The organism is Streptomyces sp. NPDC021749, from assembly GCF_040640655.1.
Taxonomy (GTDB): Bacteria; Actinomycetota; Actinomycetes; order Streptomycetales; family Streptomycetaceae; genus Streptomyces.
Genome location: NZ_JBFACE010000007.1, coordinates 1 through 56,742, shown reverse-complemented (window position 1 = coordinate 56,742; position 56,742 = coordinate 1). Strand labels below are relative to the sequence as shown.

Annotated in this window: 52 protein-coding genes (1 of these 52 only partly in view); 6 read left to right on the top strand and 46 right to left on the bottom strand. The window is 72.4% G+C overall.

Annotation, left to right across the window (positions count from 1 at the left end):
- The 13 genes from AB0G35_RS09250 to fmt form a co-directional block, all read right to left on the bottom strand.
- A protein-coding gene (locus tag AB0G35_RS09250; RefSeq protein WP_360946223.1) for an NAD(P)/FAD-dependent oxidoreductase crosses the window boundary here: on the bottom strand, nt 1–1,226 show its 5' portion. 466 nt of this gene lie to the left of the window's left edge; the window shows 1,226 of its 1,692 coding nt (coding positions 1–1,226); the start codon lies at nt 1,224–1,226; its stop codon lies beyond the left edge, outside the window.
- A gap of 63 nt (nt 1,227–1,289) precedes the next feature.
- Nucleotides 1,290–2,087 (bottom strand): carbon-nitrogen hydrolase family protein, encoded by a 798-nt coding sequence (locus tag AB0G35_RS09245; protein ID WP_360946220.1) that lies wholly within the window; start codon nt 2,085–2,087, stop codon nt 1,290–1,292.
- A 127-nt stretch (nt 2,088–2,214) separates the two neighbouring features.
- Complete coding sequence (locus AB0G35_RS09240) at nt 2,215–3,114, bottom strand: LysR family transcriptional regulator (protein ID WP_360946217.1); 900 nt, start codon at nt 3,112–3,114, stop codon at nt 2,215–2,217.
- Between the two features lie 365 nt (nt 3,115–3,479).
- Complete coding sequence (locus AB0G35_RS09235) at nt 3,480–3,935, bottom strand: Lrp/AsnC family transcriptional regulator (RefSeq protein WP_030412031.1); 456 nt, start codon at nt 3,933–3,935, stop codon at nt 3,480–3,482.
- A 10-nt stretch (nt 3,936–3,945) separates the two neighbouring features.
- Entirely contained in the window at nt 3,946–5,427 is a 1,482-nt protein-coding gene (locus tag AB0G35_RS09230) for an amino acid permease (protein ID WP_360946213.1), read from the bottom strand.
- Between the two features lie 336 nt (nt 5,428–5,763).
- The gene (locus AB0G35_RS09225; RefSeq protein ID WP_360946210.1) at nt 5,764–7,227 is read right to left on the bottom strand and encodes a GuaB1 family IMP dehydrogenase-related protein; all 1,464 of its coding nucleotides are present in this window, start codon (nt 7,225–7,227) and stop codon (nt 5,764–5,766) included.
- 108 nt (nt 7,228–7,335) lie between these two features.
- A complete protein-coding gene (locus tag AB0G35_RS09220) occupies nt 7,336–7,770 on the bottom strand; it encodes a barstar family protein (protein ID WP_360946691.1) in 435 nt (144 codons plus the stop codon).
- 20 nt (nt 7,771–7,790) lie between these two features.
- Nucleotides 7,791–7,982, bottom strand: coding sequence for a hypothetical protein (locus AB0G35_RS09215; protein ID WP_360946207.1), 192 nt, complete (start codon nt 7,980–7,982; stop codon nt 7,791–7,793).
- 79 nt (nt 7,983–8,061) lie between these two features.
- Nucleotides 8,062–9,078, bottom strand: coding sequence for a sugar-binding domain-containing protein (locus AB0G35_RS09210; protein ID WP_360946204.1), 1,017 nt, complete (start codon nt 9,076–9,078; stop codon nt 8,062–8,064).
- 220 nt (nt 9,079–9,298) lie between these two features.
- Nucleotides 9,299–9,982, bottom strand: a complete 684-nt coding sequence (gene rpe, locus AB0G35_RS09205; RefSeq protein WP_360946201.1) for a ribulose-phosphate 3-epimerase — start codon at nt 9,980–9,982, stop codon at nt 9,299–9,301.
- 91 nt (nt 9,983–10,073) lie between these two features.
- A complete protein-coding gene (locus AB0G35_RS09200) occupies nt 10,074–11,510 on the bottom strand; it encodes a transcription antitermination factor NusB (RefSeq protein ID WP_360946198.1) in 1,437 nt (478 codons plus the stop codon).
- A 125-nt stretch (nt 11,511–11,635) separates the two neighbouring features.
- Nucleotides 11,636–12,904 (bottom strand): aminotransferase class I/II-fold pyridoxal phosphate-dependent enzyme, encoded by a 1,269-nt coding sequence (locus tag AB0G35_RS09195; RefSeq protein ID WP_360946195.1) that lies wholly within the window; start codon nt 12,902–12,904, stop codon nt 11,636–11,638.
- A 135-nt stretch (nt 12,905–13,039) separates the two neighbouring features.
- Entirely contained in the window at nt 13,040–13,978 is a 939-nt protein-coding gene (gene fmt, locus AB0G35_RS09190; protein ID WP_360946192.1) for a methionyl-tRNA formyltransferase, read from the bottom strand.
- Nucleotides 13,979–14,229: 251 nt separating this feature from the next.
- Between fmt and AB0G35_RS09185 the strand changes: the two genes are divergently transcribed.
- Nucleotides 14,230–14,778 (top strand): hypothetical protein, encoded by a 549-nt coding sequence (locus AB0G35_RS09185; RefSeq protein ID WP_360946189.1) that lies wholly within the window; start codon nt 14,230–14,232, stop codon nt 14,776–14,778.
- A 155-nt stretch (nt 14,779–14,933) separates the two neighbouring features.
- On the opposite strand, the gene AB0G35_RS09180 is transcribed toward AB0G35_RS09185, so the two are convergent.
- The 14 genes from AB0G35_RS09180 to pyrR form a co-directional block, all read right to left on the bottom strand.
- Nucleotides 14,934–17,075: a primosomal protein N' gene (locus tag AB0G35_RS09180; protein WP_360946186.1), complete on the bottom strand. Its 2,142-nt coding sequence runs from the start codon at nt 17,073–17,075 to the stop codon at nt 14,934–14,936.
- Between the two features lie 126 nt (nt 17,076–17,201).
- On the bottom strand, nt 17,202–18,410 hold the full coding sequence (gene metK, locus AB0G35_RS09175; RefSeq protein WP_360946183.1) for a methionine adenosyltransferase: 1,209 nt from the start codon (nt 18,408–18,410) through the stop codon (nt 17,202–17,204).
- 252 nt (nt 18,411–18,662) lie between these two features.
- Nucleotides 18,663–19,901: a bifunctional phosphopantothenoylcysteine decarboxylase/phosphopantothenate--cysteine ligase CoaBC gene (gene coaBC, locus AB0G35_RS09170; protein WP_360946180.1), complete on the bottom strand. Its 1,239-nt coding sequence runs from the start codon at nt 19,899–19,901 to the stop codon at nt 18,663–18,665.
- Between the two features lie 117 nt (nt 19,902–20,018).
- Nucleotides 20,019–20,291 (bottom strand): DNA-directed RNA polymerase subunit omega, encoded by a 273-nt coding sequence (rpoZ, locus tag AB0G35_RS09165; RefSeq protein WP_030412017.1) that lies wholly within the window; start codon nt 20,289–20,291, stop codon nt 20,019–20,021.
- Nucleotides 20,292–20,393: 102 nt separating this feature from the next.
- Nucleotides 20,394–21,017, bottom strand: coding sequence for a guanylate kinase (gmk, locus tag AB0G35_RS09160; RefSeq protein WP_360946176.1), 624 nt, complete (start codon nt 21,015–21,017; stop codon nt 20,394–20,396).
- A 38-nt stretch (nt 21,018–21,055) separates the two neighbouring features.
- Nucleotides 21,056–21,382 carry an integration host factor gene (locus AB0G35_RS09155; protein ID WP_360946173.1) on the bottom strand — a complete coding sequence of 109 codons (327 nt, stop codon included), beginning with the start codon at nt 21,380–21,382 and terminating at the stop codon, nt 21,056–21,058.
- 206 nt (nt 21,383–21,588) lie between these two features.
- Nucleotides 21,589–22,431: an orotidine-5'-phosphate decarboxylase gene (gene pyrF / locus AB0G35_RS09150; protein ID WP_360946170.1), complete on the bottom strand. Its 843-nt coding sequence runs from the start codon at nt 22,429–22,431 to the stop codon at nt 21,589–21,591.
- Nucleotides 22,428–23,537: a quinone-dependent dihydroorotate dehydrogenase gene (locus AB0G35_RS09145; RefSeq protein ID WP_360946167.1), complete on the bottom strand. Its 1,110-nt coding sequence runs from the start codon at nt 23,535–23,537 to the stop codon at nt 22,428–22,430. The genes pyrF and AB0G35_RS09145 overlap by 4 nt, the downstream gene beginning before the upstream one ends.
- A 63-nt stretch (nt 23,538–23,600) precedes the next feature.
- Nucleotides 23,601–26,909 (bottom strand): carbamoyl-phosphate synthase large subunit, encoded by a 3,309-nt coding sequence (gene carB / locus AB0G35_RS09140; protein ID WP_360946164.1) that lies wholly within the window; start codon nt 26,907–26,909, stop codon nt 23,601–23,603.
- Nucleotides 26,902–28,059, bottom strand: a complete 1,158-nt coding sequence (gene carA / locus AB0G35_RS09135) for a glutamine-hydrolyzing carbamoyl-phosphate synthase small subunit (protein ID WP_360946161.1) — start codon at nt 28,057–28,059, stop codon at nt 26,902–26,904. Before carA ends, carB begins: the two co-directional genes overlap by 8 nt.
- A complete protein-coding gene (locus tag AB0G35_RS09130; RefSeq protein ID WP_360946158.1) occupies nt 28,056–28,652 on the bottom strand; it encodes a hypothetical protein in 597 nt (198 codons plus the stop codon). Before AB0G35_RS09130 ends, carA begins: the two co-directional genes overlap by 4 nt.
- Nucleotides 28,649–29,935, bottom strand: coding sequence for a dihydroorotase (locus AB0G35_RS09125; RefSeq protein WP_360946155.1), 1,287 nt, complete (start codon nt 29,933–29,935; stop codon nt 28,649–28,651). Before AB0G35_RS09125 ends, AB0G35_RS09130 begins: the two co-directional genes overlap by 4 nt.
- 5 nt (nt 29,936–29,940) lie before the next feature.
- Entirely contained in the window at nt 29,941–30,918 is a 978-nt protein-coding gene (locus AB0G35_RS09120; RefSeq protein ID WP_360946152.1) for an aspartate carbamoyltransferase catalytic subunit, read from the bottom strand.
- 92 nt (nt 30,919–31,010) lie between these two features.
- Complete coding sequence (gene pyrR, locus AB0G35_RS09115) at nt 31,011–31,601, bottom strand: bifunctional pyr operon transcriptional regulator/uracil phosphoribosyltransferase PyrR (RefSeq protein ID WP_360946149.1); 591 nt, start codon at nt 31,599–31,601, stop codon at nt 31,011–31,013.
- Nucleotides 31,602–31,821: 220 nt separating this feature from the next.
- Between pyrR and bldD the strand changes: the two genes are divergently transcribed.
- The gene (gene bldD, locus AB0G35_RS09110; RefSeq protein ID WP_030412006.1) at nt 31,822–32,322 is read left to right on the top strand and encodes a transcriptional regulator BldD; all 501 of its coding nucleotides are present in this window, start codon (nt 31,822–31,824) and stop codon (nt 32,320–32,322) included.
- A 165-nt stretch (nt 32,323–32,487) separates the two neighbouring features.
- On the opposite strand, the gene nusB is transcribed toward bldD, so the two are convergent.
- From nusB to AB0G35_RS09040, 14 genes are all read right to left on the bottom strand, one after another.
- Nucleotides 32,488–32,922 (bottom strand): transcription antitermination factor NusB, encoded by a 435-nt coding sequence (gene nusB, locus AB0G35_RS09105; RefSeq protein ID WP_261952574.1) that lies wholly within the window; start codon nt 32,920–32,922, stop codon nt 32,488–32,490.
- A gap of 2 nt (nt 32,923–32,924) precedes the next feature.
- Nucleotides 32,925–33,491 carry an elongation factor P gene (gene efp, locus AB0G35_RS09100; RefSeq protein ID WP_360946145.1) on the bottom strand — a complete coding sequence of 189 codons (567 nt, stop codon included), beginning with the start codon at nt 33,489–33,491 and terminating at the stop codon, nt 32,925–32,927.
- Nucleotides 33,492–33,556: 65 nt separating this feature from the next.
- The gene (locus AB0G35_RS09095; protein ID WP_261952572.1) at nt 33,557–34,663 is read right to left on the bottom strand and encodes an aminopeptidase P family protein; all 1,107 of its coding nucleotides are present in this window, start codon (nt 34,661–34,663) and stop codon (nt 33,557–33,559) included.
- A gap of 85 nt (nt 34,664–34,748) precedes the next feature.
- Entirely contained in the window at nt 34,749–35,630 is an 882-nt protein-coding gene (locus AB0G35_RS09090; protein WP_360946141.1) for a Pro-rich N-terminal domain-containing protein, read from the bottom strand.
- A 238-nt stretch (nt 35,631–35,868) separates the two neighbouring features.
- The gene (gene aroQ, locus AB0G35_RS09085; RefSeq protein ID WP_360946138.1) at nt 35,869–36,318 is read right to left on the bottom strand and encodes a type II 3-dehydroquinate dehydratase; all 450 of its coding nucleotides are present in this window, start codon (nt 36,316–36,318) and stop codon (nt 35,869–35,871) included.
- Nucleotides 36,315–37,406, bottom strand: a complete 1,092-nt coding sequence (gene aroB, locus AB0G35_RS09080; RefSeq protein WP_360946135.1) for a 3-dehydroquinate synthase — start codon at nt 37,404–37,406, stop codon at nt 36,315–36,317. The genes aroQ and aroB overlap by 4 nt, the downstream gene beginning before the upstream one ends.
- Complete coding sequence (locus tag AB0G35_RS09075) at nt 37,403–37,960, bottom strand: shikimate kinase (RefSeq protein WP_360946132.1); 558 nt, start codon at nt 37,958–37,960, stop codon at nt 37,403–37,405. Before AB0G35_RS09075 ends, aroB begins: the two co-directional genes overlap by 4 nt.
- The gene (gene aroC / locus AB0G35_RS09070) at nt 37,957–39,141 is read right to left on the bottom strand and encodes a chorismate synthase (RefSeq protein WP_360946129.1); all 1,185 of its coding nucleotides are present in this window, start codon (nt 39,139–39,141) and stop codon (nt 37,957–37,959) included. Before aroC ends, AB0G35_RS09075 begins: the two co-directional genes overlap by 4 nt.
- Nucleotides 39,142–39,265: 124 nt before the next feature.
- Nucleotides 39,266–40,093: a shikimate dehydrogenase gene (locus AB0G35_RS09065; RefSeq protein WP_360946126.1), complete on the bottom strand. Its 828-nt coding sequence runs from the start codon at nt 40,091–40,093 to the stop codon at nt 39,266–39,268.
- Nucleotides 40,090–41,772: an endolytic transglycosylase MltG gene (mltG, locus tag AB0G35_RS09060; RefSeq protein ID WP_360946123.1), complete on the bottom strand. Its 1,683-nt coding sequence runs from the start codon at nt 41,770–41,772 to the stop codon at nt 40,090–40,092. The genes AB0G35_RS09065 and mltG overlap by 4 nt, the downstream gene beginning before the upstream one ends.
- Nucleotides 41,773–41,900: 128 nt before the next feature.
- The gene (gene ruvX / locus AB0G35_RS09055) at nt 41,901–42,365 is read right to left on the bottom strand and encodes a Holliday junction resolvase RuvX (RefSeq protein ID WP_360946688.1); all 465 of its coding nucleotides are present in this window, start codon (nt 42,363–42,365) and stop codon (nt 41,901–41,903) included.
- A 14-nt stretch (nt 42,366–42,379) separates the two neighbouring features.
- Nucleotides 42,380–45,049 carry an alanine--tRNA ligase gene (gene alaS / locus AB0G35_RS09050; protein ID WP_360946120.1) on the bottom strand — a complete coding sequence of 890 codons (2,670 nt, stop codon included), beginning with the start codon at nt 45,047–45,049 and terminating at the stop codon, nt 42,380–42,382.
- Entirely contained in the window at nt 45,049–45,393 is a 345-nt protein-coding gene (locus tag AB0G35_RS09045; protein WP_360946117.1) for a DUF6167 family protein, read from the bottom strand. The genes alaS and AB0G35_RS09045 overlap by 1 nt, the downstream gene beginning before the upstream one ends.
- 8 nt (nt 45,394–45,401) lie before the next feature.
- A complete protein-coding gene (locus AB0G35_RS09040; protein WP_360946114.1) occupies nt 45,402–45,836 on the bottom strand; it encodes a DUF948 domain-containing protein in 435 nt (144 codons plus the stop codon).
- A 263-nt stretch (nt 45,837–46,099) separates the two neighbouring features.
- Between AB0G35_RS09040 and AB0G35_RS09035 the strand changes: the two genes are divergently transcribed.
- Nucleotides 46,100–48,244, top strand: a complete 2,145-nt coding sequence (locus AB0G35_RS09035; RefSeq protein WP_360946111.1) for an AAA family ATPase — start codon at nt 46,100–46,102, stop codon at nt 48,242–48,244.
- 27 nt (nt 48,245–48,271) lie between these two features.
- Here AB0G35_RS09035 and rpsD read toward each other — a convergent pair whose 3' ends face one another.
- Entirely contained in the window at nt 48,272–48,883 is a 612-nt protein-coding gene (rpsD, locus tag AB0G35_RS09030; protein WP_360946108.1) for a 30S ribosomal protein S4, read from the bottom strand.
- A gap of 185 nt (nt 48,884–49,068) precedes the next feature.
- Between rpsD and AB0G35_RS09025 the strand changes: the two genes are divergently transcribed.
- On the top strand, nt 49,069–49,821 hold the full coding sequence (locus AB0G35_RS09025; protein WP_360946105.1) for a DUF2470 domain-containing protein: 753 nt from the start codon (nt 49,069–49,071) through the stop codon (nt 49,819–49,821).
- Between the two features lie 39 nt (nt 49,822–49,860).
- Here the strand turns inward: AB0G35_RS09025 and AB0G35_RS09020 are convergent, their stop codons facing one another.
- From AB0G35_RS09020 to AB0G35_RS09005, 4 genes are all read right to left on the bottom strand, one after another.
- Entirely contained in the window at nt 49,861–51,231 is a 1,371-nt protein-coding gene (locus AB0G35_RS09020) for a replication-associated recombination protein A (protein ID WP_360946102.1), read from the bottom strand.
- A 99-nt stretch (nt 51,232–51,330) separates the two neighbouring features.
- Nucleotides 51,331–51,975, bottom strand: coding sequence for a vitamin K epoxide reductase family protein (locus AB0G35_RS09015; protein ID WP_360946099.1), 645 nt, complete (start codon nt 51,973–51,975; stop codon nt 51,331–51,333).
- A gap of 213 nt (nt 51,976–52,188) precedes the next feature.
- Nucleotides 52,189–53,451 carry a histidine--tRNA ligase gene (gene hisS, locus AB0G35_RS09010; protein ID WP_360946096.1) on the bottom strand — a complete coding sequence of 421 codons (1,263 nt, stop codon included), beginning with the start codon at nt 53,449–53,451 and terminating at the stop codon, nt 52,189–52,191.
- 11 nt (nt 53,452–53,462) lie between these two features.
- Nucleotides 53,463–54,176: an MBL fold metallo-hydrolase gene (locus tag AB0G35_RS09005; protein ID WP_360946093.1), complete on the bottom strand. Its 714-nt coding sequence runs from the start codon at nt 54,174–54,176 to the stop codon at nt 53,463–53,465.
- A 161-nt stretch (nt 54,177–54,337) separates the two neighbouring features.
- On the opposite strand from AB0G35_RS09005, the gene AB0G35_RS09000 reads away from it, so the two are divergent.
- On the top strand, nt 54,338–55,165 hold the full coding sequence (locus tag AB0G35_RS09000) for a peptidylprolyl isomerase (RefSeq protein WP_360946090.1): 828 nt from the start codon (nt 54,338–54,340) through the stop codon (nt 55,163–55,165).
- A 214-nt stretch (nt 55,166–55,379) separates the two neighbouring features.
- A complete protein-coding gene (locus tag AB0G35_RS08995) occupies nt 55,380–56,609 on the top strand; it encodes a DUF349 domain-containing protein (RefSeq protein WP_360946087.1) in 1,230 nt (409 codons plus the stop codon).
- Nucleotides 56,610–56,742 lie beyond the last annotated feature (133 nt).

The following is a 56,742-nucleotide window of genomic DNA, read 5'->3' as shown; positions in this document are numbered from 1 at the left end:
TCGGGGCCGTTGTCCAGCAGGTAGGTCCCGCGGGTCATCCGGTCGGTCAGCGTCATGGACATCACGTCGCGGCCGGTGTCCTCGTCCTTGTCCAGCCAGAACGGCCGGTCGACGGGGACGAAGAGCTTGGACGACTCCATGTAGTGGGTGCGCTCGATCGCCGTCCAGTGGTCGATCGGGAACAGCTCGTCGTCACAGGCGATCTTGGACAGCAGCATCCAGGACTGGGCGGTGAAGACGACCGCCTTGTAGGAGCGGATGTCGCCGGAGGCGTCGGTGACGGTGATGCGGTTGCCGGCGGTGCGGTGCAGCCGGGTCACGGCCGGGCGGGGCGTGCCGTCGTGCAGGGTGGACAGCGAGGTGCCCGGCGCCCAGTGCACGATCTTGGCCGGCTCGCGCTCCCAGAGGCGCAGCGGCAGCTGCTGGGAGCCGCCGACGATGCCGCGGTGGTGGTCGTCGGCCTCGGTGTAGACGACCCGCAGGATCTCCAGGATGGAGTTGGGGAAGTCGGTGTCCCAGCCGCCGGTGCCGAAGCCGACCTGGCCGAAGATCTCGCGGTGCCGGAAGGACTTGAAGGCCTCGGAGTCGCAGAGGAAGCCGTAGAAGGTCTGGTTGTCGAGCTTCTCGACGAGCTTCGCCCAGATCTCGCGGATGCGCGGCACGTCGCGCTCGCGCATGGCCTGGTTCATGTCGGAGAAGTCGGCGCCCTCGTCCAGGCACTTGTTCCAGGCGTCGGCGACGTCCCGGTAGACCTGGGGCAGGTCGTCGATCGTCTCGGCGTAGTGCGTCTCGCCCTTGAGGTCCACGACGGTGGACGGGGTGGACTCCGCCAGAGGGTTCGGGAACGGCTTGGTTTCCAGGCCCACCATGTCGATGTAGTGCTGCAGCGCCGTCGAGGACGGCGGGAACCGCATCGCGCCCAGCTCGCAGTTGAGCGAGTCGTCGCAGCCGTCGAAGCCGACCGTGCGCAGCCGGCCGCCGATCTGGTCCGCCTCGTACACGACGGGCTTGAGGCCCATCTTCATCAGCTCGTAGGCGGTGACGATGCCGGAGAGGCCGCCGCCGATGATCGCGACCTCGGTGCCGTGCTCGGTCGCCGGTATCTGACCGAGACCCGCCGGGTGGGCGAGGAAGTCGTCGTACGCGTACGGGAAGTCCGGGCCGAACATGGTGATCGGCGGCTGCGCATCGGTGTGCGGGACGGCGGGGGGCACCGTGGACGTCATGGGGTACGGACTCCTTGCAGGGGAAAGCTGGGGGTGCGGCGTGGGCGGGGCGGTGGGGGAGGGTCAGACGAGGGACGCGTACAGCTCCGGGCGGCGGTCGCGCAGATAGGGGTTGGTCTCGCGGGAGGCGGCGAGGAACTCCGGGTCGACGGTGGCACAGACCAGTTCCTCGCCGCGGCCGGCGCGGGCCCGGGCGACGCCGTCCGGTCCGGCGAGCGTGGAGAGGCCGACGAACTCGAACTCCCCTTCCGGGCCGGTGCGGTTGACGTACGCGATGTACATCTGGTTCTCGAAGGCGCGGACCGGCACCAGGGATTCCGCGACGAACTGGAAGGGGTGCATCTGCGCGGTGGGCACCAGCAGCAGATCGGTGCCGGCCAGCGCGTGCGCCCGGACGTTCTCCGGGAACTCCACGTCGTAGCAGATCATCAGGCCGATGCGGAGGCCGCCGAGCTCGGCCTGGACGACCGGCCGGTCGCCCGGCGTGAACCACTCGCGCTCGAAGCAGCCGAAGAGGTGGGTCTTGCGGTACGTGGCCAGGCGCGCTCCGCCGGCGTCGATCAGCTGGACCGCGTTGTAGACGGTGTCGCCGTCCCGCTCGGGGAAGCCGTAGGCGATCGCCAGGCCGTGGTCGGCGGCGATCCGGGCGACGGCCTCCGCGGACGGCCCGTCGGCGGGCTCGGCGAGCTTGGGTACGTCGGCGCCGATGGCGTAGCCGGTGAGGAACATCTCGGGCGCGGCGAGCAGCCCGGCGCCCTGCGCGGCGGCCGCGCGGGCCGCGTCCTGCAGTACCTGCAGATTGTGGGCGACATCGCCGGGCCGGCCCGAACTCTGGAGCAGGGCGGTGTGCAGCGATGTCATGGGACCCCTCGGCGGACGGTTCGGGCGGGACGCAATGACGGTACGGGGCGGTGACGATTCCGGACAAGGCGCCACCGTTGCGTGCGGCCGGACGATTCATTGCGCGTTCAAGCGCCTCCGCGGCGATTCATTGCGCCGGGTGCCGTACGGGCTCCGGCGCGGGTCCGGCGCTGATCGTTTCCCTGACCACCCGGCGGACGAGCCCGCGCAACCAGACGTGGCCGGCGTCCGCCTCCTGGCGGGGGTGCCAGGCCATCGCCATGCTCATGGTGGGCAGTTCGAGCGGGATGGGCAGGGTGTGCAGGCCCAGGGCGCGGACCGCCGAGGCGGCGATCACCTCGCTGGCGAAGCCGACCGCGTCGGTGTCGCGGACCATCATCAGCGAGGCGGCGAAGGTGGGGACGGTGGCGATCACCTTGCGGCGCAGCCCGAGGGCGGCCAGCGCGGTGTCGATGGGGCCGGTGAGCCGGCCGCGACGGGTGAAGTTGAGGTGCGGTGCGTCGGCGTAGCGGCGGGCGGTGAGCCGGCCCTCGGTCAGCGGATGCCCGTCGCGGACCACCGCGACCCCGCGGTCGGTGAACAGCTCCTCGGAGCGGATCTCCGGTTCGGTGCTGTCGATCACCCCGAGTTCCAGGTCCGCGGCACCGTCCCTGAGCAGCGGCAAGACCCGGGCGACCAGGCGCGGGCCGACGGCGGTGACGAAGAGGTCGTTGACGCTGATGGTGAAGGCCCGGGCCAGCTGCGCCGGGTCGGCGGGGGTGGCGGGGGCGAGCACGCCGAACGCGCCGTCCACCAGCCGGCGCACCTCGGCCCGGATCTCCAGGGCGCGCGGGGTGGGGACCATGTGGCGGCCGGCGCGGACGAGGACGGGGTCACCGAGGGTGCGGCGGATCCGGCCGAGGGCGCGGCTCATCGCCGGTCCGGAGAGCCCCAGGCGGTCGGCGGCAGCGGTCACGCTCTCTTCTTCGAGCAGCGCGTCGAGGGCCGTCAGCAGGTTGAGGTCGATGTTTGCGTTTCGCGCAATCATGGAGTGCACACCTTGCGGTTGAGGTCAATCCACCGCGACCCTAGCGTCCCACCCACGACCTCGACACTGCCTCCGCCCCTCTCCGTCCTCCCCGTCCTCTCCGCCTTCTCCGCCTTCTGTACGTGAAGGGCTACTCGCCGCTGCAGACCGGGTTCGCGATCGTGCCGCTGGCCTTCGGGATGAGGGTGGTGACGCGGTACGGCATGCGCTGGGCGCACCGGGCCGGCGAGGCCGGGGCGGTGGGTGCGGGGCGGTGGGTGCGGGGCTGGGGATCGCCGTGGCCGGGACCGTGCTGTCGGTGCGGTGCGGCCGGCCACCCCGCGGCTTGAACGCAAGCCCGCTTGGGGTAGCCGGCTCGGCGGGGCCTAGCGGGGTGCGCCCGAGCCGTAGCGGCGCAGCAGCGGGGAGAGCACCAGGACGGACTTGGTCCGTTCCACGAACGGCTCGCCCGCGATCCGCTCCAGCACCCGCTCGAAGTGCCGCATGTCGGACGCGAAGACCTGGACCAGGGCGTCCGCCTCACCGGTGACGGTGGAGGCGGACGCCACTTCCGGGTAGCGCGACAGTCCGCGGTGGATCGCCTCGGGCGAGGTGTTCCGGCGGCAGTAGATCTCGATGAACCCCTCGGTCTCCCAGCCGAGCGCGGCCGGGTCCACCCGTACGGTGAAGCCGGTGATCGCGCCGTCGGCCCGCAGCCGGTCCACCCGGCGCTTGACGGCCGGGGCGGACAGCCCGACCTCCTGGCCGATGTCGGCATAGCTGCGGCGGGCGTCCTCGGCGAGGGCGTGGACGATGCGTTCGTCGAGATCGTTCAGTCGCACTGCGGGTGGGTCACTTCTCTGACGTGGCCAATCGGGAGCGGCGCAAGCCGTAACCGAAGTAGACCACAAGGCCCACGACCATCCAGACACCGAAGACCACCCAGGTCACCGCCTCCAGGCTGTACATCATCCAGAGGCACAGCAGGAAGCCGATCGCCGGGAACAGCGGGGAGAGCGGCGTGCGGAAGGTGCGCTTCATCTCCGGACGGGTCCGGCGCAGCACGATCACCGCCACGTTCACCAGCGCGAACGCGAACAGCGTGCCGATGCTGGTGGCGTCGGCCAGCTGGCCGAGCGGCACCGCGGCGGCCAGGATGCCGCAGAACAGCGAGACGATCACGGTGTTGACCCGCGGCACCCCGCTCTTGGCGTGCACCTTTGCGAACGCCTTGGGCACCAGGCCGTCGCGGGACATCGCGAACAGGATGCGGGTCTGGCCGTAGAGCACGGTCAGCACGACGCTGGCGATGGCGATGACCGCGCCGAACGCGAGCAGCACGGCCCACCAGCTCTGCCCGGTGACCGCCTTCATGATCCCGGCCAGCGCGGCCTCGGAACCCTTGAACTTCTGCCACGGCATCGCGCCCACCGCGATCGCCGCGACCAGGCAGTACAGCGCGGTGACGATCAGCAGCGAGAGCATGATCGCGCGGGGCAGGTCACGCTGCGGGTCCTTGGCCTCCTCGCCGGCCGTGGAGGCGGCGTCGAAGCCGATGTACGAGAAGAACAGGGTGGCGCCCGCGGCGCTCACACCGGTCATGCCCATCGGCATGAAGTCGGCGTAGTTGCCGGACTTGATGCCCTGGAAGCCGACGCCGCAGAACAGCAGCAGCGCGGCGATCTTGACCAGCACCATGATGGTGTTGGCCCGGGCGCTCTCCTTGGCGCCGCCCAGCAGGAACGCCATGGCCAGCAGCACCACCAGCAGCGCCGGCAGGTTGAAGTAGCCGCCGTCGCCGGGCGGCTGGGACAGCGCGTCGGGGAGGGCGAAGCCGAAGGTGCCGGCGAGCAGCTCGTTGAGGTACTCCCCCCAGCCCACCGCCACGGCCGCGACCGAGACGCCGTACTCCAGGATCAGGCACCAGCCGCAGACCCAGGCGACCAGCTCGCCGAGGGTGGCGTAGGCGTAGGAGTACGAGGAGCCGGAGACCGGGATGGTGCCGGCCAGCTCCGCGTAGGACAGCGCAGAGAACAGCGCGGTGATGCCGGCGATCACGAACGAGATCACGACAGCGGGGCCGGCGGACGGGACCGCGTTGCCGAGCACCACGAAGATGCCGGTGCCGAGGGTGGCACCGATGCTGATCATGGTCAGCTGCCAGACGCCCATCGAGCGGCGGAGCTCACCGCCCTGTCCCTTCCCGCCCTCGGCGACCAGCCGCTCGACCGGCTTGCGCCGCATCAGCCGGGTGCCGAGGCCGCCGGGGCCGCCGGGAGAGGGCGGCCGGGTGTCGCTGGCCCCTGCGGGCGGGGCTGCGCCGTGCTCCAACACTGGGGAGGCTCCTTCTTCGCTGCCTGTCAGGTGACGGCGACCGGCGGCGGTCGGGAAACGGGCATGCCGAAGCACCCCGTGCGGGAGACCGCCGAGCAGGCGGTCTCCGCCACTCCACGTACTGACGCAGACCTTACGGGGCGCCGCTGAACTGCCGTAATGCAGGTTCCTTGCGCAACCGCGGCTGATCGTTGCGCACCGGCGACCCGGGCGGTGGATCGTTGCGCCGTTGCGCCAGGAAACCCCGTAAGACCCCGGAAACGCAAAACGGCCCCGCACCGGGTCGGTGCGGGGCCGGTCAGGCGCTCCCCAGGGCCGTGAGCGGCCCGTGGCGGATCAGTTCCAGCTGTTGTGCAGCGGCTTGCCCTCGGCGTAGCCGGCGGCGCTCTGCACGCCGATCACGGCCTTCTCGGCGAACTCCTCCAGGGTGGCCGCGCCCGCGTACGTGCAGGAGCTGCGGACGCCCGCGATGATCGAGTCGATCAGGTCCTCGACGCCCGGGCGGGCCTGGTCGATGAACATCCGCGAGTGCGAGATGCCCTCCTCGAAGAGCGCCTTGCGGGCCCGGTCGTACGCCGACTCCTCGCTGGTCCGGCGCTGCACCGCACGGGCGGAGGCCATGCCGAAGCTCTCCTTGTACGGGCGGCCGTCGGCGGTGTGCTGGAGGTCGCCGGGCGACTCCAGGGTGCCGGCGAACCAGGAGCCGATCATGACGTTGGACGCGCCGGCGGCCAGCGCCATGGCGACATCGCGGGGGTGCCGCACGCCGCCGTCGGCCCAGACGTGCTTGCCGTACTTCTTCGCCTCGGCGGCGCACTCCAGCACCGCGGAGAACTGCGGCCGGCCGACACCGGTCATCATCCGGGTGGTGCACATCGCGCCGGGGCCGACCCCGACCTTGATGATGTCCGCGCCGGCCTCGATCAGGTCGCGCACGCCCTCGGCGGCGACGATGTTGCCGGCCACGATCGGCACCTGCGGGTCCAGCGCCCGGACCGCCTTGATCGCGCTGATCATGGACTCCTGGTGGCCGTGCGCGGTGTCCACGACGAGCGTGTCCACACCGGCCTCCAGCAGCGCCTTGGCCTTGCCGGCCACGTCGCCGTTGATGCCGACGGCGGCCGCGATCCGCAGCTTGCCGTTGGCGTCGGTGGCGGGGGTGTACAGGGTGGCGCGCAGGGCGCCCTTGCGGGTCAGCACGCCGACCAGCATGCCGTCGGCGTCGACCGCGGGCGCGAGCTTGCGGTTGGCGGCATCGAGGCGGTTGAAGGCCTCCCGCGGGTCGATGTCCGCGTCGAAGACCAGCAGGTCCTTGGACATGACCTCGGCGACCTGGGTGAAGCGGTCCACCCCGGCCAGGTCGTGCTCGGTGACGATGCCGACCGGACGGCCGCCCTCGACGACGACGCCCGCGCCGTGCGCCCGCTTGGGCAGCAGCGCCAGGGCGTCCGCGACGGTCGCGACCGGGGACAGCACGATCGGCGTGTCCAGGACCAGATGGCGGCGCTTGACCCAGGTCACGACGTCGGTGACGACGTCGATCGGAATGTCCTGCGGGATGACGACCAGGCCACCGCGGCGGGCGACGGTCTCGGCCATCCGGCGGCCGGCGATCGCCGTCATGTTGGCGACCACCAGCGGGATGGTGGTTCCCGTCCCGTCGGGCGTGGCCAGGTCGACGCCCTGGCGGGAGCCCACGGCGGAGCGGCCGGGCACCATGAACACGTCGTCGTAGGTCAGGTCGTAGGGCACCGAAGAACTCTCTTCGAGCGCGCCGTTCTTCGGATTCAGGAATCGCATATAGCCCAGGATACGGGCCCTGACCAGGGCTCATACGAATGTCCTACCCCCGGACCCGGCCATGTGTGCGATCCGCCAAGGCGGCCGGAGCGACCGCCCGGCCCCGCGTCAGGGCGCTTCCCGGCGGCCCCGGCCCCTGACCAGGATCACCGCCAGCCCGGTGCCGGTGTCGCGCCAGAAACCCACCGCGTCCGCCAGCACGGACTCCACCACGGCCCAGTCCTCGGGCACGGCGGCCGCATAACCCTGCCAGCCCGTGACGGCCAGCAGCCGCCCGCGGTCGGCCGGGCACCAGGAGAGGTCGGTCAGGCAGTCGGCGAGCGCGTCCCAGTTGCGGCCGAACCAGTCGGGCAGCCGCAGCGCGCCGGCGCACCGGTCCATGAAGGCGGCCTTGTCCGCGACGCCCTCCAGGTCCAGCGCCGCACCGGTCCAGCCGGCGTCCCGCGCGGCGGCCAGCGCCTCGGCCACCGGCCGGTCGGCGGGCCAGGGCAGCACCCCGGCCGGCGTCCGCCCGTCGAGCACCGCCGCGAGCGGCCGCGGCACGGCCGCCGGCTCCGGCCCGGTCACCGCGGCACCGCCGTGACGGTCCGGGGACGGGCCAACGGCCCGCCGGCGGTGGCGGTGGAGTGCGGCGGGGCGGCCGAACTCCCCTGTCCGGCCCGGCCGGTGGTACGTCCGCCGAGCACGGGCAGCAGCCCGGCGGGCGGCGCGCCGAGGACGGCGGCGGCACGGCGCGGGACGGGGCGGATCACCATGGGCCGATGCTGCCACAGGCCCGCCCGGGCCGCCCGCCGATGACCGCCGGGCGGTGCGGCCCGCCGGCGGCGGCCGGGCTCACGACCCGTCGGGGTCCGCCCGGTCCAGCGCGGGGCGCGGCCCGGGGCCGGTCTCCAGCAGCAGGTGGTCGGCCGCCGCGGTGTCCGTGACCAGGCTCGTCACGAGCCCGGAGCGCAGCACCGCGCCGATCGCCGCGGCCTTGCGCCGGCCCCCCGCGATGGCGACGACCTCCGGGATGCGGCGCAGCCGGTCCGCCTCGACGGTGATGCAGCGCTCGCCCAGGTCCCGGCCGATCCGGCGGCCCTCGGCGTCGAAGAGGTGCGCGGACATCTCGGCGGCCGCGCCCAGCGAGGCGTAGTGCTCGCGCTCCTGCTCGGACAGCATGTCGTAGACCGTGGAGACGCCCGGCTCCCAGGAGCCGATGGAGACGCAGGCGACGGTGACCTTGTCGAAGTAGTCGAAGGCGCGGGCGATGCCGGTCTGCCGGCGCAGCGCCTCGGCGGTCGCCGAGTCGGGCAGCAGCATCGGCGCGTAGATCGGGTGCGCCTCGCCACCGGAGACGTCGGCCGCGCGGCGCACCGCCTCGACCGAGCCGCGGTCGGCGGTGCCCGCGTCGTAGACACCGGTCAGCTGGACGACCGTGCAGGGCGGCAGCCGGTGCAGTGCGGCCGCCATGTGGATGGTCGAACGGCCCCAGGCGAGCCCGAGCACATCGCCCTCGTTGACGAGCTCGCCGAGCAGGTCGGCGGCGACCTCACCGAGGTTCTCGGGGTCGGCGGCGTCGTCGGGCGGGGTCTGGCCGCCGAAGGCGGGGGGAGCGTCCGCGGGCGACTCGACGACCACGGCGTGCCGCAGGCCGTAGCGGGCCCGCAGGGCGTCGGAGCGCTCGGCGTCCAGCTCGGAGGGCACCCGGATCTCGATCCGTACGAGATCACGCTCCAGCGCCGTCTCCAGCACTCGCGCGACCTTGAACCGGCTGACGCCGAACTCCTCCGCGATCTGGATCTTCGACTTGCCCTCAAGATAGAAACGGCGGGCCATGGCCGCGGCCTGCACCAGCTCGGCAGGGCCCATTCCGGACTGTGGGCGGCTGGCTACCACGAAATTCTCCCCTTTTGCGCATCTGATCGAGTCTTTGCTCATCCTTTCAGAAACCCGGCGGCAACGGGGACCTTGACCGCCGCGACCCTCGTGAACGGTTGGTTGCGCCACGGACAATTGGCGGCTCGGCCCCGCCACGGAGGGATTTCCGTGGCCGGCAACGGCCTTGCCGCCCGCCCCCGTTGGCCGGAATTCAGTGTGCGCAGGCCCAGCCGGCCCCCGCGGTCGCCGCCTCGGCCTTCTCGCGCAGATCCCGCACCGCCTTGGCGGGGTCGTCCGCGCCGTAGACCGCGGAACCGGCCACGAAGACGTCGGCGCCGGCCTCCGCGCACCGCTCGATGGTGGCGTCGGAGACCCCGCCGTCCACCTGGAGCCACAGCTCCAGACCGTGCCGGGAGATCAGCTCACGGGTGCGGCGGATCTTGGGCAGCATGATGTCCAGGAACGCCTGGCCGCCGAAGCCGGGCTCCACGGTCATGATCAGCAGCATGTCGAGCTCGGGGAGCAGGTCCTCGTACGGCTCGATGGGGGTGGCCGGCTTGAGCGCCATCGACGCCCGCGCGCCCTTGGCCCGGATCTCCCGCGCCAGCCGCACCGGCGCGGCGGCCGCCTCGGCGTGGAAGGTCACCGACCCCGCCCCGGCCTCGACGTACTGCGGCGCCCAGCGGTCCGGGTCCTCGATCATCAGGTGCAGGTCGAGCGGGGTGTCCGTCGCCTTGCGCAGCGACTCGACGACCGGCACGCCCAGCGTGAGGTTCGGGACGAAGTGGTTGTCCATCACGTCGACGTGCAGCCAGTCGGCGCCCTCGACGGCCTTCGCCTCCTCGGCGAGCCGGGCGAAGTCTGCGGACAGGATGCTGGGGTTGATCAAGGCCATGCACCCAGTATGGCGCCCTGTCCCCGAGCGGTCGGAGGCGGGACGGGGCCGGAGGCCGGCCGGCCGCGGCCCGCCCCCGCCCGCCGCCCGGTCAGCCGGTGCGGCGCAGCAGTGCCAGGTACATCGCGTCGGTGCCGTGCAGGTGGGGCCAGAGCTGGACGTCCGGGCCGTCGCCGAGCGCCGGGACGCCGGGCATCAGCGGGCGGGCGTCGACCCATTCGACCGCCACCGCCGGGCCGCCGCGGCCCTTGATGACGTCCTCCACCACGGCCCGGGTCTCGGCCGGGTGCGGCGAGCACGTCGCGTAGCCGACCACGCCGCCGATGCGCACCGCGGCGAGCGCCTGGCGCAGCAGCTCGCGCTGGAGCGGGGCGAAGCCGTCGAGGTCCTCGGGGCGGCGCCGCCAGCGGGCCTCCGGGCGCCGGCGGAGCGCGCCCAGGCCGGTGCACGGGACGTCCATCAGGACCCGGTCGAAGCTGCCGGGCCGCCAGGCCGGGCGGGTGCCGTCGGCGGTGATCACCGCGTACGGGCCGGGGTTGCCGTCCAGGGCCCGGGCGACCAGACGGGCGCGGTGCGGCTGCTTCTCCGAGGCCAGCAGGGCGGCACCGCGCTCGGCGGCCAGCGCGGCCAGCAGCGCGGCCTTGCCGCCGGGGCCGGCGCAGCCGTCCAGCCAGGCCCGGTCGGTGCCCTCGACCGGCGCGTTCGCCAGGGCCAGGGCGACCAGCTGGCTGCCCTCGTCCTGCACGCCGGCGCGGCCCTCGCGCACCGCGTCCAGCGCGCCGGGCTCACCGCCCTCGGCGAGCCGGACCGCGTACGGCGACCAGCGGCCCGGCAGCGCGCCCTGCTCGCCGGCCGCGGCCAGCAGCTCCTCGGCGGTGGCCCGCCCGGGCCGTGCGACCAGCGTCACCTCGGGGCGCTCGTTGTCCGCCTCCAGCAGGTCCTCGATACCGGCCCGGCCGCCGCCGAGGGCGTCCCACAGGGCCGAGACGATCCAGCGGGGATGGGCGTGCACCAGGCCGAGGTGGTCCTCGGGGTCCTCGTCGTAGTCCGGGGCGATCCGCTCCAGCCAGCCGTCCAGGTCGTCCGCCGCGACCTTGCGCAGCACCGCGTTGACGAACTTGGCGCGCCCGTCGCCCAGCACCACCCGCGCCAGCTCGACGCTCGCGCTGACCGCGGCGTGCGTGGGGATGCGGGTGCCGAGCAGCTGGTGGGCGCCGAGCGTGAGCACGTCCAGGACCGGCGGGTCGACCTCGCGCAGCGGCCGGTCCACGCACCGGGCGACGATCGCGTCGTACGTCCCCTGCCGGCGCAGCGAGCCGTAGACCAGCTCGGTCGCCAGCGCCGCGTCCCGGGCGTCGAAGTCCCCGCCCTCGCGCGCCTTGCGCAGCAGCGGCGGCAGGACGAGGTTGGCGTAGGCGTCCCGCTCGTCGACGGCCCGCAGCGCCTCGAACGCGAGGATCCTGACCGGGTCCTTCTTCGGACGGCGATGCGGCTTGCCGGGACGGCGGCGGGGCTGGGGCTGGCTCACAGAAAAGGTGCTCCGGATACGACATGCGGTCTGCGGGGTCCCGGATGAGGGATCCGTCCCAGCCTACGCGGGCCCGGGGCCGCCGCAGAACGCCTCCCTGCGCCGGCCCGGACCCGCGGACGGCCCTACCCGGCCCGCCGCTCGTGGCCGACGAGCCGGACGCAGACGGCGAGGCCCTCGATCGCCTGCTCCAGCTCGGCGAGACCGGGGTAGCTGGGCGCGATCCGGATGACCGCGTCGCGCGGGTCGTCGCCGTACGGGTGGGTGGCGCCGGCCGGGGTGAGCTTGATGCCCGCCTCGGCGGCCCGGCGGACGACCTCCTTGGCGCAGCCGTCCGGGACCTCCAGGGTCACGAAGTAGCCGCCCTTGGGCGTGGTCCAGGTCGCGAGCCCGGTCCCGCCGAGCTCCTTCTGAAGGATCCGCCCCACCGCCTCGAACTTGGGCTGCAGCAGGGCGCGCTGGCGCTCCATGTGGGCGCGCACCCCGTCGGCGTCGCGCAGGAAGATCGCGTGCCGCAGCTGGTTGACCTTGTCCGGGCCTATCGACCGCTTGGCGTTGTGGCCGAGCAGCCAGGCGACGTTCGCGGGCGAGGAGCCGAAGAAGGCCACGCCGGCGCCGGCCGCGGTGATCTTCGAGGTGGAGCCGAAGACGAACGCCCGGTCCGGGTTGCCGGCCTCGGCGCAGGCGGCGAGCAGGTCGGCGATCTCGACCGGCTCGTCGGTGAGGTGGTGGACGGCGTACGCGTTGTCCCAGAAGATCCGGAAATCGGGCGCGGCGGTGGGCATGGCGGCGAGCCGCGCCACGGTCGCGTCGCTGTAGCTGACGCCGGTCGGGTTGCTGTACTTCGGTACGCACCAGATGCCCTTGACCGCGGGGTCCTCGGCGACCAGCCGCTCCACGGCCGCCATGTCCGGGCCCTCGTCGGTCATCGGCACCGGGATCATCTCGATCCCGAACCGCTCGCAGAGCGCGAAGTGCCGGTCGTAACCGGGCACCGGGCACAGGAACGCGATGCGCTCCTGGTCCGCCCAGCGCGAGGCGGCGCCCGGCAGCACGCCCAGCAGGGCGTGCACCAGGCAGTCGTGCATCAGCTCCAGGCTGGAGTTGCCGGCCGCGAGCAGCTGCCCGGCCGGGACCTGGAGCAGCCCGGCGAATATCTCCCGGAGCTCGGGCAGGCCCTGCAGCCCGCCGTAGTTGCGCACGTCCGTGCCGTCCGCCGAGGTGTGCCGTCCGCCGGGCAGGCTCAGCAGGTCCATGGCGAGGTCGAGCTGTTCCGGTGCCGGCTTGCCGCGGGTGAGGTCGAGCGAGAGCCCTCGTCCGGCGAGTTCCTGGTAGTCCTGGCGGGCCTGCTCGACGAGACCGGCCGCCGCGTCGGGGCTCAGCTCGGTGGTCATGGTGCTTCCTTTCCCAGGGGCCGCGCCGCGGGGGCGGCGCGTCGTTCAGGTGGCGCCGCCGAGGATACAAACCGCTCCCCACGAGGGGCCCGGGAATTCCACCCACTGGGATCCGCCGGGGCCGAGCGGGCGGCGTCAGCCGCCGAGCCGTTCGCCCGCCTCGATGCGTACGCCGCGCGCCCAGTCCGCGGCCTGCATCGGCTTCTTGCCCTGCGGCTGGACCCAGACCAGTTCGACCGGGTGGCTGCCGGTGCCCACGTACACCGCCTTCTTGGTGACGGCGAGTTCGCCGGGCGCGAGGGAGAGTTCGGCGTGGCCCGCGGCGGACCTGGCGGACATCAGCTTCAGGCGCTCACCGCGGAAGACCGTCCAGGCGCCGGGCGCGGGCGCGCAGCCGCGGATGACCCGGTCCACCCGCAGGGCCGGCGCCGCCCAGTCCACCTTGGCGTCCTCGACCTCGATCTTCGGCGCGAGGGAGATGCCCTCGGCGGGCTGCGGCACCGGTGTCAGGGTGCCGTCCTCGATGCCGTCCATGGTCGCGACGAGCAGGCCGGAGCCGGCGAACGCGAGCCGGGTGAGCAGATCGCCGCTGGTGTCGGCCGGCCGGACCTCCTCGGTCAACACCCCGTACACCGGGCCGGAGTCGAGCCCCTCCTCGATCTGGAAGGTCGAGGCGCCGGTGACCTCGTCGCCGGCCAGCACCGCGTGCTGCACCGGCGCCGCGCCGCGCCAGGCCGGCAGCAGCGAGAAGTGCAGATTCACCCACCCCTTGGCGGGAATGTCGAGCGCCGCCTTGGGCAGCAGGGCACCGTAGGCCACCACCGGGCAGCAGTCCGGGGCGATCTCCCGCAGCCGGGCCAGGAAGTCCTCGTCCCGCGGCCGGGCCGGCTTGAGCACCTCGATGCCGGCCTCCTCCGCACGCTCCGCGACCGGGCTGGCCACCAGCTTCCGGCCGCGTCCCGCGGGCGCGTCGGGCCTGGTCACGACGGCCACGACCTCGTGCCGGTCGGAGGCGATCAGGGCATCGAGGGAGGGGACGGCGACCTCGGGGGTGCCGGCGAAGACAAGCCTCATGGGTGGCGGACTACCTCTCACACGCAGCGGAACGACACACCAGTCTATGGGCCTTGGCCTGGGCGGGGGGCGCCGTTCCCAGGGGGCGTACGACATTTCCCGCGCCTCGCACGGAAGCTCGTACGCCCCCATACCGTGACCAGAGCCACTCCTGTCGCGTTGGTCAAACAGCATTGACCCGAACCGGGCCGCTTCGGCGGCCCGATCGCTTTCCTTTTTCCCCATTCCACGCCGGTTCGAGAGGCTTGCTCATGGCCGACCACGCAACCCACGACGCCCAGGCGCGCGCCAGCCTGCATCTCCTGGTGCGGGACATCGAGCGGGTCCGCCGGCAGGTGGACGCACTGCGCACGCTGACCGCTCAGCTGGGCAACGTCTACCGGCCGCGGCGCACGGGACCGTCCGCGGGCTTCGTCGTCTACGGACGCGCGCCCGCGCCGACCGTGCGCCTCGCCCAGGAACTGCGGGACAGCGTCGAGACGCTCGTCACGGCCGCGGTCGACTTCGACCGTTCGCTGGGGTTCTCGTGGGACGCGGTGGGCTCCGCGCTCGGTGTCACCAAGCAGGCGGTGCACCGCCGTTACGGTGCCCGCCGGGCCGCCGCCCAGCCCGCCGCGGACGGCGCCGAACCCGCGGTGCGGACGTCGGAGTCCTCCGCGCCCCGCGCGATGAGCGTGACCACCGGGCTGTCCGGCGCGCCGTCCGTGCCCGCCGCCCGCTCCATGCCCGGCCAGCCCGCCGCGGCCTCCCGCGAAGAGCCGAGCCGCCCGGGCGCCTTCCCCGGCCCGCGCAACGGCTGAACCCTCCCCCACGCCGGCCGCCCGGCATCCTCGCCAGCGCCCCGGGACCGCCTGCCGACCTCGGTCCCGGGGCGGCGTCATGCCCGCCCCCGCACCGGTCGCGAACCCGGCACCCCGGCAGCCCCCGGGCCCGACCGACGCGCCCCGCCGCGCGATCAGCCCAGGTCCGGCGGATCGATCCGGACCCGCACCGCCGCGCCCTCCCGCTTGACCAGCCTGGCCGCCCGCGCCGCCTTGAGCGCCGCGGCGAGCGCCGCACCCTGGCCCGGCCGCACCCGCACCAGCGCCCGCTCCCACTGCTCACCGGGCTGCGGATCACCCGGCCGGCGCGGCCGCCCGGGGTCCGGCACCGGCAGCGGAACCGGCCCCAACACCTCGGCGCCCGGCGGGAGTTCGGCCGTCCGCAGCAGCTCGGCGACATCCTCGGGCCGGCCGGTCACCGAGGCCATCCGGGACACCGGCGGGAACCCCAGCTCGGCCCGCTCGGCCAGCTCCCGCACCGCGTGCCCGGCCGGGTCCCAGCGCACCAGCGCCTGCACCGGCCGCAGCGTCGGCTCGGCGATCACCGCGACCGTGCCGCCCTCCGCCTGGCCGCGCACCAGCGACGCGGCGCCCAGCCAGCGCCGCAGCGCCTCCTCCCCGGCCCGCAGGTCCGCCCGCCCGAGCAGCGCCCAGCCGTCGAGCAGCAACGCGGCCGCGTAACCGCCGCCTTCGGCGACCGGCTCGGCACCGGGCGTGGAGACGACCAGGGCGGGGCGGTCCGGGACCGAGTCCAGGACGTGGTCCCGGCCCGAGGTGCGCACCGGCACGCCCGGGAAGGCCAGGCCCAGTTCCTCGGCCGTGCGCCGGGCCCCGACGACCCGTGCCCGCAGCCGCTGTCCACCGCATTCGGTGCACTGCCAGGCCGGTGCCTCCCGACCGCACCAACTGCAGCACAGCGCGGTGTCGTTGCTCCTCGCCTCCAGCGGCCCGGCGCACGTCCGGCAGCGGGCCGGCTCCCGGCAGCGCTCACAGCCCAGCCGGGGGACGTAGCCCCGGCGGGGCACCTGCACCAGCACCGGGCCGCGGGCCAGCCCGGCGCGGGCCGTCCGCCAGGCGAGCGTCGGCAGGCGGGCCGCCCGTGCCGCCTCGTCGCGCGCGGCCTCGACGTCGTCGACGGTGCGGACCAACGGGGCCGCCGTGCGGAGCTGTTCGCGGCCGGCCTCCAGCGGCCGGGCCCAGCCGTTCTCCACGAGCTGGGTGGCCTCGACCGTGCGGCTCAGGTCGCCGACCAGGCAGGCGGCCTTCTCGTGCACCGCGCGGAGCAGGAGGACGTCCCGGGCGTGCGGATGCGGGGCGTTGGTGTCGCTGTGGCTGGAGTTGCCGTCGTCCCAGATGGCGACGAGCCCGAGGTCGGCGACCGGGGCGTACATCGCGGCGCGGGTGCCGATGACTGCCCGGACCGCGCCGCGGCGTATGGCCAGCCAGCGGCGGTACCGCTCCTCGGGACCGGAATCCGCCACCAGGAGCGTATGCAGCCCCTGCCCCACCAGCTGGGTCAGGGCCGCGTCCACCCGCGCCGCCGACCGTCCGTCGGGCATCACGACCAGGGCGCCGCGGCCGGACGCCAGGGTCGCCGCCACCGCCGCGGCCAGCTCCACGGGCCACCGCGGCCCCGGGAGCGCGGTCCACACGGCGCGCGGCGCGCCCCCGCCCGCGAGGGCGTCCAGGAACGCCGGCCCGTCCGGATACCGCGCCCAGCTGCCCGGAGCGGGCCGCGCGGGCGGGGGCGGCGGCGCCGGGAAGCGCTCCGCCTCCGCCTTGCCGTGGCGCGGCGGAACGGCCAGCTGGAGGACGTCGGCGAGCGAACCGGCGTACCGGTCGGCGACCGCCCGGCACAGCGCCAGCAGCTCCGGGCTGAGCACCGGCTCGGGCGAGACGACCTGGGCGAGCGCGGCCAGCGGGCCGCGGTAGTCGGACTCCGCGATCCGCTCGACGAGATAGCCGTCGAGCAGCCCGCCGCCCTCGCGCCGGCCCTCGCGCACCCGGCCGGTCCCCGCGCCGAACCGCACCCGGACCCGCACGCCGGGCCGGGCCTCGGCGTCCATGGCGGCGGGAACGGCGTAGTCCCACAGCTTGTCGAGATGGACCGGGCCCTTGTCGACCAGGACCCGGGCCACCGGCAGGGCGTCGGCGAGCTGCGCGCCCCGCCACGTCCGCGGCTTGGCGCGCTCCGCCCTGGTCTCCCGGACGGTCTCCCTGATGAGGGCCAGCTGCTCGCCCCGCTCCCCCGGGTTCCGCCCGTTCTCACTGCTCACAGCACCAGTCTTAGCAGACCGCACCGACAACGGGCCGGGCCGCGGCGCGGCCGCCGGCGGCCCCGGGAACGCCGCCGGCCCCGTACCGCGGGGCGGTACGGGGCCGGGGCCGGGACGATGCGGTGCTTACAGCCCCGCGGCCTTCTTCAGCGCCTCGACGCGGTCGGTCTTCTCCCAGGTGAAGTCCTCCAGCTCACGGCCGAAGTGGCCGTAGGCGGCGGTCTGGGAGTAGATCGGGCGGAGCAGGTCGAGGTCGCGGATGATCGCGGCCGGGCGGAGGTCGAAGACCTCGGTGATGGCCTGCTCGATCTTGTCCGTGTCGATGGTGGCGGTGCCGAAGGTCTCGACGAAGAGACCGACCGGCTCGGCCTTGCCGATGGCGTACGCGACCTGGACCTCGCAGCGGGCGGCGAGGCCGGCGGCGACCACGTTCTTGGCGACCCAGCGCATGGCGTAGGCGGCCGAGCGGTCGACCTTGGACGGGTCCTTGCCGGAGAAGGCGCCGCCGCCGTGGCGGGCCATACCGCCGTAGGTGTCGATGATGATCTTGCGGCCGGTCAGGCCGGCGTCGCCCATGGGGCCGCCGATCTCGAAGCGGCCGGTGGGGTTGACCAGCAGGCGGTAGCCGTCGGTGTCCAGCTTGATGCCGTCCTCGACGAGCTGGTTGAGGACGTGCTCGACGACGAACTCGCGGATGTCGGGAGCCAGCAGCGAGTCGAGGTCGATGTCGCTGGCGTGCTGCGAGGAGACCACGACGGTGTCGAGGCGGACGGCCTTGTTCCCGTCGTACTCGATGGTGACCTGGGTCTTGCCGTCGGGGCGGAGGTAGGGGATGGTGCCGTTCTTCCGGACCTCGGACAGCCGGCGCGAGAGGCGGTGCGCGAGGTAGATCGGGAGCGGCATCAGCTCCGGCGTCTCGTCGCAGGCGTAGCCGAACATCAGGCCCTGGTCGCCCGCGCCCTGCCGGTCCAGCTCGTCGTCGTCGCCCTCGACGCGGTTCTCGTACGCGGTGTCGACGCCCTGCGCGATGTCCGGGGACTGCGCGCCGATGGAGACCGAGACGCCGCAGGAGGCGCCGTCGAAGCCCTTCTTGGACGAGTCGTAACCAATCTCAAGGATCTTGTTGCGGACGAGGTTGGGGATGTCGGCGTACGCCTTGGTCGTCACCTCGCCGGCCACGTGGACCAAGCCGGTGGTGATCAGCGTCTCGACGGCGACCCGGGAGGTGGGGTCCTCCTTCAGGAGCGCGTCGAGGATCGTGTCGCTGATCTGGTCAGCGATCTTGTCGGGGTGGCCCTCGGTGACGGACTCCGAGGTGAACAGGCGGCGGGACACATCGCTCCCTGGGGTTGCAGCGGCTGCTGGCTGATCATGGGCGGAAGGGCCGAGAGCTGCGCTCGGCCCGATCCACTCGCCAGTTTATCGGTCGTATGCGGCGTTCGGGCACGCGGTCTCGATTTCTGGACCCCCCGTGACCTGGGACACCACACCTCACGGTAGGACGATCACGCGCGGGGGCGACGTGGTCAAGGGAACACGCCCGATTTTGTGGGGCCGGTGGGGTGAAAGAGGAGAGGAGGTGCGGAATCAGCGGCGATTCTCGGCCAGCCGGGGGACGACCAGGTCCCACACCGTGTCCGCCAGGGCTTCCTTCGGACCGTACGGGACCGGGGTCTCGGTGCCGTCGGCCGCCAGGACCACCGCCTCGTTCTCGGCCGAGCCGAACGCCTTGTGCTCGCCGACCTCGTTGACGACCAGCAGGTCACAGCCCTTGCGGGCGAGCTTGGCGCGCCCGTTGGCGAGCACGTCGTCGGTCTCCGCGGCGAATCCCACCACCACCTGGCCGGGGCGGGCGCGGTCGGCGGACAGCTCGGCGAGGATGTCCGGATTCCGGACCAGCACCAGCGGCTCCGGCTCCTGGTTCTCCACCTTCTTGATCTTGGCGGTGGTGTAGACGGCGGGCCGGAAGTCGGCGACCGCGGCCGCCATGACCACGGCGTCGGCGTCCGCGGCGGCCTTCAGCACGGCCTCCCGCAGCTGCCTGGCGGTGCCGACCGGGACCACGTCCACGCCCACCGGGTCGGGCAGCTCGGTGTTGCCGGCGACGAGCGTGACCCGGGCACCGCGCGCGGCCGCGGTGGCCGCGAGCGCGTAGCCCTGCTTCCCGGAGGACCGGTTGCCCAGGTAGCGCACGGGGTCCAGGGGCTCGCGGGTGCCGCCGGCGCTGACCACGACGTGGCGTCCGGCGAGGTCCGCCACGGTGGCGCCTTGGACCCCGCGGGCCAGCACCCGGCGGCAGAGGGCGAAGATCTCCACCGGGTCCGGGAACCGGCCCTTGCCGGTGTCGACGCCGGTCAGCCGGCCGACCGCGGGCTCGACGACGATCGCGCCGCGGCGCCGCAGCGTGGCGACGTTCTCCTGGGTGGCCGGGTTCTCCCACATCTCGGTGTGCATCGCGGGCGCGAAGACCACCGGACAGCGGGCGGTCAGCAGCGTGTTGGTCAGCAGGTCGTCGGCGAGGCCGTGGGCGGCCTTGGCCAGCATGTCGGCGGTGGCCGGGGCGACCACGACGAGGTCGGCGGCCTGGCCGATGCGGACGTGCGGGACCTCGTGGACGGACTCCCAGACCTCGGTGGTGGCCGGGTGGCCGGACAGCGCGGACCAGGTGGCCTCGCCGACGAAGTGCAGCGCCGAGGCGGTCGGCACCACCCGGACGTCGTGCCCGGACTCGGTCAGCCGGCGCAGCAGCTCGCACGCCTTGTACGCGGCGATCCCGCCGCTGACCCCCAGGACGACCCTGGGCCGCTCCCGCTCCCGCTTGTCCATCGCTTCGCCGCTCCCCGAGCTCCCGGTCCGCACTACGTCCGTAGCGCCTGTATGCCCCTATGACACACCAAGGGCCCGGCGGACGCGCCGCCGGGCCCTGGATGAACGTAACGCTGCTTACTGGGCCGGGCCCTCGATGGACTCGGAGGTCAGCAGGCCCGCGTTGATCTCGCGCAGCGCGATCGACAGGGGCTTCTCGTGGACGTGGGTGTCCACGAGCGGGCCGACGTACTCCAGCAGGCCCTCGCCGAGCTGGGAGTAGTACGCGTTGATCTGGCGCGCGCGCTTGGCGGCGTAGATCACGAGGCTGTACTTCGAGTCGGTGGCCTCGAGAAGCTCATCAATGGGCGGGTTGATGATGCCCTCGGGAGCGGTGATGGAAGAGGACACTCTCTACCTTCCGAAAGGGGATGAAGCCTGGGTGGCATGCGCCCGGCCGTCGTACGGGCCGGCGCAAAGTCTGTGCGTCCGGAGCCGAGCGGCTCCGCGGGGTCAGCCGCTGGTGCTCTTGTCCCCGGATCGATGCAGCATCAAGGCTAGCAGCTCACGGCTCACGTCCTCGACGGAGGTGTTGACACACGTCACGTCGAACTCCTTCTCCGCGGCCAGCTCGACCCGGGCGGCCTCCAGGCGGCGCTCGATGACCTCGGGCGCCTCCGTGCCCCGGCCGGTGAGCCGGCGGACCAGCTCCTCCCAGCTCGGCGGGGCGAGGAAGACCAGCTGGGCCTCGGGCATGGACTCCCGGACCTGGCGGGCGCCCTGCAGGTCGATCTCCAGCAGGACCGGCTCGCCGGCCTCCAGGCGGTCCAGGACCGCCTGGCGCGGGGTGCCGTAGCGGTTGCCGGCGAACTCGGCCCATTCGAGCAGCTCACCGTTGGCGATCAGCTTGTCGAACTCCTCGTCGTCGACGAAGAAGTACTGGACGCCGTGCTGCTCCCCGGGTCGCGGGGTGCGGGTGGTGGCCGAAACCGAGAGCCAGACCTCGGGGTGGACCTTGCGCATATGCGCGACGACCGTGCTCTTGCCGACCCCTGAGGGGCCGGAGAGCACGGTCAGTCGCGGTTGTCTGGCCGGGGGGCCGGCGGGGGTCGTCCCCCGGGAGACTGCAGAACTCATGCAGCGATTATTCCAGCTTCCCGGCGATGCCGGAAAATTCAGCCGGAAGCGCTGCTGCCGAATTCGCGCTCCAGTGCCGCGATCTGGTTGGAGCCAAGGCCCCGGACGCGGCGGCTCTCGGAGATCCCGAGCCGCTCCATGAGCTGCTTGGCGCGGACCTTGCCGACGCCCGGCAGGGACTCCAGGAGGGCCGAGACCTTCATCTTGCCGATGACGTCGTTCTTCTGGCCCTGCTGGATGACCTCATGGAGGGAAGCACCGGAGTGCTTGAGCCGATTCTTGACCTCGGCGCGCTCCCGGCGAGCCGCGGCGGCCTTCTCGAGCGCGGCTGCGCGCTGTTCAGGGGTAAGGGGCGGAAGAGCCACGCCTACGTCACCTCGGATGTCGAACTGTCGGATACGGACCGGTGTGGAACCTAGTCGCCCCGCACCTGCGGAGCAACGAGCAACGCGCTTGCGTGCACTGCTCTCGACGGAGACTAGCGGCCGAGCGCGCCGGAGTCAGCGAGAACAGACGAAAAGTCCTGGTCAGACTCTGCTGACCAGGACAATTCGGGACCAAACTCCCCGACTTACGGGGCTTGATCGAGCGCGGTGCGCACTTCCTCGGTGAATCGGTCCGCCGCGGCGCGCAGTCCGGCGGCGTCCGGACCGTGCTTCAGGACCCCCCGGCTCACGCTGGGGAGGACGTTGCCGGCCGCGGCGCCGAAGACGGTCGGCAGGTCGGCCGGGGTGGCGCCCTGCGCGCCGATGCCGGGGGCCAGCAGCGGACCGTTGATCGCCAGATCGAACGAGGAGAGATCGCCGAGGGTGGCGCCGACCACCGCGCCGAAGGAGCCCAGCGGCTCGGCGCCGGCGTTCTCGGCGGCGAGGTGGCCGAGCATCGTCGCCCCGAGGGTGCGGCCGTCCTCGCGGACCGCGCGCTGGACCTCGGCGCCCTCCGGGTTGGAGGTCAGCGCCAGCACGAACAGTCCCGCGCCGCTCTCCCGCGCCAGGTCGACGGCCGGCTTCAGCGAGCCGTAGCCGAGGTACGGCGAGACCGTCAGGGCGTCCGAGAACAGCGGCGAGTCCGGGCGCAGATAGGTCTCGGCGTAAGCCGCCATGGTGGAGCCGATGTCGCCGCGCTTGGCGTCCATGAGCACCAGTGCGCCGCGCTCGCGGGCCTCGACGACGGCGGTCTCCAGCACGGCCAGGCCGCGCGAGCCGAACCGCTCGAAGAACGCGGACTGTGGCTTGAAGACGGCGACGTGCTCGCCGAGCGCCTCGACGACGGTGCGGGTGAACCGCGCCAGGCCCGCGACGTCGTCGTTCAGGCCCCAGTCGGCCAGCAGCGAGGCGTGCGGGTCGATGCCCACGCAGAGCGGGCCGCGCTCGTCCATGGCACGGCGCAGTCGCGCCCCGAAGGGGTCGGTCATGCGGTCACCTTCTTGTGCTCGGCGCCGACGGCGTCGGCGAGGGTGGCGTACGGGCTGGTGCGCAGGCGCGCGGCCAGGCCCTTGTGGATCGAGCGGCACCAGAACGGGCCCTGGTAGATGAAGGCGCTGTAGCCCTGGACGAGGGTGGCGCCGGCGAGGATGCGCTGCCAGGCGTCCTCGGCGGTCTCGATCCCGCCGACGCCGACCAGCGTGATCTTGTCGCCGACGCGGGCGTAGAGGCGGCGCAGCACCTCCAGGGAGCGCTGCTTGACGGGCGCGCCGGAGAGGCCGCCGGTCTCCGCGACCAGGGCCGGGTCGGACGTCAGCCCCAGGCCCTCGCGGGCGATGGTGGTGTTGGTGGCGATGATGCCGTCCAGGCCGAGTTCGACGGCCAGGTCGGCGACCGCGTCGACGTCCTCGTCGGCCAGGTCGGGGGCGATCTTGACCAGCAGGGGGACCCGGCGGTCGGTGACCGTGCGGTCGGCGGCCTCGCGGACCGCGGTCAGCAGCGGCCGCAGGTGGTCGACCGCCTGCAGGTTGCGCAGCCCGGGGGTGTTCGGCGAGGAGACGTTGACGACCAGGTAGTCGGCGTGGCGGGCCAGCCGCTCGGTGGAGGTGACGTAGTCGCCGATCGCCTCGGACTCCGGGACGATCTTGGTCTTGCCGATGTTGACGCCGAGGGTGGTCGGGAAGACCGGGGTGCGGGCCGCCAGACGGGCCGCGACGGACGCGGAGCCGTCGTTGTTGAAGCCCATGCGGTTGATCAGCGCGCGGTCCGGTACGAGCCGGAACAGGCGCTTCTTGGGGTTGCCGGGCTGCGGCTGGGCGGTGACCGTGCCGATCTCGACGTGGTCGAAGCCGAGCATGGTCATGCCGTCGATGGCCACCGCGTTCTTGTCGAAGCCGGCGGCCAGCCCGAACGGGCCGTGCATCCGGCGGCCGAACGCCTCGACGCGCAGTTCCTTGTAGCGCGGGGCGAGGGCGGCGGCGAGGAAGGTGCGCAGCACGGGGACCTGCGCGGCCCGCCGGATCCAGCCGAAGGCCAGGTGGTGGGCCCGCTCGGGATCCATGCGCGTGAAGAAGAGCCGGAAGAAGAGCTGGTACATGGTGGTGTGTCCTCACGAAGAGGGGGACACAGCGGCGGTTCGCTGTGTCCCCCTCACGGGCTGCTAGTCGCGGGCCGCGGTCAGGTGTTCCGCGTGTTCCTGGAGGGACCTGACGCCCACGTCGCCGCGGTTCATCGCCTCGATGCCCTGGACGGCGGCCGCGAGGGCCTGGACCGTGGTCAGGCAGGGCACGGAGCGGGCCACCGCCGCCGTACGGATGTCGTAGCCGTCGAGGCGGCCGCCGGTGCCGTACGGGGTGTTGACGATCAGGTCGACCTCGCCGGCGTGGATCAGCTGGACGATGGTCTTCTCGCCGTTCGGGCCCTCGCCCTCGGACTGCTTGCGCACGACGGTGGCGTTGATGCCGTTGCGGCGCAGCACCTCGGCCGTGCCGGAGGTGGCGAGCAGCTCGAAGCCGTGCGCGACCAGCTCGCGCGCCGGGAAGATCATCGAGCGCTTGTCCCGGTTGGCGACGGAGACGAACGCCCGTCCCTTGGTGGGCAGCGCGCCGTACGCCCCGGCCTGCGACTTGGCGTAGGCGGTGCCGAAGACCGAGTCGATGCCCATGACCTCGCCGGTGGAGCGCATCTCCGGGCCGAGGACGGTGTCCACGCCGCGGCCGTGGACGTCGCGGAACCGGCTCCACGGCATCACGGCCTCCTTGACGGAGATCGGCGCGTCCAGCGGCAGGGTGCCGCCGTCGCCGGTCTTCGGCAGCAGGCCCTCGGCGCGCAGTTCGGCGATGGTGGCGCCGAGCGAGATCCGGGCGGCGGCCTTGGCCAGCGGTACCGCGGTCGCCTTCGAGGTGAAGGGGACGGTGCGGGAGGCGCGGGGGTTGGCCTCCAGGACGTAGAGGATGTCGCCGGCCATCGCGAACTGGATGTTGATCAGGCCGCGGACGCCCACGCCCTTGGCGATGGCCTCGGTGGAGGCGCGCAGCCGCTTGATGTCGAAGCCGCCGAGGGTGATCGGGGGCAGTGCGCAGGCGGAGTCGCCGGAGTGGATGCCGGCCTCCTCGATGTGCTCCATGACGCCGCCGAGGTAGAGCTCCTGGCCGTCGTAGAGCGCGTCGACGTCGATCTCTATGGCGTCGTCCAGGAACCGGTCGATGAGGACCGGGTGGCGGTCGATCAGGCCGGCGTGCCGGGTGAGGTACTCGCCGAGCGACGGCTCGTCGTAGACGATCTCCATGCCGCGGCCGCCGAGGACGTAGGACGGCCGGACCATGACCGGGTAGCCGATCTCGGCGGCGATCCGCTTGGCCTCGTCGAAGGAGAAGGCGGTGCCGTACTTGGGCGCGGGCAGTCCGGCCTCGGTGAGCACCCGGCCGAAGGCCCCGCGCTCCTCGGCGAGGTCGATGGCCTCGGGCGAGGTGCCGACGATCGGCACGCCGTTGTCCTTGAGCCCCTGCGCCAGGCCCAGCGGGGTCTGCCCGCCGAGCTGGACGATGACGCCGGCGACCGGCCCGGCCTGGGTCTCGGCGTGCACGATCTCCAGCACGTCCTCAAGCGTGAGCGGCTCGAAGTACAGGCGGTCGGAGGTGTCGTAGTCCGTCGAGACGGTCTCCGGGTTGCAGTTGACCATCACGGTCTCGTAGCCGGCGTCGCTGAGCGCGAACGAGGCGTGGACGCAGGAGTAGTCGAACTCGATGCCCTGGCCGATGCGGTTGGGGCCGGAGCCGAGGATGATCACGGCAGGCTTCTCGCGCGGGGCGACCTCGCTCTCCTCGTCGTAGGACGAGTAGAAGTACGGGGTCTTGGCGGCGAACTCGGCGGCGCAGGTGTCGACGGTCTTGTAGACCGGGCGGACGCCGAGGGCGTGCCGGACCTCGCGCACGACGTCCTCGCGAAGGCCGCGGACCGCGGCGATCTGGGCGTCGGAGAAGCCGTAGCGCTTTGCGTCCGCGAGGATTTCCGGGCCGAGCTTGTCGGCGCCGGCGATCTCGTCGGCGATCTCCTTGATCAGGAAGAGCTGGTCCACGAACCACGGGTCGATCTTCGTGGCGTCGAAGACCTCCTCGGGGGTGGCACCGGCCCGGATCGCCTGCATGACGGTGTTGATCCGGCCGTCGGTGGGGACCTGGGCCTTCTCCAGCAGGGCGGCCTTCTCGCCCGGTGCGCCGGCGAAGTCGAACTGGCTGCCCTTCTTCTCCAGGGAGCGCAGCGCCTTCTGCAGTGCCTCGGGGAAGTTGCGGCCGATGGCCATGGCCTCGCCGACCGACTTCATGGTGGTGGTCAGCGCGGCGTCGGCGGCCGGGAACTTCTCGAAGGCGAAGCGCGGCACCTTGACGACGACGTAGTCGAGGGTCGGCTCGAAGGAGGCCGGGGTCTGCTCGGTGATGTCGTTCGGGATCTCGTCGAGGGTGTAGCCGACGGCGAGACGGGCGGCGATCTTCGCGATCGGGAAGCCGGTCGCCTTGGAGGCGAGGGCCGACGAGCGCGACACCCGCGGGTTCATCTCGATGACGATCACGCGACCGTCCTCGGGGTTCACCGCGAACTGGATGTTGCAGCCGCCGGTGTCGACGCCGACCTCGCGGATGACGGCGATGCCGATGTCCCGCAGGATCTGGTACTCGCGGTCGGTGAGCGTCATCGCCGGGGCGACGGTGATCGAGTCGCCGGTGTGCACGCCCATCGGGTCGAAGTTCTCGATGGAGCAGACGACCACGACGTTGTCGTTCTTGTCGCGCATCAGCTCCAGCTCGTACTCCTTCCAGCCGAGGATGGACTCCTCCAGGAGCACCTCGGTGGTCGGGGAGAGCGTGAGGCCCTGGCCGGCGATCCGGCGCAGCTCGTCCTCGTCGTGCGCGAAGCCGGAGCCGGCGCCGCCCATGGTGAAGGACGGGCGGACGACGACGGGGTAGCCGCCGAGCTCCTCGACGCCCGCCAGGACGTCGTCCATGGAGTGGCAGATGACCGAGCGGGCGGACTCGCCGTGGCCGATCTTGGCGTGGACGGCCTCGACGACCTCCTTGAACTGGTCGCGGTCCTCGCCCTTGTGGATCGCCTCGACGTTGGCGCCGATCAGCTCCACGCCGTACTTGTCGAGGGTGCCGGCCTCGTGCAGCGAGATGGCGGTGTTGAGCGCGGTCTGGCCGCCCAGGGTGGGCAGCAGGGCGTCCGGGCGCTCCTTGGCGATGATCTTCTCGACGAAGTCCGGGGTGATCGGCTCGACGTAGGTCGCGTCGGCGATCTCCGGGTCGGTCATGATCGTCGCCGGGTTGGAGTTCACCAGGATGACGCGCAGGCCCTCGGACTTGAGGACCCGGCAGGCCTGGGTGCCGGAGTAGTCGAACTCGGCGGCCTGGCCGATGACGATCGGGCCGGAGCCGATGACCAGGACGGACTGGATATCGGTGCGCTTAGGCACGCTGGCCCTCCATCAGGGATACGAAGCGGTCGAAGAGGTACGCGGCGTCGTGCGGACCCGCGGCGGCTTCGGGGTGGTACTGGACGCTGAAGGCCGGCTGGTCGAGGAGGTGCAGTCCCTCCACCACGTCGTCGTTGAGGCAGACGTGGGAGACCTCGGCGCGGCCGAAGGGGGTGTCGGAAACCTTGTCGAGCGGGGCGTCGACGGCGAATCCGTGGTTGTGCGCGGTGACCTCGACCTTGCCGGTCGTGCGGTCCTGGACCGGCTGGTTGATCCCGCGGTGGCCGTACTTGAGCTTGTAGGTGCCGAAGCCCAGCGCGCGGCCGAGGATCTGGTTGCCGAAGCAGATGCCGAAGAGCGGGGTCTTGCGCGTGAGGACGCCCTGCATGACGGAGACCGCGTGGTCGGCGGTGGCCGGGTCGCCGGGGCCGTTGGAGAAGAACACGCCGTCCGGGTCGACCGCGTAGATGTCCTCGACGGTGGCGGTGGCGGGCAGGACGTGCACCTCGATGCCGCGCTCGGCCATGCGGTGCGGGGTCATGCCCTTGATGCCGAGGTCGACGGCGGCGACGGTGAACTTCTTCTCCCCGATCGCCGGGACGACGTACGTCTCCTTGGTGGCGACCTCGGCGGAGAGGTCGGCGCCCTTCATCTCGGGGGCCTGGCGCACCTTGGCGAGCATGGTGCCCTCGTCGGGCAGCGCGTCGCCGGAGAAGATGCCGACCCGCATGGCGCCGCGCTCGCGCAGGTGGCGGGTGAGCGCGCGGGTGTCGACGCCGCTGATGCCGACCACGCCCTGGGCGGTCAGTTCCTCGTCCAGGGAGCGCACCGAGCGCCAGTTGGACGGGATCCGGGCGGGGTCGCGGACGACGTAACCGGCGACCCAGATCCGCTGGGACTCGGGGTCCTCGTCGTTGACCCCGGTGTTGCCGATGTGCGGGGCGGTCATGACGACGACCTGGCGGTGGTACGAGGGGTCGGTCAGCGTCTCCTGGTAGCCGGTCATGCCGGTGGAGAACACCGCTTCGCCGAAGGTCTCCCCCACGGCCCCGTAGGCACGGCCGCGGAAGGTGCGGCCGTCCTCCAGGACAAGTACGGCGGGAAGCGCCTTGTTCCTCTGAGAGGAGCTTCCCCTGGTGGAGGTCGTCATCGTGCGCCTTCCGTTTCGCTCTGCTCGGTGGTGTTTCGGGTGGTGGGGGTGGTGCTCAGTGCGGTGAGGGCCTCGACCCAGGCGGGGTGTTCCTCCGCCCGGTCGGAGCGGAAGCCGGAGTCGATCTCCCGGTCCCCGTGCTGCCAGGTGACGACGAGCAGGCCGCCCTCGGTGAGGACCTTGCCGGCGATGCCCTTGTCGAGGCGGGCACCGCGCAGTGCGGCGGCCGGTACGAAGAAGTCCGTCGCGCCCGGCCGTACGACGTCCAGGCCCCGGTCGGTCAGGGTCAGCTCGACGCGGCTGCGGGTGCCCAGGCCGTGGGCCACGATCCGGTCGAGCCACTGCCCTGCGGTGGTGGAGCCGTGGTAGCGCCCGCTGAGGGTCAGCTTCGCCTCTCCCAGGTCGTCAGGGGCGGACGGCAGCTCGGGCAGGTAGCTCTGGAGGGTGCCGCGCCACTTCCAGCCCTGGCGCATCAGCCAGTAGACGAAGACGACGAGGACCAGCAGGCCGGCGACCCAGCCGAGCCGTGCCGCCCAGTCGGTGACCGGAGCGGACCGCTGCGCCTCGGCCAGGTGGATGAGTGGAGGAGTCACGCCAGCTTCCCGTCGACGACCGTTGCCCGGCCCCGCAGGAAGGTGTGGGTGACGCGTCCCGGCAGCTCACGGCCCTCGTAGGGGGTGTTGCGGCTGCGGGAGGCGAAGCCCGCGGGGTCCACCTCTCCACGGTAAGCGGAATCGACCAGGGTGAGGTTGGCGGGCTCACCTGCCGAGATGGGCCGGCCGTGGCCCTCCAGGCGGCCGATCCGCGCGGGCCGGAAGGACATCCGCTCGGCGACGCCGGCCCAGTCCAGCAGCCCGGTGTCGACCATCGTGTGCTGGACGACGGAGAGCGCGGTCTCCAGGCCGACCATGCCCATGGCCGCGGCGCCCCACTCGCAGTCCTTGTCCTCGTGGGGGTGCGGCGCGTGGTCGGTGGCGACGATGTCGATCGTGCCGTCGGCCAGCGCCTCGCGCAGGGCCAGCACGTCGCGCTCGGTGCGCAGCGGCGGGTTGACCTTGTAGACGGGGTTGTAGGTGCGCACCATTTCGTCGGTGAGGAGGAGGTGGTGCGGGGTGACCTCGGCGGTGACGTCGATGCCGCGGGACTTGGCCCAGCGCACGATCTCCACGGACCCGGCGGTCGAGAGGTGGCAGATGTGCACGCGGGAGCCGACGTGCTCGGCGAGCAGCACGTCCCGGGCGATGATCGACTCCTCGGCGACCGCCGGCCAGCCGCCCAGGCCCAGCTCGGCGGAGACGATGCCCTCGTTCATCTGGGCGCCCTCGGTCAGCCGCGGCTCCTGGGCGTGCTGGGCGACGACGCCGCCGAACGCCTTCACGTACTCCAGGGCCCGGCGCATGATCACCGCGTCGTCGACGCACTTGCCGTCGTCGGAGAAGACGGTGACGCCGGCCGCGGACTCGTGCATGGCGCCGAGCTCGGCGAGCTTCTTGCCCTCCAGGCCGACGGTGACGGCGCCGATCGGCTGGACGTCGCAGTAGCCGTGTTCCTGGCCGAGCCGGTAGACCTGCTCGACGACGCCGGCGGTGTCGGCGACCGGGAAGGTGTTGGCCATGGCGAAGACGGCGGTGTAGCCGCCGGAGGCGGCCGCGCGGGTGCCGGTGAGGACGGTCTCGGAGTCCTCCCGGCCGGGCTCGCGCAGGTGGGTGTGCAGATCGACCAGGCCGGGGAGGAGGACCTTGCCGCCGGCCTCGACGACCTCGGCGCCCTCCGCGCTCAGCCCGGTGCCGACGGCCTCGATGAACTCGCCGTCGATCAGGACGTCCTGCGGCTCGCCGCCGAGCACCTTCGCACCACGGATCAGGATCTTGCTCATGGGTCTTACTTCTCCTCGGTACGGGGGTTGGTCACGGCGGGCTCGTTGCCGCCCAGGAGCAGGTAGAGGACGGCCATCCGGATGCTGACGCCGTTGGCGACCTGCTCGACGGCCGTGCAGCGGCCGGAGTCGGCGACCTCGGCGGTGATCTCCATGCCGCGGACCATGGGGCCGGGGTGCATCACGAGGGCGTGCCCGGGCATCCGCGCCATGCGGTCGCCGTCCAGGCCGTAGCGGCGCGAGTACTCGCGCTCGGTGGGGAAGAACGCGGCGTTCATCCGCTCGCGCTGGACCCGCAGCATCATCACGGCGTCGGACTTGGGCAGCACGCCGTCGAGGTCGTACGACACCTCGCAGGGCCAGGTCTCGACGCCGACCGGCACCAGGGTGGGCGGGGCGACCAGGGTGACCTCGGCGCCGAGGGTGTGCAGCAGGTCGACGTTGGACCGGGCCACCCGGCTGTGCAGGACGTCGCCGACGATGGTGATGCGCCGGCCGGACAGGTCCTGGCCGATCCCGGCGTCCGGGCCGATCAGCCGGCGGCGCATGGTGAAGGCGTCGAGCAGGGCCTGGGTGGGGTGCTGGTGGGTGCCGTCGCCGGCGTTGATGACGGGGGCGTCGATCCAGCCGGAGTTGGCGAGCCGGTAGGGGGCACCGGAGGCGCCGTGCCGGATGACGACGGCGTCGACGCCCATCGCCTCCAGGGTCTGCGCGGTGTCCTTGAGGGACTCGCCCTTGGACACGCTCGATCCCTTGGCCGCGAAGTTGATGACGTCCGCGGAGAGCCGCTTCTCGGCGGCCTCGAAGGAGATCCGGGTGCGGGTGGAGTCCTCGAAGAAGAGGTTGCAGACCGTGCGTCCGCGCAAGGTGGGGAGCTTCTTGATCGGCCGGTCGGCGACCCGGGCCATCTCCTCGGCGGTGTCGAGGATCAGCACGGCGTCGTCGCGGGTGAGGTCGGCGGCCGAGATGAGGTGGCGCTTCATCCGGTTTTCTCCGTGTGTAGGGAGGTGTACGGGAATGTCCGTCAGGCAGGCATGCCTGCGGGCCCGGGGTCACCGGGTCCGTCAGCGGTGCGCTAGCGCTCGCCGGCCGGGGCGGTCTGCTTGAGGCCGAGCAGCACGGCGTCCCGGCCGTCCTCCTCGGTCAGCTGGACCTTGACCGCCTCCCGCAGCGACGTGGGGAGGTTCTTGCCGACGTAGTCGGCGCGGATCGGCAGTTCGCGGTGGCCGCGGTCGACGAGGACCGCCAGCTGGACGGCGCGCGGCCGGCCGATGTCGCCCAGGGCGTCCAGGGCGGCGCGGATCGTGCGTCCGGAGAACAGGACGTCGTCGACGAGCAGGACGACCCGGCCCTCGATGCCCTCGGCGGGGATGTCGGTGCGGGCGAGCGTCCGGGCCGGGCCCAGGCGCAGGTCGTCGCGGTACATCGTGATGTCGAGCGAGCCCACCGGGACCGTGCGGCCGGTGATGTCCTGGAGCTTGGCGGCCAGCCGCCGGGCGAGGAAGACGCCACGGGTGGGGATACCCAGCAGCACCACGTCGTCCGCGCCCTTGGCGCGCTCGACGATCTCGTGGGCGATGCGGGTGAGCATGCGCGCGATGTCCGGGCCTTCGAGCACCGGCCGCGCGGGGAGCCGGGCTCCCGCTTCGGAGCTGTTTGCGTCCATACGAAACGGACCTCCTTCTCCGCCTCACGGGACGGACCTTAAAGGACGTCGGATTACGCAGTCAGGCTACCAGGACCCCTCTGCTGGCCCGTCTGCACCCCTGACGGGTGAGGGTCTGGCCCATTCCGCTTGACGAACCGAGATTACGCTGCGTAACCTCACAGTGAGTTACCAGCCACGCGGCGGAGCCGCATGTCGATACAGCTGTCTGGGGAGCTATATGTCCAGCGAATACGCCAAACAGCTCGGGGCCAAGCTCCGCGCCATCCGCACCCAGCAGGGCCTCTCCCTTCACGGCGTCGAGGAGAAGTCCCAGGGTCGCTGGAAGGCCGTGGTGGTCGGTTCGTACGAGCGCGGCGACCGTGCCGTCACCGTGCAGCGCCTTGCCGAGCTGGCGGACTTCTACGGCGTTCCGGTGCAGGAACTGCTGCCGGGCACCACACCGGGCGGTGCGGCCGAGCCGCCGCCGAAGCTGGTGCTGGACCTGGAGCGCCTGGCCCACGTCCCGCAGGAGAAGGCCGGCCCGCTGCAGCGCTACGCCGCCACGATCCAGAGCCAGCGCGGTGACTACAACGGCAAGGTCCTCTCGATCCGCCAGGACGACCTGCGGACCCTTGCCGTCATCTACGACCAGTCGCCCTCGGTGCTGACCGAGCAGCTGATCAGCTGGGGCGTGCTCGACGCCGACGCCCGTCGCGCCGTGTCCCACGAGGAGATCTGAGCCTCTCCGGTCATCTGCAGAAACGTACCGCCGCTCCGGACCCCGGGGCGGCGGTTCCGTTTGCCGTCGTACCCCGGCGCCGGTGCGGGCATGCGAACGGGCCCGGAGCGTCACTGCGCGCTCCGGGCCCGTTCGCATGCTCTGCCGCGCGGTCCGCGGCGCCGGCTACTGCGCCTCGCGCCGCAGACCCGGCTTCAGCTCCTTCAGCCGGCCGAGGAGGCCGTTGACGAAGGCCGGCGAGTCGTCCGTGGAGAACTCCTTGGCGAGCTGCACGGCTTCGTCGATCGCCACCGCGTCCGGTGTGTCGTCCACCCAGAGCAGTTCGTAGGCCCCGAGACGCAGGATCGAGCGGTCGGCCGCCGGCATCCGGTCCAGGTCCCAGTCGACCGCGTAGGTGGAGATCAGCTCGTCGATGCGGACGATGTGGTCCGCGTACCCCTCGACGAGCTGGAGGGTGTACTCGTTCACCGGCGGCTGCCGGGGGTCGGTCCGGGCGTGCCGCATCCAGTCCGCGAGCACGGACTGCACGTCGGCGCCGCGCTGATCGGCCTCGAAGAGGATCTGGAACGCGCGCTTACGGGCCTTGCTGCGGGCAGCCACGGTTAGCTGTTCACCCGGCCGAGGTAGTCGCTCGTGCGGGTGTCGACCTTGATCTTCTCGCCGGTGGTGATGAAGAGCGGGACCTGGATCTGGTGGCCGGTCTCCAGCGTGGCGGGCTTGGTGCCGCCGGTGGAGCGGTCGCCCTGGACGCCAGGCTCGGTCTCCTGGACGGTGAGCTCGACGGCGGCCGGCAGCTCGACGTAGAGCACCTCGCCCTCGTGCTGCGCGACGACGGCCTCGAAGCCCTCGATGAGGAAGTTGGCGGCGTCGCCGACGGCCTTGCGGTCGACGTGCAGCTGGTCGTAGGTGTCCATGTCCATGAAGACGAAGTAGTCGCCGTCCATGTACGAGAACTGCATCCCGCGCTTGTCGACGGTGGCCGTCTCGACCTTCACACCGGCGTTGAAGGTCTTGTCCACCACCTTGCCGGAGAGCACGTTCTTGAGCTTGGTGCGGACGAAGGCCGGGCCCTTGCCGGGCTTGACGTGCTGGAACTCGACGACGGACCAGAGCTGGCCGCCTTCGAGCTTGAGCACCATGCCGTTCTTGAGGTCGTTCGTGGATGCCACGGTTGCGGAATCTCCTGGACTGCAGGTGGTGGGACCCGGAGCGACGCCCACCGAGCCGCTGCGGCTCAGAGTGCGAGCAGCTCCTTGGTCGTGATCGTGAGTAGCTCGGGCCCGCCGTCCGCCTCGGGGCGGACGACGAGTGTGTCGTCGATCCGGACACCCCCACGGCCCGGGATGTGAACCCCCGGCTCGACGGTGACCGGCACGCAAGCGTCCAGTTTACCCATGGCGGCCGGGGACAACTGCGGGTCCTCATCGATTTCGAGCCCCACGCCGTGCCCGGTCCACGGCCCGAGCCGCTCGCCGTACCCCGCCGCATCGAGCACATGCCGGGTGATCCGGTCCACCTCGCGGCACTCCACCCCCGGCGCGAGCGCCTCCCGGCCGGCCCGCTGGGCTGCGAAAACGAGATCGTACAGCTCGATCTGCCAGTCCGAGGGGGTGGTGCCGATGACGAAGGTGCGGCCGATCTCGCAGCGGTAGCCGCGGTAGTTCGCCCCGAGGCAGACGCTGAGGAAGTCGCCCTCCTCGACCCGCCGGTCGGTGGGCAGGTGCCCCGGACGGCCGGAGTTCGGACCGGTCGCCACGGAGGTCGGGAAGGCCGGGCCGTCCGCCCCGTGGTCCACCAGCCGGCGCTCCAGCTCCAGCGCGAGATGCCGTTCGGTGCGGCCCACCAGGATCGATTCGAGCAGTTCGCCGAGCGCCTGGTCGGCGATCTCCGCGGCGATCCGCAGACAGGCGATCTCGTCGTCGTCCTTGACCAGCCGCTGGGCCTCGACCGCACAGGCCAGATCGGCCAGCCGGAGCTGCGGTGCGACCTGGGAGAGCGCCCGGTGCCGGGTGACGGTCAGATGGTGCTCCTCGACGGCGAGGGTGTCCGCACCGGCCTTCGCGGCCAGGTCGGCGCCGGCCACGACCGGATCACCGCCGCGGCCGGGCAGCACCGACACCCGCACGTCGTCCACCGGCCGCCCCTCGGACGGATCGCCGCTCAGCGGTCTGCCGCACAGCAGGACGTCGTCGGAGGGGCCCAGCAGCAGAGCGGCGCCCGGTGGGGCGCAGGCGGTGAGGTAGCGGACGTTCGCGGGGCGCGAGATCAGGGCGGCGGCGCTTCCGGTTGCGGCGCAGCGGTCGCGCAGCCGCGTGCGTCGGGCCGCGTACAACTCGGACATATCGCAAGCGTACGGCGGCTCCCCCGCGGCGGCCGGTCGAGGGGGCCGCCCGGGGGACCACCAGCCGGAAGGCGCCCTGCGGCGGCTACCAGCTGGGCGGGCTGGCCAGCGAGCGGGCGACCACGTCGTCCAGCACCCGCACCGTCGTGGCGACGTCGTGCTGGGAGTTGTCGATGATCGGCAGGCCCGAGCCGTACCAGCCGGCCATCCGGCCGTGGATCCTGGCCACCTCCTCGTCCGACAGCCGGCGGTTGCCGGTGCGCCGGGCGTTGCGCTCCAGCACGATCTCCAGGCCGGGCAGCAGCACGATCGGCAGCAGACCGGGACCGACGTGGCGCTTCCAGCCGCCCAGGCCGACGACCGGACGGTCCGGGAAGACCGCGTCGTCGAGGATGCAGGAGATGCCGTTGGCGAGGAAGTTCCGCGCGGCGAAACCGCAGGTCCGGCGGGCCAGGCGGTACTGCGCCTCGGAGTGGTCGTTCCAGCCGGACTGCGGGTCGGCGAAACCGGCCCGGACCCATTCGCGGACGTCGTCCAGGCTGATGTGCGCGGTCGGCACCCGGCGGGTGTCGGCCCAGTGGCGCGCGACGCTGGTCTTGCCCGCGCCGGCCGGGCCGATCAGCAGCACCGCGACGGCGGCGTGCGCGGCGTCCGGCGCGGCCGGGTCGGACGGCGGGCTCGGCAGCGGCACCGGGGCGCCCGGCGGCAACTGGACATGGCCGGTGATGTCGTTGCTGTGCCCGCTGGGCGCCGGGGCCTGCTGGGGCGCGGGACCGTGCCAGCCGGGCTGCGGGGCGGGCTGCTGCACGGGCGGCGGGGCCGCGGGCGCGGGCGGGGCGGCCGGCGGGGCCGGCGGCGAGGTGGGCGGGGTGGGCCGTCCCGGGCTGGGCGTCCAGTGCATGGCGGCCCCGGGTCCTGATGCCTGCCCGTGGGGCGGCGGCAGCGGAGCCCCCACTGCGTACTGCATCCGGTGGCTCTCCGTCTCGTGCGGTCGACGTGGTGCGGGGCACGGCGCCGGGCCGGACTGCCCGGTGCGCCGTGCGGTAACCCACCGGCCCCCAGGGGCCGTTGGGCCCACGGCCGCCGGCGTGGGGTGGTACTGCTTGCGAACGGTACCCTCCCGGCGGCGCGCCGGGGGACCTCCTACCCCCGGCGCGCACCACGTGAACGGCCGGGGGCGGGCCCGAAGCGCCCGTGGGGACGCGTCAGTCGTTCAGTTCCTCGGCCAGCGCGCGGAGCGCGAGGCGGTACGAGCCGATGCCGAATCCGGCTACCGTGCCGCTGGCCACGGCCGCGATGACCGAGGTGTGGCGGAACTGCTCGCGGGCGTACGGATTGGAGATGTGCACCTCGATGAGCGGGGCGGTGCGCTGGGCGGCCGCATCCCGCATGCCGTACGAATAGTGCGTGAACGCACCGGGGTTGATGACGACCGGGACGGCCCCGTCGGCGGCCTCGTGCAGCCAGCGGATCATCTCGCCCTCGTCGTTGGTCTCCCGGACCTCGGCCTCCAGGCCCAGCTCCTTGCCGAGCCGGGCGCACTCCTCGACGAGGCCGGCGTAGGAGGTGGCACCGTAGACATCGGGCTCGCGGGACCCCAGCCGGCCGAGGTTGGGACCGTTCAGCACGAGAACGCGCCGCAGCGTGCCACTCATGAGGCGATCTCCGCGTGCGCCGCGAGCAGCATGGCCGGGTCCGGGCCCTCCAGGACGGTCGGCTTGGCCAGGCCGTCCAGGACGATGAAGCGCAGCCGGTCGCCGCGGGACTTCTTGTCGACCTTCATCGTCTCCAGCAGCTTGGGCCACTGGTCACCCCGGTAGGTCAGCGGCAGTCCGACGGAGGCCAGCACCGCGCGGTGCCGGTCGGCGGTGGCGTCGTCCAACCGGCCGGCGATCCGGCCGAGTTCGGCGGCGAAGACCATGCCGACGGAGACCGCCGCGCCGTGCCGCCAGTTGTAGCGCTCGTTCTTCTCGATGGCGTGCGCGAGGGTGTGGCCGTAGTTGAGGATCTCCCGCAGACCGGATTCCTTGAGGTCCGCGGAGACCACCTCGGCCTTGACCCGGATCGCCCGCTCGATCAGCTCGGCGGTGTGCGCACCGTCGGGGCGCTTGGCGGCCTCCGGGTCCGCCTCGATCAGATCGAGGATCACCGGGTCGGCGATGAAGCCGGCCTTGATGACCTCGGCCAGGCCGGAGACGTAGTCGTGCACCGGCAGGGTGTCCAGCGCGGCCAGGTCGCACAGCACCCCGGCCGGCGGGTGGAAGGCGCCGACGAGGTTCTTGCCCTCAGCGGTGTTGATCCCGGTCTTGCCGCCGACCGCGGCGTCGACCATGCCCAGGACGGTGGTCGGGATCGCGATCCAGCGCACCCCGCGCAGCCAGGTGGCGGCGACGAAACCGGCCAGGTCGGTGGTGGCCCCGCCGCCGACGCCGACGATCACATCGCTGCGGGTGAAGCCGGACTGCCCGAGCGCCTTCCAGCAGTACGCCGCGACCTCGGCCGTCTTGGACTCCTCGGCGTTCGGCAGCTGGATGGCGATCGCCTCGTAGCCCTGGGAGGCGAGGTCCTCGCGCAGCGCGTCACCGGTGGCGGCCAGCGCCTCCGGGTGCAGCACGGCGATCCGCTTCACGCCGTCGCCGATCAGGCCCGGGAGTTCACCGAGCAGCTGCCGCCCGACGAGCACCTCGTACGGGTCGGTGCCCGCGGTGCCGCCGACCTGGATCCGGGTGGCCTGCTCCGTCATGCGTTCTCCTCCTCGTGGGCCGTCTGCGGGGCACCGCCCGCGGCCGGCCGTAGCTCCAGTGCGTCCAGGATCGCCTCGGCGACCTGTCCGGGGGTGCGCTCCGCCGTGGGGATCACGGCGCGCGCGACCTCGGTGTAGAGCGGACGACGCCGTTCCATCAGTTCGCGCCACTGCTTGCGCGGATTGACGGCGAGCAGCGGACGGGGGGCGTCGAGGCCCACCCGCTTGACGGCGTCGGCGAGTTCGACGTCGAGGAAGATCACCGGCAGCCCGGTCAGCAGTTTCCGGGTGCCCTCGTCGAGGACCGCACCGCCGCCGAGCGCGAGCACGCCCGGGTGCTCGCCGAGCGCACTGCGGACCGCCTCCCGCTCCAGCTCCCGGAAGTGCGCCTCGCCCTGGTCGATGAAGATCTCGGCGATCGGCCGGCCGGCGGTGGCGACGACGTCCGCGTCGGTGTCCCGGTAGCCGACGCCCAGCCGCTCGGCCAGCAGCGCGCCCACCGTGGACTTACCGGCACCGGGCGGGCCGATCAACACGACGACCGGGGACGTCATTTGATCGCCAGGTTGTCGAGGAAGCCCCGGACGTTGCGGCGGGTCTCGGCCACGCTGTCGCCACCGAACTTCTCCACCACGGCGTCGGCGAGGACGAGGGCCACCATCGCCTCGGCGACGATGCCGGCGGCCGGCACGGCGGAGACGTCGGAGCGCTGGTGGTGGGCCTGGGCCGGCTCGCCGGTGGTGACGTCCACGGTCTTCAGGGCGCGCGGCACGGTCGCGATCGGCTTCATCGCCGCCCGCACCCGCAGCAGCTCCCCGGTGCTCAGGCCGCCCTCGGTGCCGCCGGCGCGGCCGGAGACGCGGCGGATGCCCTCGGGCGTGCCCACGATCTCGTCGTGCGCCTTGGAGCCGGGCACCCGGGCCAGCTCGAAGCCGTCGCCGATCTCGACGCCCTTGATCGCCTGGATGCCCATCAGCGCGCCGGCGAGCCGGGCGTCCAGCTTGCGGTCCCAGTGCACGTGCGAGCCGAGGCCGACGGGGACGCCGTAGGCCAGCACCTCGACCACACCGCCCAGGGTGTCGCCGTCCTTGTGGGCCTGGTCGACCTCCGCGACCATCGCCTTCGAGGCGTCCGCGTCCAGGCAGCGCAGCGGGTCGGCGTCCAGCTTCTCGACGTCGGAGGGCTTCGGGTACACGCCCTGCGGCGCCTTCACGGAGCACAGCTCGACGACGTGCGAGACGATCTCGATGCCGGCGGTCTCCTTCAGGAAGGAACGGGCCACCGCGCCCAGCGCCACCCGCGCCGCGGTCTCCCGCGCCGAGGCGCGCTCCAGGACCGGGCGGGCCTCGTCGAAACCGTACTTCTGCATCCCGGCCAGGTCGGCGTGACCGGGCCGGGGGCGGGTCAGCGGGGCGTTACGGGCCAGCTGGGCCAGTTCCTCCGGATCCACCGGGTCGGCCGCCATCACCTGCTCCCACTTGGGCCACTCGGTGTTGCCGACCATGATCGCCACCGGGGAGCCCAGCGACAGGCCGTGCCGCACCCCGCCCAGGAACGTGACCTCGTCCCGCTCGAACTTCATCCGGGCACCGCGGCCGTAGCCCAGCCGGCGGCGCGCCAGGGCGTCCGCCACCAGCTCCGTGGTGATCGGGACGCCGGCCGGAAGGCCCTCCAGCGTCGCCACCAGTGCGGGGCCGTGCGACTCCCCCGCCGTCAGCCAGCGCAACCTGCTCAACGGTGCTCCTCAGTACTGCTCATCCGCATACGGTCTCCCCCTGATCCTCCCACGTCACGCGGGAGCGGCGGCGCCGCGTCCAGGAAGCGGACCCCGGTGTCCGCGCGCGGAACCGTCCGGTGGCTCAGCGGGCCGCGAGGGCGGCCTCGCCGGCCGCGCGCATGGCGGCCAGCGGGGCGGGCGAGCGGCCGGTCATCTGCTCCACCTGCAGCACAGCCTGGTGCACCAGGAGGTCCAGGCCGCCGACCACCGCGCCGCCGCGGTCGGCCCAGGCTCCGGCGAGCGCGGTCGGCCAGGGTTCGTAGAGGACGTCGAAGAGCGTGCCGGGCCGGTCCGGGACGGCGGTGGCCAGGGCGTCGGTGGTGCCGGCGGGGGTGGTGGCGATGGTCAGCGGGGCGGTGAAGGCCTCGGCGGCCCGCTCCCAGGGGGCGGTGCGGACCGTGACGCCGAGCCGTTCGCCCCAGCCCCGCATCTCGTCGGCGCGGGCCTCGCTGCGGACGTAGGCGGTGACCTCGCCGGTGCAGATGCGGGAGAGCGCGGCGAGGGCCGAGGAGGCGGTGGCTCCGGCGCCCAGGACCGAGGCCCGCTCGACCTGCTGTACGCCGCGCTCGCGCAGCGCGGCGAGCAGGCCCGGGATGTCGGTGTTGTCGCCCAGCCGGCGGCCGTCGGGCGTGAAGACGACGGTGTTGACCGCCTCGACCGAGGCCGCGGTGGGGGTGATCTCGTCGAGCAGCGGGATCACCGCGCGCTTGAGCGGCATGGTCAGCGAGAGCCCGGCCCACTCCGGCCCGAGCTCTTCGAGGAATCCGGGCAGCGCGGCCTCGTCGACCTCGTGCCGGCCGTATTCCCATCCGGTGAGCCCGAGTGCGTCATAGGCGGCGCGGTGCAGCACCGGGGAAAGGGAATGCGCGATGGGCGATCCGAGTACCGCCGCACGGCGTGTGGGACTCATTGCTGCGCCTTCTTGTGTTCCTGTTCGTAAATGCGGCGGTTCCGCTCGTGCTCTTCGTTCGTCTCGGCGAACAGCGTCTTCTCCGGGCTGATCGAGACGAAGTAGTACCAGTTGCCCTTGGCGGGGTTGAGGGCGGAATTGATCGCCACCTCGCCGGGATTGCCGATCGGCCCGGGCGGAAGTCCCTTGAACTTGTAGGTGTTGTAGGGATCGTTGAAGTGCCGCAGGTCGTCGACGGAGCCGGTGTCCAGGGTGCTCTGGGACCTGGCGTAGTTCACCGTCGAGTCGAAGTCGAGCAGACCGTAGGTCTCCGTGTTGTCCGGCTTGAGGCGGTTGTAGACGACGCGCGCGACCTTGACGAAGTCGTGCTTGTACTTGCCCTCGGCCTGGGTGAGGCTGGCGACGGTGAGCAGCTGCAGCGGCGAGGAGAGGTGGAGCTCGCGCGCCTTGCCTTCCAGGTCGTACTTCGCGTACACCTGCTTGGCCCGCGACACCATCTGCCGGAGGACCGCGGCCGGCTTCGCCTTGTCGCCCACGCTGTAGGTGGACGGGTAGAGGAAGCCCTCCAGCGGGTCCTTGATCTTCGGGGAGTCGTCGGCCCAGGACGGCAGCCCGAGGTTCTTGGCCTGACTGTGCGCTATCTCCTTGGTGGTCCCCGGCTTGAGCTTGAGCTTCTTGTCGATCAGCTTGTAGACCGTGCCCGCCCGGAGCCCCTCCTGGATCGTGAGGCCGTTGCGGCTCTTGGGGTCCGCCATCAGCTCGATGGCCGAGGCCGCGGACATGTGCTTGCGGAGCGAATACGTCCCGGGCTGGAGAAGCGTGGCCTTCTTGTTGTCCTCGGCCGCCTCGGTGAAGGCCCCGGCGCTCTTGATGACGCCCTTTTTCGCGAGGATCTGACCCATTTCCGCGACCAGCGAACCGTCTGGAATGTCGACCTGGACCGAACCGGAGCCCTCGCCCTCGTAATCGGGCGCCGATCCGAAGTGGGCCATGAAGAAGTCGTAGCCGAAATAGCCGACGGTGCCGACCGCGCCGGCGAACACCAGGGTCATGACCAGGCAGGCGGTGCCGCTGCGGCGTTTGTTCTTCTTGCCGTTCCGTTTGCGGCCGCCCCGTCCCGGTTCGTCCTCGGGGTGCTCGTCCGCGTCGTCATCGGCGAAGAACGCGTGCTCCGGCTCCGGTTCCCTCGGCCGTTCGGGGTCGGTCCGCCAGTCGTCGCCCGGGGCGTCCTCGTAGGCGGCGTTCTCGTAAGCCGCGTTCTCGTACCCGGGGTCCTCGTACGGTGCCGCGGCGGGCTGCTGCTGGTACTGCTCGTGCGGGTACGGCTGCTGGTGCGGCACCTGCTGGTGCTGCGGTGCCTGCTGATGCCCGTGCTGCGGCTGCTGCTGGTACGGGTCCTGGTGACCGTAGTAGTCCTGGCCCGCCCCGGCGTACGGATCGGCCGGGGCCTGCTGGGCGGCGTAGGGGTCGTACGGGTCGTACGCCGGCAGCTGCCCGGTCGAGGAGCCGTCCCAGCCTCTGTCGTGGTGCTGCCGGGGACCCGTGTGGTGCTGCGGGGCGGACTGCTGCCCGCCCCACTGCGGCTGCTGCGCCTGGCCTCCGTAGGGCCCCTGGTCTCCGTAGAGCGGGTCCTCGGGGTGCCACGGTTCGGAGCCGTAGCCCCGGCCATACTCGGTCATCGATCCCCTAGAGCCGAGAGGCGGTGCGCTCCGTATGGGCAGCGCGCTTGCTGTACCGATCCGCCTCTACTTGCACGTGCGGCTGTTCGAACCACCGCCGCATCGCGCGGCACGTTACCGTATCGCGATCAGATGACCACTTCGACGCTCTCGCCCGGAGGTTCCCCGGAGAGGCGTTCGGTTTCCAGCGCGCTCTGCAGAATGACCACCGCGGCGGCCTGGTCGACGACCGAGCGGCCCTTCTTGCTGCGCACGCCGGAGGCCCGCAGGCCCTGGGTCGCGGTGACCGTCGACATCCGCTCGTCGACCAGCCGGACCCCGACGGGTGCGATGTTCCTGGCCAGTTCCCGGGCGAACGCCCGGACCTTGGCCGCGGCCGGCCCCTCTCCCCCACTGAGGGAGCGGGGCAGACCGACCACGACCTCAAGGGGTTCGTACTCCTCGACGATCGCCTTGAGGCGGCGGTGCGCTGACGGGACGTCACGTCCCGGCACGGTCTCGACGGGGGTGGCGAGGACCCCGTCGGGGTCGCACGAGGCGACCCCGATCCGGGCGTCCCCGACATCGACCGCGAGGCGCCGGCCGCGTCGCATCTCACTCACCCGCGTCAGGCCGCCTCGGCGACCAGGCGCTCGACGGCCTCGATGGCCTCGGGCACCGCGGCCGGGTTCTGGCCGCCGCCCTGGGCGACGTCCGGCTTGCCGCCGCCACCGCCACCGAGCGTCTTGGCGGCGGTACGGACCAGGTCACCGGCCTTGATGCCGCGCTCGCGGGCGGCGTCGTTGGTGGCGATGACCGTCACCGGGCGGCCGTTGGCGACCGAGAAGAGCGCCACGACGGCGGCCCGGCCGCCCTGGATGCGGCCCCGTACGTCGAGGACCAGCTTGCGCAGGTCGTCGGCGGCCGTGCCGTCCGGGACCTGGCCGGTGACGACGGCCACACCGTGGACGTCCCTGGCGCCCTCGGCGAGCCCGGCGGCGGCCTGGAGCACCTTCTCGGCGCGGAACTTCTCGATCTCCTTCTCGGCGTCCTTGAGCTTGCCGAGCATCGCCGAGATCTTCTCCGGCAGTTCCTCGGAGCGGCCCTTGACCAGCTCCTGGAGCTGGGCGACGACCGTGTGCTCCTTGGCGAGGAAGTGGTACGCGTCGACGCCGACCAGGGCCTCGATGCGGCGCACGCCGGAGCCGATGGACGATTCGCCGAGCAGCTTCACCAGGCCCAGCTGGGCGGTGTTGTGCACGTGCGTGCCGCCGCACAGCTCCTTGGAGAAGTCGCCGATGGTGACGACGCGCACCCGCTCGCCGTACTTCTCGCCGAACTCGGCGATGGCGCCCTGCTTCTTGGCGTCGTCGATCGACATGATCTCGGCCTGCACGTCGAGCTCGCGGGCCAGGACCTCGTTGATCTTCTGCTCGACGTCCGTCATCACGGCCGTGGGCACGGCGGACGGCGAACCGAAGTCGAAGCGGAAGCGGCCGGGCTGGTTCTCCGAACCGGCCTGGGCGGCCGTGGGGCCGAGGGCGTCGCGCAGCGCCTGGTGCGTGAGGTGGGTGGCGGAGTGGGCGCGGGCGATGGCCCGGCGGCGGGCCACGTCGATGGTGGCGTGCGCCGGGGCGCCGACCGTGACCTCGCCGACCTGTACGACGCCCTTGTGGACGTACACGCCCGGCACCGGCTTCTGGCAGTCGCGGACCTCGATCACCGCGCCGTTGTCCAGCTTGATGCGGCCGGTGTCACCGATCTGGCCGCCGCCCTCGGCGTAGAACGGGGTGCGGTCCAGGACCACCTCGACCTCGTCGCCCTCGGTGGCGGCCGGCGAGGAGGCGCCGTTGACCAGCAGGCCGACGATCGTGGACTCGCCCTGGGTGGAGGCGTAGCCGATGAAGTCGGTGGCGCCGGCGGTGTCGGCGATCTCGCGGTAGGCGCCGAGGTCGGCGTGGCCGTGCTTCTTGGCCTGGGCGTCGGCCTTGGCGCGCTCCCGCTGCTCCTTCATCAGGCGGCGGAAGCCCTCCTCGTCGACCGAGAGCCCCTGCTCGGCGGCCATTTCGAGGGTGAGGTCGATCGGGAAGCCCCAGGTGTCGTGGAGCAGGAACGCCTTGTCGCCGGGCAGGACCGTGGAGCCGGTGGCCTTGGTGTCCGTGACGGCGGTGTCGAGGATGTTGGTGCCGGCCTTCAGCGTCTTGAGGAAGGCGGCCTCCTCGGCGAGGGCGACGGTCTCGATGCGGCTGCGGTCCTGCAGCAGCTCGGGGTACTGCTGGCCCATGGTCCGGATGACCACGTCCAGCAGCTCGCCGACGACCGGGCCGGTGGCGCCGAGCAGGCGCATGTTGCGGATGGCACGGCGCATGATGCGGCGCAGGACGTAGCCGCGGCCCTCGTTGCCGGGGGTGACGCCGTCGCCGATGAGCATCGTGGACGTGCGGAGGTGGTCGGCGACCACGCGCAGCGAGACGTCGGTGCCGTCGGCGGAGCCGTAGCGGACGCCGGTGAGCTCGGTGGCCTTGTCGATGACGACGCGCAGGGTGTCGGTCTCGTACATGTTGTGGACGCCCTGGAGGATCATCGCCAGGCGTTCCAGGCCGAGGCCGGTGTCGATGTTCTTGCTGGGCAGCTCGCCGAGGATCTCGAAGTCCTCCTTGCCGGTGCCCGCGCCGCGCTCGTACTGCATGAAGACCAGGTTCCAGATCTCCACGTACCGCTCGTCGTTGACGGCCGGGCCGCCCTCGACGCCGAATTCCGGGCCGCGGTCGTAGTTGATCTCGGAGCACGGGCCGCACGGGCCGGGGACGCCCATGGACCAGTAGTTCTCCTTCTTGCCCAGGCGCTGGATGCGCTCCTTGGGCACCCCGACGACCTCGTGCCAGATGCGCTCGGCCTCGTCGTCGTCGAGGTAGACCGTGATCCACAGGCGGTCGGGGTCGAGGCCGTAGCCGCCGTCGGCCTGCGAGCTGGTGAGCAGCTCCCAGGCGTGCTTGATGGCGCCTTCCTTGAAGTAGTCGCCGAAGGAGAAGTTGCCGCACATCTGGAAGAACGTGCCGTGCCGGGTGGTCTTGCCGACCTCCTCGATGTCCGGCGTGCGGACGCACTTCTGGACGCTGGTGGCCGTCTTGTAGGGCGGCGTGACCTCGCCGAGGAAGTACGGCTTGAAGGGGACCATGCCCGCGTTGACCAGCAGCAGCGTCGGGTCGTCCGCGATGAGCGACGCCGACGGCACGACGGTGTGCCCGCGCTCCTCGAAGAAGCGCAGCCAGCGCCTGCGGATTTCAGCCGACTCCATCAGTGGTCCTCTTTTCCAGTCGGTCCGGTCAGACCGGTCGGTCCGGTTGTTCTCGTGGTTCGGTGGTGCCCTTCGAGCACCGCGCGGCGCGGTGCGGGCAGCTCGCGCACCTCGGCCGGACTGCTCAGGCCGAGTGCCTCGTGCAACTGCTCTTCACGGTCCGCCATTCCGCTGCGTACGTCCAATGCAAATTGGCGCAGCCGGTGTCCGGTCTCGACGGCCTTGTCCGCGGCCTGCGCGGCGAGGCTGTCGGGCTGCAGCTTGCGCAGCTTTCGGTGGACCTTGTTGGTGGCCCACACCCCGGCGGCGGCGCCGGTGGTGAACCAGAATGCGCGGCGGAACATCGCGATGATCAGTCCTTGGAGCGGCGGTTGCGGCGCCCGCCGCGGCGGGCGCCGGGCAGGGTACGGCCGACGACGACGGTGCGCTTCGGTTCGGGTGCGCCCTTCTTGCCGATCGCGCGGCGCACGCCGTAGCCGAACGCGGCCACCTTGACCAGCGGTCCGCCGAAGGCGGAGGAGACGGTCGAGGAGAGCGCGGAGGCGTTGGCGGTGACCTCCTGGACGTCGGCGGCGATCGCGTCCACGCGCGCCAGCTGGGTGTGCGCGGAGCGGACGGTCGCGGAGGCGTCGGCGAGCAACGGCACGGCCTGCTCGGACACCTCGGCCACCATCTTCGTCGTCGCCTTCAGCGTCTGTGCGAGCCTCACCAGCACGAGGGCGAGGAACGACACGAGGATCGCCCAGAAGACGGCCACGAGGATCCCGGCCACCTCTCCACCGGACACGTTGGCACCACTCTCCGACTGGTCTGGTTTCGTCCTGCTCGAACGGCAACCTTGACCTTATCGCGCCGTGACTGTCCGTCCGTACCCAGTTCTCCGCGCCGGGACGGGGGCGTCCGCGGAATGCGGAGAGGTGATTGTACGGTCCGCATCCCGCCGAGTACGCTCCGTGTGCCATGCGACGCTTCACGGGCTCCGCGCCCGCTTCCGGCCCTCTGCCCGACGGTCCGGAAGGGCCGGGGAGGCCGCCCCGAGGGCCGGGCGGGATGCCTGGCGGGCCGGGCAATCTCCCCGCGGAACTGAACCGCTTCATCGGCCGCGACGACGAGCTGGCCGAGCTGGTCCGGCAGGTGGGGGCGGCCCGCCTGGTGACCGTCACCGGGCTCGGCGGGGTCGGCAAGTCCCGGCTGGTCTCCCGTGGGGCGGCGATCTTGCAGGATCGCTTCTGCGATGGGGTGTGGCTGGTCGAACTGGCCTCCCTGAGCGAGCCGCACCTCCTCGACCACGCGGTCGCCGAGGCGCTGGCGCTGGCCGACCACAGCGGCCGCCCGGTGCGCACCGCGCTCTGCGACCACCTCGCCGGGCGGGAGCTGCTGCTCGTCCTGGACGGCTACGAGCACCTGGTCGACGCCTGCGCCGGACTGACCGCCGAACTGCTGCGCCGCGCGCCGGGGCTGCGGGTGCTGGCGGCCGGCCGGCGGCCGCTGGGGATCCCGGGCGAGCAGCTGCTGCCGCTGGCGCCGATGCCCGGGGGCGATGCGGCGGCGCTGTTCGCCGACCGGGCCGCGGCCGTCGTTCCCGGTTTCGCCGTCGGGCCGGCCAACGAGGCCGCGGTCGGCGAGCTGTGCGACCGCCTCGACGGCATCCCGCTCGCCCTGGAGCTGGCCGCCGGGCGGCTGCGCGCGCTGTCGGTGGACCAGGTGCTGCTCCGGCTCGACGACCGGTTCCGGCTGCTGACCGGCCGGGCGAGGGGCGCACTGCCCCGCCACCAGACGCTGCGCTGCGCGATCGGCTGGAGCCATGAACTGTGCACCCCCGGGGAGCGGTTGCTGTGGGCGCGGCTGTCGGTGTTCGCCGGGCAGTTCGACCTGGAGGCGGCGGAGTACGTCTGCCCGGGCCCGGAGCTGCCGGCCGGTGAACTCCTGGACACGCTGGAGGAGTTGGTCACCCAGTCGGTGCTGGTCCGCGAGGAGACCGCGGCCGGGGTGCGCTACCGGATGCTGGACACCGTACGGGCCTACGGCGCCGGCTGGCTGGAGGCGACGCAGGACGCCGAGCGGCTGCGGCGTCGGCACCGGGACTGGTACCTGGGGCTGGCGACGTGGTGCGAGCTGGACTGGTTCAGTTCGCGTCAGGCGGAGATCGCGGCCCGGATCGAGGCGGAGCTGCCCAATCTGCGGGTGGCGCTGGAGCAGAGCCTGCAGAGCGTCGGCGAGACGCATCTGGGGCAGTACCTGGCGGGCACGCTGTGGTTCTACTGGGTCGGCTGCGGGCGGCTGTCGGAGGGCCGGCACTGGCTGGACCGGGCGCTGGAGCTGGACGGCGGCCATGACGACGCCCGGCTGAAGGCGCTGTGGGTGGCCGGTTACGTGGCGGTGCTCCAAGGGGACACCGTCGGCGCGCTGGGGGCGCTGCAGGAGTGCAGCGAGGAGGCCGAGCGGACCGGGAACGCCACCGCGGCCGCCTACGCGCTGCACCGGACCGGCTGTCTCGCGCTGGTCTGTGACGACATGCCGCGGGCCGAGGAGCTGCTGCGCGGGGCGCTGGCGCGCTACCGGGAGATCGGCGAGCTCAACAGCAATGTGCTGATGGGGCAGGTCGAGCTGGCGATGGCGGTGGCCTTCCAGGGCGAGCTGGCCGATGCGGTGCGGCTGTGCGAGGACGTCCGGGAGGTGTGCCAGGACCACGGGGAGCGCTGGACGCTGGCGTACGCGCTGTTCGTGCTGGCCTTCGCGGCGTGGTCGCGGGGCGAGGGCGGGCGGGCCCGGGCGCTGCTGGAGGAGTGCCTGGCCATCGACCACACCTTCCACGACCTGCTGGGCGCGGTGCTGGCGATCGAGCTGCTGGCGCTGGTGACGGTGGGCGAGGGCGATGCGGCGGAGGCGGCGGTGCTGCAGGGCGCCGCGGGGCGGATCTGGCCGTCGGTGGGGCTGCCGCTGTTCGGCTCGCGCTACTTCAGCCGGCCGCACGCGCTGTGCGAGGGCCGGGCCCGGCGGGAGCTGGGGGACGGGGACTACGAGCGCTGTCTGCGGGAGGGCGGCCGGCTCGACCTGGACGCGGCGGTGGCCCGGGTCCTGCGGCCGGCCGGCGGGGCGCTGCCGGCGCCGCGCCGGGCGGTGCGGCTCGCGCCGCCGGCCACGCACGAGCCCGCCGCCTCCCCCTCCGCGAGCGGCGGGGAGACGGCGGGCTGAGGTGGTGCTGCGCCGCGCGGTGTCGCTTTAGCGGGCGTAGTACTCGACGACGAGCTGCTCGTCGCAGATCACCGGGATCTCCTTGCGGTTGGGGTCCCGGTCGAGGCGGAACGCCAGCGCCTGGAGGTTGACCTCCAGGTAGCGCGGGGTCTCGCCGTCGGGGGCGTAACCGCCCTCGCGCGCGACCTGGAAGGGGTGCTTCTCGCGGCTGCGCTCGCGGACCATCACGACGTCGCCGGGGCGGACGCGGAAGGACGGCTTGTCGACCTTGCGGTCGTTGACCGCGATGTGGCCGTGCACGACCATCTGGCGGGCCTGGTAGATGGTCCGGGCGATGCCCGAACGCAGGACGAGGGCGTCCAGACGGCGCTCCAGCTCGACCACCAGGGCCTCGCCCGTCTTGCCCTCGGCCTTGCGGGCGCGGTCGTAGGCGCGGGCCATCTGGCGCTCGCTGATGTCGTACTGCGCGCGCAGACGCTGCTTCTCCAGCAGACGGACCTTGTAGTCACTGCTCTGCTTGCGGCCGCGGCCGTGCTCGCCGGGCGGGTAGGGGCGGGCCTCGAAGTACTTGACGGCCTTCGGAGTCAGCGCGATGCCGAGTGCGCGCGACTTCTTGACCTTGGGACGCGACTGGTTCACGTGGAACGTTCCTCCATGTAAGTTAGGTGAGGCTTACCTTAGCGCGAGGAGAACGCATGTTTCGACCTGGGATCCCCCTGCCCGGTGCTGGTCAGAGCACCAGGACGGGTCAGCCGCGTCCCAAGGAAGACGCCCGGCAGCCGACCGCCGCCGAGCGCGTACGCACTCTCGTCGAATCCCATGGTATGGCGTCGCTGAACGTCCCCGGAGTCGAGGATCGGGACGAGACCGGGCTGACGGCTCCGGTCTGCCGGACCGTGACACCCGACGGAGACGTGCTGTTGCTGGTTCCGGGGGACTGTGCGGCGGCCCGGGCGGCCGCCCACGCCCAGGACGACGACCTGACCGCCGTGATGGAGATCACGGACGTGGCACCGGTCTCGGTGCCGCACCGGATCCGCGGCCGGGCCTGGCTGGCCGGCTGGCTGACCCCCGTACGCAACGGCCGGCGCGCCGAGGCCGCGCTGCTGCTCGCCGAGCGGCACCCGGTCGGCGAGCTGCTCGGACTCGGCGAAGCGCTGCACCCGGAGCCGGCGCCGGGACTGTACGGGCGGACCGCCTGGATGATGCTGCGTCTGGAGGTCGGCGAGGGCGCGGTGGACGACCTCTGGGGCGCCGGGCCGGTCGAGCCGGACGACTTCGCGGCCGCCGCGCCCGATCCGCTGGCCGCCCACGAGGCGGAGCTGCTGCAGCACCTGGCCGCGGCGCACGGCGAGCAGGTCCGCGGGCTGTGCACGCTGCTGGGCGAGCGCGGCCGGGTCTGCGGGGCGCGCGAGAAGGCCGTACCGGTGGCCCTGGACCGCTTCGGGCTGCGGGTCCGCTTCACCGACCCCGCGCAGCGCTCCTTCGACGCCCGCTTCGACTTCCCCGAGCCGGTGCGGGACGTGACCGAGCTGCGCCGGGCGATGCACACGCTCTTCGAGGCCGCGACCCGATAGACCGCGCCGGCAGGCCTGCGGGGCCGGTGCCGCCGGCGGCTACTCGGCGGGCGGCTCTCCCGAGGCTCCGCGCAGCCGGGCCCGGACCCGGTCCGCCACGTCGGCGTAGCGGGCCTCGGCGCCGTGGCGGGTGGGCTCGTAGTAGCGCTTGCCGTGCACCTCGTCCGGGGCGTACTGCTGGGCCGCGATACCGCCGGGCAGGTCGTGCGGGTACTGATAGCCGTGGCCGTGGCCGAGCTTCTGGGCGCCCTTGTAGTGGCTGTCGCGCAGATGGAGCGGGACCGCGCCGGCCTTGCCGGCCCGGACGTCCGCCAGCGCGGCGTCGATGGCCAGATAGGCGGCGTTCGACTTCGGCGCCAGGGCGAGGGCGATGGTGGCCTGGCTCAGGGTGATCCGGGCCTCGGGGAACCCGATCAGTGCCACGGCCTGGGCGGCGGCGACCGCGGTCTGCAGCGCCGTCGGATCGGCCAGGCCGATGTCCTCGCTGGCCGAGATCATCAGCCGCCGGGCGATGAACCGCGGGTCCTCCCCCGCCTCGATCATCCGCGCGAGGTAGTGCAGCGCGGCATCGACGTCCGAGCCGCGGATCGACTTGATCAGCGCGCTGGCGACGTCGTAGTGCTGATCGCCGGACCGGTCGTACTTCACCGCCGCGCGGTCGACGGACTCCTCCAGGGTGCGGAGGGTGATCTCCTTCTCGCCCTTGGCCAGCGCGGATCCGGCGCCCGCCTCCAGGGCCGTCAGCGCCCGCCGGGCGTCGCCGCCCGCGATGCGCAGCAGATGCGCCTCGGTGTCCTCCGGGAGCGTGACGGCCCCGGCCAGCCCGCGGGCATCGGTCAGCGCCCGCCGCAGCAGGGCGCGCAGATCGTCGTCCGTGAGCGGTTCCAGGGTCAGCAGCAGGGAACGGGAGAGCAGCGGGGAGATCACCGAGAAGTACGGGTTCTCGGTCGTGGCGGCGATCAGGGTGACCCAGCGGTTCTCCACGGCGGGCAGCAGGGAGTCCTGCTGGGCCTTGCTGAAGCGGTGGATCTCGTCGAGGAAGAGCACCGTCTCCTTGCCGTAGCCACCGGAGGCGCGGCGGGCGCCGTCGATGACCGCACGGACCTCCTTGACACCGGCGGTGATCGCGGAGAGCTCCACGAAGCGCTTGTTCGTCGCCTGGCTGACGACGTACGCCAGGGTCGTCTTGCCGATGCCGGGCGGCCCCCACAAGAACACCGACGACGGTCCGGCCGGCCCTCCGCTGCCCTCCCCGACCAGGCGGCGCAGCGGTGAGCCGGGCTTGAGCAGATGCTGCTGGCCCACGACCTCGTCGAGGGTGCGCGGGCGCATCCGCACGGCGAGCGGAGACCCCGCGGGGTCCTTCTCCTGGCGTTCTTCGGCGGCGGCGGTGAACAGGTCGGGCTCCACGCTCACGAGCCTATGCCACCCCACTGACAACGCCCCGGCGACCGTCGAGGACGGGCCGGGGCGCGGGCGGCTTCCCGCCGGAAGCGGGACGGAGCTCCCCTACAGCAGGCTGATCCAGAACGACCACCAGCGGGTCAGGATCAGCAGCGCGATCACGCCGTACCAGAGGACCGGCACGACCCAGTGGAACTCCACGACCGCGTTCCGCACGCCCGCGGGGGCCGGGATGATGCCGTGCTTGATGTTGTGCGCGGTGGTGTACCAGAACATCAGGATGGTCACGCACCAGGTCAGCGTGCACCACAGGCACAGCGCGTTGATGCTGTACAGCGACTGGGTCATCAGCCACATGCAGAAGACCGCGGCGAGCCCGGTGCCGATGTTCAGGCTGATCCAGTACCAGCGGCGGAAGCGGGCACCGGCCAGGACGGCCATGCCGATCGCCACGACCACGCCGAAGCCGACGAGCCCGGCCATCGGGTTGGGGAACCCGAAGACCTCCGCCTGCTTGCTCTGCATGACGCTGCCGCAGGAGATGATCGGGTTGAGGCTGCAGGCCGGCTGGAAGTGCGGGTCCTTCAGCAGCTCGAACTTGTCCAGGGTGATGACCCAGGCGGCCAGGATGCCCAGCGCGCCGGTGATCACCAGCAGCAGCCCGAGGCCGCGGCCCGCGCCGATGGTGCGCGCGCCGCTCGCGTGGTCGTCGTCCTCGATGGACACGTCGTCAACCGCTGTCGTCGTCATATCGCCGTTCCGTCGGTCCCTTGGGAATGCGGGCTGGGGCCGCGGCAAGCAGGCTCGCGGCCGCGCCCCTCATTGTGCCCCAACCCCACCACAACGGGCCGTTCGCTGCGCATAAAGCGGAGGAACCGAGGGGTACGGGCGTTGACGCGAGGGGGCCCGGGCGGTCACCGCCGCCCGGGCCCCTCGATGCCTCGACTCGATGCCTCGCCGTGCTCAGCCCAGCCGGCGCCGGACCTCCTCGGTCACCGCGTCCAGCGCGACCGGCGTCTGCTCGCCGCTCTCCAGGTCCTTCAGCTGGACGACGCCGTCGGCCAGATCACGCTCGCCGGCGACCAGCGCCAGCCGCGCACCGGAGCGGTTGGCGGACTTCATGGCGTTCTTCAGGCCCTTGGCGCCGTACGCGAAGTCGGTGGCGACGCCGGCCCGGCGCAGCTCGGTGACCGCGCCGAACAGCACCCGGCGGGCCTCCTCGCCGAGCGGGACGGCGTAGACGGCGGTGGCCGGCGGGATGTCGAGGGTGATGCCCTCCGCCTCCAGGGCCAGCACCGTGCGGTCCACGCCCAGCGCCCAGCCGACGGACGGCAGCGCCGGGCCGCCGATCATCTCCGACAGGCCGTCGTAACGGCCGCCGCCGCCCACCGCGGACTGCGAACCGAGGCCGTCGTGGACGAACTCGAAGGTGGTGCGGGTGTAGTAGTCCAGGCCGCGCACCAGCTTCTCGTCGTCCTCGAAGGCCACGCCCGCCGCGGTCAGCAGCTCGCGCACCTGCTCGTGGTACGCCTTGCAGGCCTCGCAGAGGTAGTCGCGCAGCATCGGCGCCCCGGCCAGCTGCTTCTGCACCGCGTCCCGCTTGTCGTCCAGGACCCGCAGCGGGTTGATGTCGACCCGGCGCCGGGTGTCCTCGTCCAGGTCCAGGCCGCGCAGGAAGTCCTGCAGCGCGGCGCGGTAGACGGGGCGGCACTCCTTGTCGCCCAGCGAGTTGAGCAGGATGCGGAAGTCGCGCAGGCCCAGCGCGCGGTACGCCTGGTCGGCCAGGATGATCAACTCGGCGTCCAGCGCCGGGTCCTCGGCGCCGATCGCCTCGGCACCGACCTGGGAGAAGTGGCGGTAGCGGCCCTTCTGCGGACGCTCGTAGCGGTAGTACGAGCCGGAGTACCACAGCTTGACCGGGAGGTTGCCGGCCTTGTGGAGGTTGGCCTCCAGTGCGGCGCGCAGCACGGACGCGGTGCCCTCGGGGCGCAGCGCGATCCTGTCGCCGCCCTTGGTCTCGAAGGCGTACATCTCCTTGGTCACGATGTCGGTGGACTCACCGACGCCGCGCGCGAACAGCTCGACGTTCTCGAAACCGGGGGTCTCGATGTAGCCGTAGCCGGAGTTCTTCAGCGGCGAGGCGATCGCCTCGCGCACCGCGAGATAGGTGGCGGACTGCGGCGGGATCAGGTCGTAGGTGCCCTTGGGGGCCTTGAAGGTGCTCACGGAAGCTCTCGTCACATTCCTCGTCGTGGAGCGGCGCGGACGCCGTCTCCGAGGCCGGCGGCCACCTCGCGAAGGAAGGGGTTGGTGGCGCGCTCGCGGCCGATGGTGGTCTGGGGGCCGTGGCCGGAGAGGACCACGGTCGAGTCGTCCAGCGGCAGGCACACGCGTGCCAGCGACCGGAGGATCTCGGCGTGGTCGCCGCCCGGCAGATCGGTGCGTCCGATGGAGCCGGCGAACAGCAGGTCGCCCGAGAAGAACACCGGCGGGATGTCCTCCTGCTCGGGCAGCCCGAACGTCACCGACCCCTTGGTATGGCCCGGTGCGTGCGCGACCGACATCTCCATTCCGGCGAGTTCAAGGACGGCACCGTCGCTCAGCTCCTTGACGTCGTCGGGCTCCCCCACGGTGAGGTCGCCCATGAGCTGCTGGCCGACGGAGAGGCCCAGGGCCTTCTCCGGGTCGGTCATCATGTAGCGGTCCTCGGGGTGGATCCAGGCCGGGACGTCGTGGGCGCCGCACACGGGGACGACCGACGCGACGTGGTCGATGTGGCCGTGGGTGAGGACGACCGCGACGGGCTTGAGCCGATGCTTCCTGACCGCGTCCTCGACTCCCTGGGCGGCCTGGTGGCCCGGGTCGATGATGACGCACTCCTCGCCTGCGGCGGGGGCGACCAAGTAGCAGTTGGTGCCCCAGGCCCCGGCGGGGAACCCGGCAATCAGCACGTTCGTCCTTAAGGATCGGTGTGGCGGGCGGCCGCGGGGCCGCTCCCGGACATCTCGGCAGCTCCAGAGCCTACCGGCGGGACTCCCGGCAGGGCGAACCCGTATACGGTACGGCGACGGCGCACCTCAGCGATCGGTGATCGGACAAGGGAGACGAGTCGGTGGTCAGCAAGGATCAGCGGCGGCGGCAGCTCGCCCGGGACAAGTACGCGCGCCAGCAGCAGCGGCGGACCGCCGCCCGGCGCAAGGCCCAGCGACGCAACGCCGTCATCGCCGGCGCGGTGGCCGTCGCACTGGCCGCGGGCGGGGCCGTCTACGCCTCCACCGCGCTGATCGGCGGCGACGACCGGACGTCCGACCAGGCCGCGGGCAGCCACCGGCCGGACGATCCCTGCCGCACGCCCGCGAAGGGCAAGCCGTCGCAGAAGACCTGGAAGAAGGAGCCGAAGATGTCGATCGACACCTCGGCCTCCTACTCCGTGAAGCTGGCGACGACCTGCGGCACGATCGGCCTGAAACTGGACGCCGGCAAAGCGCCGCACACCGTCAACTCCTTCGCCTTCCTGGCCGGTCAGGGCTTCTTCGACCACAGCCGGTGCCACCGCCTGGTGGACCAGGGCATCCACGTCCTGCAGTGCGGCGACCCGACGGCCACCGGCAGCGGCTCCCCCGGCTACACGATCCCGGACGAGAACCTCAAGGACCCGCGGCTCAAGGGCGGTGTCTATCCGGCGGGCACGGTCGCGATGGCCAACAGCTACGACGGCAGGGACCCCAAGACCCGCAACTCCGGCGGCAGCCAGTTCTTCCTCGTCTTCCAAGACAGCAAGCTGCCCGCCAACTACACGCCGTTCGGCACGATCACCGGCGGTATGGACGTGCTGCGCAAGATCGCCGCGGCCGGGGCGACGGACCCCGATCCGCAGACCCAGAACACCGCGCCGCACGCCACCGTCGTGATCGACCGGGCGACCGTCGCGAAGTCCTGACCGGCCGCCGGGCCGAATTTCGGTCGTGCTGGATGCGGACAGCCGACCGCCGGTCGCCTAGATTGGCGTGTGGGTAGGGTGCCTGGTCCGACGGCTTCCACCCTCACCCGCAAAACCGCCCGTCGGACGGCCAGGGCGCGGCCCTGCCGGACAGAAACTGTGGACGATGCCGGGGGGCCGTACGCCCGCATCGGCATCATGTGGAGGAGGCGCTGTGAGCAGCGACCCGTGGGGCCGCGTCGATGAGACGGGGACCGTGTACGTGCGTACCGCCGACGGCGAGAAGGTCGTCGGATCGTGGCAGGCGGGCAGCCCCGAGGAGGCCCTTGCCTACTTCGAGCGCAAGTATGACGGCCTGGTCGTCGAGACCGACCTCCTCGAACGCCGGGTCCGGACCACCGACCTGTCGGCCAAGGACGCGATGACCGCGCTCGACCATCTGCGCCAGCAGGTGGACGATCACCACGCGGTGGGCGACCTGGACGCGCTCAGGAAGCGGCTGGACAAGCTGGTGGAGACCGTCGAGTCCCGCCGCGAGGAGCGCAAGGCGCAGAAGGCGCGGCAGAGCGACGAGGCCCGGCAGGCCAAGGAGAAGCTGGTCGCCGAGGCCGAGGAACTGGCGGCCAGTGAGCAGTGGCGGGCGGCCGGCGAGCGGCTGCGGGCGCTGGTCGACATCTGGAAGGGCCTGCCGCGGCTGGACCGCAAGGCGGACGACGAGCTGTGGCACCGCTTCTCGCACGCCCGCTCGGCGTTCTCCAAGCGGCGCAAGGCGCACTTCGCGTCGCTGGACGCGCAGCGCGAGGAGTCCCGCAAGGCCAAGGAGAAGCTGGTCGCCGAGGCCGAGTCGCTCTCGAACTCGACGGACTGGGGGGCGACCGCGGCCCGCTACCGCGAGCTGATGCAGGAGTGGAAGGCCGCCGGCCGGGCCCAGCGCGAGCACGAGGACGACCTGTGGAACCGCTTCCGCGGCGCCCAGGACGTCTTCTTCCAGGCCCGCGGTGAGGTCTTCGCGGAGCGCGACGCCGAGCAGCGGGAGAACCTGACCCGCAAGGAGGAGCTGGCCGTCGAGGCCGAGAAGCTGCTCCCGGTCTCGGACCTGAAGGCCGCGCGCGCCGCGTTCCGGTCGATCAACGAGCGGTGGGAGGCCATCGGCCACGTCCCGCGGGACGCCCGCCCCAAGATCGAGGGCCGGATGCACGCCGTCGAACGCGCCATCCAGGAGGCCGAGGAGGCCGAGTGGCGGCGGACGAACCCCGAGGCGCGGGCCCGCGCCGCGGGGCTGACCGGCCAGCTCCAGGACGCCGTCGACAAGCTGCAGAAGCAGATCGACGCGGCCCGGGCGGCCGGCAACGACGCCAAGGCCGACAAGCTCGGCCGCGAGCTGGAGGGCCGCAAGGCGCTGCTGGACCAGGCCCTCAAGGGCCTGGAGGAGTTCGGCGGCTGAGGACTGCCGCCCACAAGGAGGGGGCCCCGGTACCTGGGCTTGGGTTCTAGTGGTCGTCGCAACACCCCAGTTCAAGGGGTGCGATGGACTTCGAGATCCGTAAGGACCGTACGAAGCCTCAGGGCGGAAGAAG

Excerpts from the sequence above, each read along its gene's own strand:
- AB0G35_RS09215 (WP_360946207.1), bottom strand. The coding sequence starts at position 7,982 with ATGGTGATCCGCCCCGTCCCGCGCCGTGCCGCCGCCGTCCTCGGCGCG.
- rpe (WP_360946201.1), bottom strand. The coding sequence starts at position 9,982 with ATGGCCTTGATCAACCCCAGCATCCTGTCCGCAGACTTCGCCCGGCTC.
- AB0G35_RS09045 (WP_360946117.1), bottom strand. The coding sequence starts at position 45,393 with ATGTTCCGCCGCGCATTCTGGTTCACCACCGGCGCCGCCGCCGGGGTG.
- alaS (WP_360946120.1), bottom strand. The coding sequence starts at position 45,049 with ATGGAGTCGGCTGAAATCCGCAGGCGCTGGCTGCGCTTCTTCGAGGAG.
- AB0G35_RS09065 (WP_360946126.1), bottom strand. The coding sequence starts at position 40,093 with ATGAGTCCCACACGCCGTGCGGCGGTACTCGGATCGCCCATCGCGCAT.
- pyrF (WP_360946170.1), bottom strand. The coding sequence starts at position 22,431 with ATGACCGACCCCTTCGGGGCGCGACTGCGCCGTGCCATGGACGAGCGC.
- coaBC (WP_360946180.1), bottom strand. The coding sequence starts at position 19,901 with ATGGACAAGCGGGAGCGGGAGCGGCCCAGGGTCGTCCTGGGGGTCAGC.
- AB0G35_RS09095 (WP_261952572.1), bottom strand. The coding sequence starts at position 34,663 with ATGTCCGAGTTGTACGCGGCCCGACGCACGCGGCTGCGCGACCGCTGC.
- ruvX (WP_360946688.1), bottom strand. The coding sequence starts at position 42,365 with ATGCGACGCGGCCGGCGCCTCGCGGTCGATGTCGGGGACGCCCGGATC.
- AB0G35_RS09090 (WP_360946141.1), bottom strand. The coding sequence starts at position 35,630 with ATGCAGTACGCAGTGGGGGCTCCGCTGCCGCCGCCCCACGGGCAGGCA.
- AB0G35_RS09035 (WP_360946111.1), top strand. The coding sequence starts at position 46,100 with ATGCCTGGCGGGCCGGGCAATCTCCCCGCGGAACTGAACCGCTTCATC.
- aroB (WP_360946135.1), bottom strand. The coding sequence starts at position 37,406 with ATGACGGAGCAGGCCACCCGGATCCAGGTCGGCGGCACCGCGGGCACC.
- pyrR (WP_360946149.1), bottom strand. The coding sequence starts at position 31,601 with ATGGACGCAAACAGCTCCGAAGCGGGAGCCCGGCTCCCCGCGCGGCCG.
- AB0G35_RS09240 (WP_360946217.1), bottom strand. The coding sequence starts at position 3,114 with ATGATTGCGCGAAACGCAAACATCGACCTCAACCTGCTGACGGCCCTC.
- carA (WP_360946161.1), bottom strand. The coding sequence starts at position 28,059 with ATGACGACCTCCACCAGGGGAAGCTCCTCTCAGAGGAACAAGGCGCTT.
- fmt (WP_360946192.1), bottom strand. The coding sequence starts at position 13,978 with ATGAGGCTTGTCTTCGCCGGCACCCCCGAGGTCGCCGTCCCCTCCCTC.
- AB0G35_RS09225 (WP_360946210.1), bottom strand. The coding sequence starts at position 7,227 with ATGCGATTCCTGAATCCGAAGAACGGCGCGCTCGAAGAGAGTTCTTCG.
- mltG (WP_360946123.1), bottom strand. The coding sequence starts at position 41,772 with ATGACCGAGTATGGCCGGGGCTACGGCTCCGAACCGTGGCACCCCGAG.
- AB0G35_RS09185 (WP_360946189.1), top strand. The coding sequence starts at position 14,230 with ATGGCCGACCACGCAACCCACGACGCCCAGGCGCGCGCCAGCCTGCAT.
- AB0G35_RS09075 (WP_360946132.1), bottom strand. The coding sequence starts at position 37,960 with ATGACGTCCCCGGTCGTCGTGTTGATCGGCCCGCCCGGTGCCGGTAAG.
- AB0G35_RS09245 (WP_360946220.1), bottom strand. The coding sequence starts at position 2,087 with ATGACATCGCTGCACACCGCCCTGCTCCAGAGTTCGGGCCGGCCCGGC.
- bldD (WP_030412006.1), top strand. The coding sequence starts at position 31,822 with ATGTCCAGCGAATACGCCAAACAGCTCGGGGCCAAGCTCCGCGCCATC.
- AB0G35_RS09120 (WP_360946152.1), bottom strand. The coding sequence starts at position 30,918 with ATGAAGCGCCACCTCATCTCGGCCGCCGACCTCACCCGCGACGACGCC.
- gmk (WP_360946176.1), bottom strand. The coding sequence starts at position 21,017 with ATGAGTTCTGCAGTCTCCCGGGGGACGACCCCCGCCGGCCCCCCGGCC.
- AB0G35_RS09025 (WP_360946105.1), top strand. The coding sequence starts at position 49,069 with ATGGCGTCGCTGAACGTCCCCGGAGTCGAGGATCGGGACGAGACCGGG.
- AB0G35_RS09195 (WP_360946195.1), bottom strand. The coding sequence starts at position 12,904 with ATGACCACCGAGCTGAGCCCCGACGCGGCGGCCGGTCTCGTCGAGCAG.
- AB0G35_RS09125 (WP_360946155.1), bottom strand. The coding sequence starts at position 29,935 with ATGAGCAAGATCCTGATCCGTGGTGCGAAGGTGCTCGGCGGCGAGCCG.
- AB0G35_RS09210 (WP_360946204.1), bottom strand. The coding sequence starts at position 9,078 with ATGGGCCCTGCCGAGCTGGTGCAGGCCGCGGCCATGGCCCGCCGTTTC.
- AB0G35_RS09145 (WP_360946167.1), bottom strand. The coding sequence starts at position 23,537 with ATGTACCAGCTCTTCTTCCGGCTCTTCTTCACGCGCATGGATCCCGAG.
- AB0G35_RS09015 (WP_360946099.1), bottom strand. The coding sequence starts at position 51,975 with ATGACGACGACAGCGGTTGACGACGTGTCCATCGAGGACGACGACCAC.
- aroQ (WP_360946138.1), bottom strand. The coding sequence starts at position 36,318 with ATGAGTGGCACGCTGCGGCGCGTTCTCGTGCTGAACGGTCCCAACCTC.